The sequence below is a fragment of the Thiobacillus denitrificans DSM 12475 genome (genome assembly GCF_000376425.1).
In the GTDB taxonomy this organism is placed as follows: Bacteria; Pseudomonadota; Gammaproteobacteria; order Burkholderiales; family Thiobacillaceae; genus Thiobacillus; species Thiobacillus denitrificans.
This window is the reverse complement of record NZ_AQWL01000009.1, coordinates 1-57,671: the sequence shown is the minus strand read 5'-3', so window position 1 is coordinate 57,671 and position 57,671 is coordinate 1. Positions and strand designations below refer to the sequence as shown.

Here is a 57,671-nt window from a genome sequence, read left to right as displayed (position 1 = left end):
CAAAAGGTCATCGATGAAACCTACAGCCAGACCCTGACCCGCACCTATGTCAATGGCGCAGGCAAACGCATCATGTTGTCGATCGCCTATGGCGGCAGCCATGGCGAAGGCATGCAGACCCACCGTCCCGAGGTGTGCTATCCGGCGCAGGGCTTCCAGGTGGTGAAGGATACCCGGCCGGCCGTGCTCAGCACGCAATACGGCGAACTGCCGATCAAGCGTCTGGTCGCCGCGCAGGGCCAGCGCAACGAGCCGATTACCTACTGGGTGGTGGTGGGCGACCAGCAGACCCAGTTCGGGCTGCGCATGAAGCTTGCGCAGATGCGCTATACCCTCACCGGCGTCATTCCCGACGGCATGCTGGTGCGCGTGTCGTCGATCGACCGCGACGAGACGGGCGCCTACGACAACCAGACCGATTTCATCCGCTCGATGCTCGCCGCCATGCGCGATGCCGAGCGGGAACGCATCACCGGCAGGTTCGCCTCCTGATGCGCCACCCCTGGGGTGGCGAACAGGGAGCGTTTGCCGTTTGACGGATTTGCTCTAATTATTTGGGACCAGACGGAAATACCATGACCAAAAAAGCACTCATCACCGGCGTCACCGGCCAGGACGGCGCCTACCTTGCCGAACTCCTGCTGGGCAAGGGCTACGAAGTGCACGGCATCAAGCGCCGCACCTCGCTGTTCAACACCGACCGCATCGACCACCTGTACCAGGACCCGCACGAGACCGGCCGCAAGTTCATCCTGCATCACGGCGACCTCACCGACAGCTCCAGCCTGATCCGCATCATCCAGCAGGTGCAGCCCGACGAAATCTACAACCTTGCCGCGCAGAGCCACGTCGCCGTCAGCTTCGAGGAACCCGAGTACACCGCCAACTCCGACGCCCTGGGCGCGCTGCGCATACTGGAGGCCATCCGCATCCTCGGCCTGGAAAAGAAAACCCGCTTCTACCAGGCGTCCACCAGCGAACTCTACGGCCTGGTGCAGGAAACCCCGCAGAAGGAAACCACCCCCTTCTACCCGCGGAGCCCCTATGCGGTGGCCAAGCTGTATGCCTACTGGATCACCGTCAACTACCGCGAAGCCTACGGCATGTACGCCTGCAACGGCATCCTGTTCAACCACGAAAGCCCGATCCGCGGCGAAACCTTCGTCACCCGCAAGATCACCCGCGCCCTGGCCAGAATCAAGTTGGGTCTGCAGGATTGCCTCTTCCTCGGCAACATGGACGCCAAGCGCGACTGGGGCCACGCCAGGGACTACGTCGAAATGCAGTGGCTGATGCTGCAGCAGGACAAACCCGAGGATTTCGTCATCGCCACCGGCGTGCAGTACTCGGTCAGGGATTTCGTCAACGCCGCCGCCAAGGAGCTTGGAATGGAAATCCGCTGGGAAGGCCAGGGCGTGGACGAGAAGGGCTTTGATGCCCACGGCAAATGCATCGTCGCCGTCGATCCGCGCTACTTCCGTCCCACCGAAGTCGAAACCCTGCTGGGCGACCCCAGCAAGGCCAAGAACAAGCTCGGCTGGACGCCGAAGATCAGCTTCGACGAGCTCGTCGCCGAGATGGTGCGCGAAGATCTCAAAGCTGCAGAGCGTGACGAACTGGTGAAGAAGCACGGCTACAAGGCCATGGATTATCACGAGTAAAGCAGTTGCAAGTTACAAGTAACAAGTTTCAAGGAAGCGACCTTGGCCCGGTTTGAGGATCTGGCAGTTTGGAAGCGATCGGCACGGTTGAGTGCGGATCTGTATAAATCGCTGAGAGATCTTAAAGATTTTGGGTTTTGCGATCAGATTACGCGGGCTGGGTTGTCGATTCCATCCAATATTGCTGAAGGTTATGAGCGTGAGCCGGCAAAGGAAACGACCAACTTCCTGAATTATGCGAAGGGTTCTGCAGGCGAATTCAGGACGCAAATTTATATTGGCATTGATATTGGCTACATCGAGCGCGATACAGGTATGCAGTGGATCAAAGAAGCAGAAGAAATCTCGCGCATGCTGCATGGATTGATGCAGACAATCAGGACACAGAAGAATTGAGTTGCAAGTTACAAGGGAAGTGCCTGGACCTGCAACCTCTGCAATGTAGCAGTACACAGACCCAGGTGGTCACGAGTTGTGACCACCTGGCTGGAATGAACTGGCAACCGATGATGCCTTCGGAGCACCGGATGGTTTCGAGATCACAAACTGTGACCTCAATTTGGGTGCAAAAGATATGCGTAGCATGTTTCAGATCGCAAGTTCCAGGCCTCCCTTGAGACTTGTAACTTGAATCTTGTAACTTGAGTTTTGTAACTTGAGTTTTGTAACTTGGGACTTGTAACTTGAAATTGGATTCTAAAATCTACATCGCCGGCCATCGTGGCCTGGTGGGCACCGCGCTCATGCGCAACCTGCGCGCCAAGGGCTACACGAACTTCCTGACGCGTACCCACGCCGAACTCGATCTCACCGACCAGGCCGCCGTCGCAGCCTTCTTCGAGCAGGAAAAACCCGACTACGTCTTCCTCGCCGCGGCCAAGGTCGGCGGCATCCACGCCAACAACATCTATCCTGCCGAATTCATTCGCGACAACCTCGCCATCCAGACCAACATCATCCACGCTGCATACAGGAACGAGGTGAAGCGCCTGCTGTTCCTCGGCTCCAGCTGCATCTACCCCAAGCTCGCGCCGCAGCCGATGAAGGAAGAGCACCTGCTGACCAGCGAACTGGAGCCGACCAACCGGCCGTACGCGCTGGCCAAGATCGCCGGCATCGAAATGTGCTGGGCCTACAACCGGCAGTACCAGACCCAGTACCTGGCGGTGATGCCCACCAACCTGTACGGCCCCGGCGACAACTACAACCTGATGAACTCGCACGTGATCCCGGCCATGATCCGCAAGTTTCATCTGGCCAAGCTCGCATCCGAGCGCAACTGGGCCGCCATCGAGCAGGACGAAGCCAAAAACGGCCCCATCCCCCAGGACCTCAAGGACCGCCTCCTTGCAACTTGCAACTTGCAACTTGAACCTGCTGTTTCCGTGTGGGGAACCGGCACGCCGAAGCGCGAATTCCTCTACAGCGAGGACATGGCCGACGCCTGCGTCTACCTGATGAACCTGCCGGATGACAAGTTCGTTTCGCTGCTGGGGCAGGACCGCAACGACGGCCTGGCGCCGCTGATGAACATTGGCGTGGGGCACGACCTCAGCATTCGCGAGCTTGCAGAAGCCGTGGCCGCCACCGTGGGTTACGCGGGCAGGCTCGAATTCGATGCCAGCAAGCCGGACGGCACGCCGAGGAAGCTGATGGACGTGGGGCGGCTGAATGCCATGGGGTGGCAGGCCACAACCACCATGCGGGACGGGCTGGCTGCGGCGTACCGGGATTTCATCGCGGCAAACGCATGACCATGACACCCGCCCACCGCAGAACCGTAGTACCTGCAGGGCGGGGAATGCTTCGTCATGGCTAGCTCCCTCGGCAAAACCCTCCACGGCATCGGATGGGGGGGGCTGTCCACGGTCGTGAACGTCCTGTTCCAACTGGTGTTCATGGCCGTCATGGCGCGCCTGCTCGATCCGGTGCACTTCGGACTGATCGCCATCGCCAATGTCATGTTGCGTTTTCTGACGTACTTTGCGCAGTTGGGTGTCGGGCCCGCGCTCATCCAGAAACCCGAACTCACCGATGGCGACGTACGTGCCGCGCTCAGCGTATCGCTCGGCATCTCGGCAATCTGCACCATCATCGCAATCATCGCCGCGCCTTTTATCGCCGATTATTTCGTCATGCCGATGCTGGAACCGGTTATTCAAGCCCTGTCGGTCAATTTCCTGCTGGGCGGTTTGTCAGCCGTGTCCTTGAGTCTGTTGCGTCGCGAGATGCGTTTCAAGCATGTCGCCATCGTCGAGATCATTGCCTACGTGCTGGGTTATGGCCTGGTCGGCATCACCCTGGCGTATCTGGATTTCGGCGTGTGGGCGCTGGTGGGGGCCGTGCTGTCGCAAAGCATCCTTAGTACAAGCCTGTCCTACCTATTCAGTCGCCACGAATTCGGCTGGCGCCATCACAAACACCAGCGCGCCCACTTCTTCTGTTTTGGGGCACGCTACTCGCTTATCGGCTTCATCGAATTCCTGAGCGGCAGCCTCGATTCGCTCATCGTCGGCAAGTTCTTCGGGCCCGCGGCGGCGGGCATCTATGGGCGCGCCTCCCTGTTGAGTAACCTGCCGGTGCAACAGCCCGCCAACATCATCACGCGCGCGCTTTTTCCCGTCATCAGCCGGCTGGGCAACCAGCGGCAGATTGCCAGCCTGCAGGTCAGTGCACTGATCATAGGCAGCTACGCATTTGCTGTCTCGCTCGGCATGATCGCGGCTGCACCCGACATCGTCTGGGTGCTGCTCGGCGAAAAATGGCTGGAAGCTATCCCCATCCTGCAAATGCTTGCACTGGCGGTAGCGCCCCAATATCTGTCACATCTGGTTGGCATCACCCTTGATGCCATGGGGCAGCTCAAATCCAAATTGCGAGTACAGGCGACTGTGCTCGCAATGCAAATTGTGGCATTCGCGATACTGCTGCCCTATGGCGTGTTGGGCGTTGCGGCGGCCATCGTCGTGGCTGAATGGACGCGTTTCACATTGATGACATGGCTGATTGTCCGGCTGTTGCAGCCGCCAATACGCGAGTTTGGCCTGATACTTTCGATCGCCCTGCTGTCCGGCGTGGTCTCATTTGGCGTAATCTGGATCGCGGCGCATGTCCTGCCGGCCGAAGTGCCGATTTTGCTTCATCTGTTGCTTGAGATTGCTGCGGGAGGGCTGGCGCTACTAGGTGTTTCCTGGCTAAGCAGAAGGGCGCTTGGACGATTGGCTGTCATGGAAGAATTGGCTCAGCGCCTCCCTTACTTGGGCCGTTTCATCATCGTTTCCAGAACAAACTAAAACCAAACAAGCATGAAACATTCTCTGCGTTTGTTTTACCTGCCAAACGAAGGAACCGAAGGCGATCAGGTCGGGCCGCGTCGCGCATTCGAGCGAGCATTGGCCGAAGGCAAACTCGGTGCTTATCAGGCTTATTCCTATTTGGTGCGTGACAAAGCATTGGGTGGCCATCGTCGCGCACTGGAAGATTTGCTAAATGCCGCACGCGAATTTTCGCCTGACGTGATTTTTGTTCAGCACATGAACAATACGTATCCGGCCGACCCGGTTTTTTTCCAGAAGCTCAAGGCGACCCCGAGCAAGCCAAAGCTTGTAGTGTGGGAGGGCGACCCTTACGGGCAGATCGTCAAGCCGCTGGATTCGACATTGAAGGCGGTCATGGGTGCGTCGGATCTCGCTTTTCTTGTCGGTCTCGGTTACCTTGCCGAAGCCGCCCGCAAGGCTGGTGCTTCGCGAATCCGGTTCTCGCACAACTCGTACGATGATGAGCGCTTTGGCCTGCCATGGGAACCGACCCGGCAGCGCCCGCTGGATGCCGTGATGATCGCCAATCTACACAGCATCAAACGCATCCCCGGCTTATATCTGCCCGGGGGGAGGCAGCGCAAGCAATTGGCGAACACGTTCCACAATATGCTGGGCGATCGCTTTGCCGTTTATGGAGGGGGGGCTGGCTGGCGTGGCAAACCCTACGCGCGCGGGTCGATACCCTATGTCCAGCAACGCGACATGACGCGCAGTGCCTGGATGAGCATATCCTGGGATCATTTTCCCGGCTTGCCCATGAACTCGTCTGACCGGTTGGTCATTAGCCTTTCCAATGGCGTGCCCTTCCTCACCAACCACCAGCGTGGGTATGAAGTGGTCTATGGCGGCATTCCGGGTTTGTACTGGTTTCACTCGCCGCAGGAAGCGGTCGACATCGCGTTGTATCTGCTATCCATGCCTGTAGAAAAGCGCATCGAGCTTGGCATGGCCGCCGCCGAGCACATGCGGCGCCATTTCCATGCAGACAGGGTTTATGGCGACATCCTGGAAATCATCCAGGATGAGCTGTTTTCCGAGCGGGAAACGGGTCTGGGCTAATCATGCGTATCGGTATCGCAGGCCCAATTTCCACCGAAAGCATTGCCCAATTTGTCGATGGCAAGAGCTCCGGACTACCGCGTGGCTACGCTGGTGCACCCTTGCTCGGCACGTTGATCGGGGCGTTGCTTGAACGTGGCCATCATATATTTTCCTACACCACTTCGGCCGATGTGCCGCTGTCGAAGCGTGTCACCGCTGCCGGCGACCGCTTCAAAATCACCTACTGTCCTGTGCGTCCGCGTGCGTTTCGCTTCAGTCAAGGGCATTGGGGGCGCGCTGCCGATGCTTTCAGGCACGAGCGTGCCGCGCTCAGCCAGGCCATGCTGGACGATGCGCCTGATCTGGTGCATGCCCACTGGAGCTATGAGTTCGCACTAGGGGCATTGGAAAGCAATCTTCCCAATCTGGTCACGTGTCACGATGCGCCGCAGGTTGTCTTGAGGTACTCGCCCAATCCTTATCGCTTGGTGCGTTATTTCATGGCGCTTCGCGTACTGAAACAGGCGCAATATCTCACTGCCGTTTCGCCTTATCTGAAGCAAAAGCTCGAAAGCTACGCGCGCGTTCCGATTACTGTCGTGCCCAATCCATTGCCGGAACACTCGGCGTATCTTGTCGCATCCACCCGGCAATACAATCCCACGCACCCGCGCATTGCCATGGTGCTCAACGGCTGGGGCGCACTCAAAAATCCCCAGCCAGCGTTACTCGCCTTTTCTCTGTTGCGCCGTCAAATACCTGGTGCCCAACTCTGCATCATGGGCAACGACTATGGCGTGGGTGGTAAGGCCGAATCCTGGGCCAAGTCAAAAGGTTTGACCAATGGCGTGCAATTCATGGGGCCACAGTCTTACCCGGAATTGCTCGCCAAACTCGCAGAATCCGATTTGCTGCTGCACCCGTCGCTGGAAGAAACCTTCGGCATGTCGATTGCCGAGGCAATGTCGCTGGGCGTGCCGGTAGTGGGTGGGCAGTCAAGCGGGGCCGTGCCCTGGGTGATTGGTGAGGGGGGGGAGGTTACCGATGTGACCTCGCCAGTTGCCATGAAGGATGCGATGTTGGTCCTGCTTTCAAGTCCAGTGGCATATAAGAGCTATGTGAAAACAGCGCGCATACGTGTTCAGGAGAGCTTTACCGCAGATCGTGTGATCAGCGCATATGAGTTGATTTACCAGAATGTTATGCATGAAGCACTGGTCCGGCATGAAGAAAGGTTATTGGTATGACGATTTTGCATTCGATCAAAGAACTTGCTCTCAAGGCCGGCGTCGAGGTCAACTGGTATAACCCTGCGCAGTCGGATATCGCGCGGCTTTTCAAGCTGTTTGAAACGCACAAGATCGATACGATTCTGGACGTTGGCGCCAATGACGGGGGGTATGGAAAAATGCTGCGACAGGGCGGCTATACGGGTGCCATCCTGTCGTTCGAGCCGCTGGCGGAGGCGCATGGAAAACTCGTAGACGCGGCAGCGGGTGACACCGCGTGGCAAATTGCATCTCGCATGGCAATCGGCGCATCGGCCGGTGAAATTGAAATCAATGTCGCCGGCAATTCAACGAGCAGTTCGATCCTGCCCATGCAATCCTCGCATGAATCCGCTGCGCCTCAGTCACGCTATGTCGGCACTGAAAAAGTGCCATTGAATCGTCTGGATGGGGTGATTCACCCATTCATCGAACAAAGCAGGAAGCTGCTGCTCAAGGTCGATACTCAAGGATATGAAATGCCCGTTCTCGAAGGTGCGGAATCCTTGCTGCCACGTGTTCATGGCATTCAACTGGAGTTGTCTCTTGTGCCTCTATATGAAGGTCAAGTTTTATATAAAGCAATGATTGAATGGCTTGCGGCAAGGGGATTTGAGCTTTGGAGCGTCATGCCTGGTTTCGTTAACCAATCGAGTGGCCGCATGCTTCAAATGGATGGCGTGTTTTTCCGAAGCTCCAGGTTGGAAGTCTGAGGAAGCCAGAAATGGAATGGTTTTTCTTGACGCTGCGCTATGTATTTACCGCGATACCTTTTGTATTTGCGGCGCTGTTCGCCTTGGTCGGGTTCTGGATGGTCATTGCGACGGCATCGCGCGTCACAGCTGGCGCGTGGATGGTGGGCATGGCCTTTCTTATCGAGACTGCTTTTGTCTCGGCGCCGTTTATTCCTGTGGGGATTCAACTCACCTCCAATGATTTGGCGTTTGCGCTTTTGGCTGCGGCGCTGGTTATGCGGGTTCTTTTTTTTGAGTTTCCACACCGGCGTGCGGTTTATGGGATATGGCTTGCGTTTGGTGGTGTGTTGCTTGCCTCATTGGCGGTTGGGTTGGTGGAGTTTGGTAGCGCCGCAGGCGTGGAGGCTCGGCCCAATTTTTATTTCTGGATGGCAGGCCTGTACTTCGCAAGCTTTACCTACTCCCCGGATGTTCTTAAAAAGCTTTGGCGCATCGCGCAGTGGACCGCCTGGCTGGTGGTTCTGGTTGCCGTTTATCGCTGGGTGGGACTGAAGTATGGATTCGTGTCCGAAGGACTGGTGAAGTGGGCAGGTGCCAGCAGTGAATTCCGCGTGATAGGTTCCAATCCGACCTTTTTTCTTGCGGTCGTCGGTGCAGCGTATTTCGCGATGTGGTTGCGCGATTCGAAGATGACGGCATTGGTTGTGGCGATTTTTATGCTGGGCATGGTCGTGGTTTTGCAACATCGCTCGGTCTGGGTTGCGGCAATAGGCGCTTTTGCAATCGTGGCCTGGCATGAGCGTTCGGCCGTATCGGCGAAGGCCTTTCCCATCCTCGGCATGGGGCTGGTGTTGGCTGGGTTGATGGCTGGCTTGATCGCATTCAACCCAACTAATCGTGTGACAGAAACAATCGCAACATCGGCCACTTCGGTTACGGCATCCGAGGGGACGCACATGGATCGGTTGCTGGGATGGCAGGTGTTGTTGCGCGATTTTTCCCATGCGGGTCCAAAGGAGTGGGTGTTGGGAAACCCTTATGGAACGGGGTATGAACGCTGGGTTCAGGGACATTTTAAAGACTACTCCCCTCACAATTTTTATATCCAGCTGCTGTTGCGTGTGGGGACCGTTGGCTTGCTGATGTTTTTGTGGGTGCATTACTACTTGCGTCGAGGGGTGCGTGAAAGTCTGCAGGCGAATTCAGCGGATACGACGCTCTCCTCGGTATTGCTCGCTATCCTTGTTGCGAACCTGCTCTATTTCATTCCCTATCAGGGCTTTTATCTGCAAGGGGCCTTTTATGGCGTTCTGATCGGCTACCTGGCTGCAAATGCTAGGACTGTGTCGGTTTTCTCTGGGATGACACCTGGCTACAAAATGGCTGAATCGAAATGAAGGAGTGGAGGATGCTTACGATAGCGACGGTGGTCTCGCTGTCTATCGTGGCGTCGGAAATTCTTGCGGATGTAGAGAAAATATCACCCAGCCAGCCGCGGGTGCTGGACGCAGGCTATTTCGGCATTCATTTTCATCGCCTGCAGCTCATTCCGGGCGAGCAGGCCATTCCAACCGATTGGCCGCCCTTTCAATTTGGTTATTTGCGTTTATGGGATAGCCGAACACGGTGGGCTGATGTTCAACCGGCACCAGCCAAGTGGAACTTCAGCAGGCTTGATCATTACGTTAATGAGGCCAATGCGCGGGGTGTGAAGGTGCTTTACACGCTGGGGTCGACGCCACTTTGGGCCACGGCGCGTCCCGATGAGACGTGCAGCTATGGTAAGGGCTGTGCAGCAGAACCACGCGATATGGAGGACTGGCGAGCGTATGTGCGCGCGGTATCGCGTCGCTATCAGGGCAGAATCTGCTGCTACGAATTGTGGAATGAGCCGAAGTTCCCACCGGATATCATGCGTGACCGTGATGCCAAGGCATTTTATACGGGGAGCGTGGCAAACATGGTCGAGATGGCGCGTATAGCGCGTCAGGTTTTAAACGAGGAAGACCCATCCGCGATATTGTTGTCGCCCGGATTTGTGAATGGGACGGATCGCTTGGACATGTTTTTGGCTGCAGGCGGTCGTGATTATGTGCGAGCGGTTGCCTATCACTTTTATGCAGGCAGCAACGAAGAGCGAATGTTGAAGGAGATCAAGGCTGTCCGCAGTGTGATGCAGAAGAACGGTGTTGCCGGCATGCCATTATGGAATACGGAGACTGGCTTGGAAGTTTACGAACTGGGACAGCCTTTGCCGCAGGGCGTTGCACGCATAACGCGTGAAGAGGGTGCAGCGATGATGGTCCGACAGATCGTTCTCGGCGCCTTCGCTGGGCTGGACAAGTATTTTTACTACGCATGGGACAACGACAAGAGCGGCATGGTGGATCGCACGGGTCGTTTCCATCCGTCCCGCGATGCCATGCTTCTGGCGCAGCGCTGGTTGCTGGGTGCGAAACCGGATCGCTGCGATATCGAGGACGGACGACCAACGGTCTGTTGGGGCGAGAAAAATGCGAAGTCTTTTGCAATTGTCTGGAATCCAAAGAACTCCGGTTCTGTCGACGTGCCATTGCCGGAAGGTTTGCGCATCACAAGCCGGCAGGCGGCGGTGCCGAGCTGGGTTGCGGCGACGCAAAACGCACCAGGCGCTGAAAGAATGCTGGCTACCCCGAACCCGGCTTTCTATACATTTGAACGGATCGCGCAGTGATAAAAACAGTGCCGTCGAAACCAGTCGGTCTGATCGTCGTGATGACTTCGTTCAATCGCCGCGCAGCAACACTTGCCTGCCTGCGGCGGTTTGAAGGAGCAACCCGGCAGGCAGGCATTGAGCCAAATGCCGTGCTGATGGATGACGGCAGTACCGACGGCACGGCGGCAGCAGTGCGGGAGCAGTACCCTTGGGTGGACGTGATGGCTGGCGACGGCTCTCTGTTCTGGAATCGCGGTATGCACCATGCGCAGGCGCGTGCCATAGAGCGCGATGCGGACTACATTTTGTGGCTGAACGACGATACCGAATTGATGTCCGATTCCATTGCCAGACTGCTTGAAACAGAATGCGCGCTCAGGCATAAGCATGGCCAGCCAGTAGTGGTTGTGGGCTCGACTGCCGATCGTAAAACCGGGCGGCTGACATATGGCGGGCATATTGCGCCAAAACGCTGGAAGCCATTTACCTATCAGAGCGTATGGCATGAAAGCGAACCCGTCGAATGCCATGCGATGAATGGCAATGTGGTCCTCATCCCCATGCAGATTGTCCGGGTAGTGGGCAATCTGGACCCCGTGTTCGAGCACGCCATGGGCGATACCGATTACGCCCTGCGTACACGTGCAAAGGGATATCGGGTATTTGTCGCGCCAGGATTTTTTGGGCACTGCTCGAACAATCCCGCATCGGGCACCTACCTGGATGCCAGCCTGCCGTTATCCGCTCGCTGGAGAAAAATGATGTCCCGCAAGGGATTGCCCCCGCGTTCATGGGAGCATTTCACCCGCAGACATGGTGGGCTGGCATGGCTGGTTTATTTTGCCTGGCCTTATTTCAAGCTTGTTGTGGGCGAAATACGCCGGATTAAGCCGGGCGTGTTGCGGAAGAGGTGATGTGCCAAATGAAGCGCATCGTAATTATCCAGCGACGCCTGACCCACTATCGCGTTCCACTTTTTGCGGCACTACGGATGGCGCTTGCAGAGCGTAATGCCCAATTGGAACTTTTGGTTGGGAGGGCTACGCCAGCCGAAGAGAAAAAAAATGATGCAGGCGAACTTCCGTGGGCCAGGATGATCCCGACGCATTATCTGGCAGGCGGTCGATTGTGCTGGCAGCCGGTGCAGCGCCATCTGGCAGGCGCGGATCTGGTGATCGTCACCCAGGAAAACAAGCTGATCCAGAATCACCTACTGATGTTGGCGTCACGCTGTTTCAAACTGGCGTTCTGGGGACATGGCGCCAACCTGCAAAGCGACAATCCAAGCGGCCTCAAGGAGCGCTTCAAGCGCTGGACAACGAACCGGGTGGACTGGTGGTTTGCCTATACGCAGATGAGCGCCGGGCTGGTAACGGCGGCAGGGTTTCCCGATACCCGCATCACGGTGTTGAACAACGCGGTGGATACGTCCGAACTGCAACGGCAGCGGGAATCGGTGAAGGTGGAGGAAACACAGGCCTTGCGCGAGTCGCTGGGCTTCGGTGCGGGGCCGGTCGGGGTGTTTGTAGGCTCGCTTTACGCCGACAAACGGCTTGAATTCCTGTTTGGGGCTTCCGAAGCCATCCGCAGTGTGGTGCCCGATTTTCAGTTGCTGATCGTGGGCGAGGGAGTAGAGCGAGACAAGGTGCAGGCGTGGTGCGACGGCAAACCGTGGGCGCGCTGGGTGGGCGCACGATTCGGGCGCGAGAAGGTCGCCTACATGTCTGTGGCTCACGTAATGCTGAACCCCGGTGCACTTGGACTGGGAATCATGGATGCCTTTGTTTGCCAGACGCCGATGATGACTGCCGACTGTGGCAACCATGGTCCCGAAATCGCGTATCTGGAAAATGACATCAACGGCGTGATCACAGCGGACGATTTGAAATCCTATGTCGCAGCCTGTGTGAACGTAGTTCGCGATGCAGGGACAATGGAAACTTTGCGCACTGGTTGTGCCGCAAGCGCACGCGAATACACCGTTGAAAACATGGCGATCCGGTTTGCCGATGGTATTGCGCGCTGCCTGGAGGCGCCGCGTCATTCGAGGCGGGCAAGCTGATGGCGTGCCGCGTGCTGGTCGTCCACAACGCGTATCAACATCGCGGCGGCGAGGACACGGTGGTCGAGTCGGAAATCGCGCTGCTGCGCGCGCATGGGCATGCGGTGGAAACTTATGCCCGTAGCAACGACGAAGTGGGCGGCATGTCGTCGCTGGCCCTTGCCCGGCAGACACTGTGGTCGGATCGCACGCCACATGATCTTGCCTCGCTGGTCGTGCGCTTTCGCCCCGACGTGATCCACACGCACAACACGTTTCCACTAATTTCGCCTTCGCTCTACTGGGCCGCTGCACGTGCCGGGGTGCCGGTGGTACAGACGCTACACAACTTCCGCCTGATGTGCTTGAACGCACTGTTTCTGCGCGATGGGACAGTGTGCGAGGACTGCATGGGGCAGCTGCCCTGGCGCGGCGTGGCGCGGGCTTGCTATCGGGGGTCGCATGCTGCGTCGGCGGCGCTGGCGGGAATGCTGGCGCTGCATCGCGGGCTGGGGACGTATCGCAACAAGGTGGCGCGCTATATTGCGCTGAACGAGTTTTGTCGGGGCAAGTTCATCGAAGGCGGCCTGCCTGCCGAGCGCGTGGTGGTGAAGCCGAATTTTGTGGACTTTGCCGCGCCCGAACCGGCGCTGCGCGCAGGCTTGCTCTTCGTGGGGCGGCTGTCGCCTGAAAAAGGCGTGGCCACGCTGGCCGGGGCCATGGCGCGGTTGCCCGATGCGGCTTTGCGGGTGGCGGGTGACGGCCCCGAAGCGGGCTTGTTGGACGGCGTGACGGGCGTGACCTGCCTGGGCAGCCTGCCGGGTGAGATGGTGCGTCAGGAAATGAACCGCGCGATGGCATTGGTGGTGCCGAGCATCTGGTACGAGAATTTTCCACGCACGATTGTGGAGGCGTTTGCCTGCGGCTTGCCGGTGATTGCCAGCCGCATCGGCGCGCTGGCCGACATCGTTCGCGATGGCGAAACCGGTCTGCTGTTCGAGCCGGGAAATCCACGCGACCTGGCCGACAAGATGGCTTGGGCGCTGGCACATCCCGAGGGGATGGCGGAGATGGGGCAAAAGGCCCGAGTGCAATACCTAGCCGAGTTTTCTGCCGAGGTGAATTACCGGCGCCTGATGGAGATTTATGACGGGGTGCTGGCTGAGCAGCGACAAGCCAAAGACGCAAGTTACAAGATTCAAGGTTCAAGAGGGGAAGGCTAAGACGGCGCGCTTTGCAGGCAATGGACTTGACTAGAAACAGAATGGAACCAGTAAATGGCCGGGCTACCGGTAGCGTGCTCGGCGCACACATCGACGCGCTGTCGTGGGACGCCGCCGTGGCCCGCCTGCTCGGCTGGGCGCATGCGCGCGAAAACCGCTATGTGACGATCTGCAATGTGCATGTGGTGGTGAGCGCGTCGCGCGATGCGGGGTATCGCGACATCATCAACGGCTCGGATATGGCGACGCCGGACGGCGCGCCGGTGGCGTGGATGCTGCGCCGCCAGGGCTTTGCCGGGCAGCCGCGCATCAGCGGGCCGGATCTGATGTGGGCGCTGTGCGAGCGGGCGGCAGCGGAAAACCTGCCTGTCTATTGCTACGGCAGCAGCGAAGCGACGCTGGCGCTGCTGGAGCGGCGCATGCGGCAGGCGTTCCCGGATTTGCGCATCACGATGGAGTCGCCGCCGTTCCGTGCGCTGACGCCGGATGAGGATGCGGCGGCGGTGGAGCGGATCAATGCCAGCGGCGCGGGCATCGTGTTCGTCGGCCTGGGCTGCCCCAAGCAGGAGCGCTGGATGGCGGCGCATCGTGGGCAGGGGGCTCTCGATGACAGCCCTTTGCGGGTCAAGGCGGTAATGATCGGGGTGGGCGCGGCCTTCGATTTCCACGCCGGCACAGTGCAGCGGGCGCCAGCCTGGATGCGCGACAACGGACTGGAATGGCTGCACCGTCTGCTTTCCGAGCCGGGGCGACTGTGGAAGCGCTATCTGGTGACGAATACGCTGTTCATCGTGGGCGCGGCGCGGCAGTTGTTGTCAGGGCGCGGTTAAATGTCGGCCTCTCGCTTTGCATTGCTGACAGCACTGGTTTTGCTGGCGGCGTACGTGTGGGGCAACAGCCTGCCCGAGGCAGCCGGCTTGATCCCTCCGCCATGGGACAAACTCGCGCATCTGGCCTGGTATGCGGTTCTCGCCAGCCTGCTCGTTCTGGGGCTGGGCCGCCGAGCCTGGCCATGGGTGCTGGTGGGCGGGCTGCTGTTGGCCGGGTGGGATGAATGGCATCAGTTCGCTTTGCCGGGGCGTTCGCCCGGCGTGGATGACTGGTTGGCTGATACGCTGGGTGTATTGACTGGAATCCTTGCCACCCATGTAATCGGTCGGCGATTCAGGGCTGTATAGTTTGGCTGCATAAACGGGATGCTGGCCCGAGAATAAACAGGGGAGTGAAATTGAAGGTTTTATTGACCGGCGGCGCCGGCTATATCGGCTCGCATACCGCAGTGGAATGCCTGGCGGCAGGGCACGCGGTGGTGGTGTTCGACAACCTGTCGAACAGCAGCCTGAAATCGCTCGAACGGGTGGGACAGATCGCGGGCCGGCAGGTGGACTTCGTGCAGGGCGACATCCGCGACCGTGCGGCGCTGCGCGCTTTGTTCGCCCGCCATGCGATCGACGCGGTGGTGCATTTCGCGGGACTCAAGGCGGTAGGCGAGTCGGTGGAAAAGCCGCTGCTGTATTACGACAACAACATCGCGGGCAGCATTGCGCTGTTCGAGGTGATGGCCGAGTCGGGGGTGAAGTCGGTGGTGTTCTCGTCGTCCGCCACGGTGTACGGCGACCCGGCGACGGTGCCGATCACCGAGGATTTCCCGCTGTCGGCGACCAATCCCTACGGCCGTTCCAAGCTTTTCATCGAGGAGATGCTGCGCGACATCGCGCGCGTGGACGAGAGCTGGAATATTGCGCTGCTGCGCTATTTCAATCCGGTGGGGGCGCACGAGTCGGGGCTGATCGGCGAAGACCCGCGCGGCATCCCCAACAACCTGATGCCCTACGTGGCGCAGGTGGCGGTGGGCCGGCGCCCGCACCTCAACGTGTTCGGCGGCGACTATCCGACCCCCGACGGCACCGGGGTGCGCGACTACATCCACGTGGTCGACCTGGCGCGCGGGCATGTGGCGGCGCTGAACCGGCTGCAGCACCATGGCGGCCTTCATACCTGGAACCTCGGCACCGGGCGCGGCGTTTCCGTGCTCGACATGGTGCGCGCGTTCGAGACGGCCAGCGGGAAAAAAGTACCGTATGCCATCGTCGACCGCCGCCCCGGAGACGTCGCGCAATGCTGGGCCGATCCGTCGCGCGCCGCGCGCGACCTGGGCTGGCGCGCGGTGTACGACCTGCCGCGGATGTGCGCGGATGCCTGGCGCTGGCAGTCGGGCAACCCGGAGGGGTATGCCTGAAAGGCAGGTTCAAGGTTCAAGTTGCAAGGCTCAAGAGCAGCGAGCGGCTTTATGCACGGCCACGACCACCTTGAATCTTGAGTCTTGTAACTTGAACCTGTTCAGCGCTTGCCGAACAGTCCGCGTCCGCGGAAATACTGCACGCTGAGCCAGCCGCCGAACAGCCCGCCCAGGTGAGCGAAGTGGGCGACGCCGGCGGTGGTGTTGGTGATCCCCAGAAACAGTTCGACGGCGCCGTAGCCGAGCACGAAGGTGCGCGCGGGGATGCGGATGAAAGGCAGGAAAATGATGACGATGACGCGGTTGGGGAAATACATCGCGTAGGCCAGCAGCAGGCCGAACACGCCGCCGGAGGCACCGATGACGGGTCCGCTGGCGTGCAGGAAATAGCCGCTGACGGCGATCTGTGTCATCGCGGCGACGACCACGCTGACCAGGTAGGTCAGCAGGTAGCGCAGGTCGCCCCAGCGGCGTTCCAGCTCGGCGCCGAACATCCAGATGGCGACCATGTTGAATCCCAGGTGCAGGAGCGAGCCGTGCAGAAAGCTGTAGGTGACCAGCTGCCAGACATGAAACGCACCGCCCGACCCCGGCGGCCATAGCCCGAAGACGCGGATGATCTCCGGCCCGGTGACAAGTTCGAGCGCATAGACCAGGACATTCAGCAGGATGAGGGCGAGCGTGATCGGCGGCATGAGGCGGGTTCAAGTTTCAAGGTGCAAGTTTCAAGTTTCAAGTTTCAAGGTGCAAGGTGCAAGGTGCAAGGAGAGCGAGCGGCTTTATGCCCGGCCACGGCCCCTTTGTAACTTGCACCTTGCAACTTGAACCTTTAAGGCGGCGACGGGCAGCCTGCATCCTGTGCTTGCATGAGCCGATAAGCTCATTCAGGACTGCGTTTCAACCCGACGCCCTGACATATTCGGTCGGTAGGATGCACCCCAGTCGAGGCAGCATCCGGACAGCAGATTCGGAGCGCCGCGGCAGACAAGCTGTACACAATAAAGCAACAAGCAGTGCGCGTGAAAAGCAGTAAGGCGCCGGAGGATCGGCGCCAGGGTCGTCCCGCTCTCCGGGGGCACCCGCATTCTGTGGTCGTTGGTTCGTGCAACGACATCCCACGCGCACGCCGAAACGGTGCTGCGCGGACATTCCCATTGCAGATTCCGGTTCGGCGTGCGCCTGGACGCGGGTTTCCATTCGCGGCAATCCGGCAGGAGAAGGCCGCGAGGCAGATAACAGCTTGTAAAAAAACGGGCAGGTCAGACCGGTCGCAGAACCGGCGCCCGACCCGGTAAATAAAACAGCAGGCAGTGCGCGTGAAAGCAGTCGGCGTCGTTCATCGATGCCAGGACCGGACGTCTCCCACGTCCCGTCCGCTCCTTGTCGTCCGAACGTCCGTTCGGCGACGTCTCATGCGCACGCCGTCGTGGCGTTGCGATCTTCGCTTCCCCTTCGGCGTGCGCTGAGCCTTGTTTGCCGGATGTCCGGCAGGCAGGCGGGCCGGCCGCAAGCGCGGGCCAAACGGTTTTCGGGTGTCGTGCCGCACAGCAGGTGGACGGGGCGACAGCGTCAGGTTTTCCACTCTGCACACACAAGAAGGAGTCAATCATGAAGCGCGTGAATCTTCTGGCCGCAGGCATGTTCGTGCTCGGTCAGGCCCTCTCTGGCGGTGCGGCTGCAGCCCCCGTCACCCTGTCCGGAAGCACGGTCGATTTCAGCTTCGATGACGCCTGGCTCGGTCTGTTCGGCCCGGCCAGCGTGTCCGGCGATACGCTGTACTTCACCCCCACGGCCTTCGATGCGCAGTCGTCCAACGGCGCGGGTTTTTCCCTCGCCAATGCCACGATCAACGTCACGCTGACGGCGCGTTCGGGCTACGCATTCAACACGCTCGATCTGGTCGAGCGCGGCGATTACCTGCTGCTTGGCAGCGGCGGCACGGTCGATGTCGGCGGCCAGATTCGCGTCTTCGACGTCGCCGCGCCACTGGCCGACATGACGACCGGTATCGCCCCGACGGTGCCGCTGACCACGCCCGGCCTACCCACGCACAACTGGACCGCGACGGCATCGGCCAACGTGTCCGCCCTGGATGCGCGCGTGCTCAACGTCACCGTGGAAAACCTGCTGCTGGCATCGACCTCGAACCCCGTCTCGCTGGCTTTCATCGAGAAGAAATTTGCCGGCCTGAGCGTGGGTACCGTCGCGGTCACCCCGGTGCCCGAAGCCGATACCTACGCCATGATGCTCGCGGGCCTGGGTCTGGTCGGCTGGGCGGCGCTGCGTCGCCGCGCCGCGCGAAAATAAGCCAGGCGGAAGTAAAACCCGGCAGCGATACAACGAAAACCGGCAGCGGCGCGCTGCGCCGCCAGCCCGGCGTGAGCCGCCCGAACGGCGTCGCCTGACCAGCGATGGCGCGGGTCGAGTTTCATCCAATGCGTTCACGCGCATCCTTGGCCCGCCTCACGGCGGGTCTTTTTTTGGCGGTGCAGGACGCAGGATGCCGGGTGTATCGCGGGGCGGATTCCGTCAGACGGTCCAGTACGGTAAATCGTCTTCCCCGGCCGCATCGTCACCCTGCAGGCCATTGAGGGCCGCTCTGTGGCGCAGCTGGGCACGGATGACGTCCGCCAGCCACGGATAACAGCCGGCGTAATCGCATTGTTCGGCGTAGTCGTCGTGCTCGTCGGGCAGTGCGTCGCCGGGTTCGTGCCGTGCTTCCTCCGCCAGCGGGTGGGCCTGCGCTTCGCGTATCCCGTTTTTCGTGTCCATGGCATTTCACCTGATTTGACCGGAGCCTCATCCTTACCCCGCAAGATGAGGCGCATATGACAGTGCAGGCAAACCCGCATGGTCCGGATGCCATGGCGGCGCGGCCCATTGGCCCGAACGTGCCATATCCGCAGCGCCGCGGCCACCACCGGCTGCAACATCGCTGCGCCACACTGCCTGCGTACTGAAAAGCCACACCCGTCGCGAGGCGGGGCCGGAAACACCAGGACCCGCGCAGCTTTGGGAGAAGCGCAGCAGATGCGGGCGGCCGGTTGCCAGTCGATCACGCGCTATATCTATCGGTCTGTTTTATTTGGAGTGCTTCATGAAATTCGTGCAAACGCTGCTGGCGTTCTCGCTGGCCTCCGCCATGGGTTCTGCCGCGGCCGCCACGCCCGGATATCTCGGCAACCTGAGCGGCCAGACCGTCAGCATCGGCAACAGCTTTACTGCCGGATCGGTGATCAACGATATCTACACGTTCGACATCCTGCCACTCTCTACCACGGTGGGCACCGCGGTCACCATCAACCTCGACATTGCGCAGTTCGCCGGACAGGAATTCCAGATCAGCAATTTCATGATCGCTTTCAAGGACAGCGCCGACAACGTCATCGCGTTCGACGATACGCCGATCAACCACACCCTGTCGATCGCCGCCAGTCTGGCCGCCGCCATGGGCTACCAGTTCGTCGTGTCCGGCGAGGTGAGCGGCACGCTCGGCGGCAGCTACGGCGGCGCGCTGGCCGCCGCGCCGATTCCCGAAGCGGAATCCTACGTCATGCTGCTGGCGGGTATGGGCCTGGTCGGGTTCATGGTATCGCGCCGCCGTTTCATCTGAGCGCTTTGTCGCCTGGGCGCGCCTGCCTGCTCGCCCAGGCCTGCGCCGTTCAGTGGCGCGCAGACTGAGCCCGGGCGGAGATAGCGCACGATGCAGGCGTCAGGCGCAATTCGCCAGGGGCAGGTCTTCATCCGGCGCCAGCTTGTTTTCATCCGATGCCAGCTTGCGCCCGGACGGCATTCTGCGCTGGTCGATGAACAGGATGCTGCCATCGGTGCGCTTGGCCATGCGCTTGGCTTCGGTGGCGGCGCGCGCGACTTCCTGATACTGGTGGAAATGGGTGGGGTCGACCAGGACGGCGCCGATGGACAGCGACACCAGCGCATGGAAAGTCATGGTGCCGCGGCGGTCTTCGCTGCGGTAGCCGCCGGCTGCCACGTGCTCGGGGTTGAACAGGGTCCGGCATTCGCGGTCGAAGCGGGCCAGCATGCCGTGGCAGCGCACTTCCCAGTCGAGACTCTGAAACAGCACGACGAAATCGTCTCCGCCGATGTGGCCGACGAAATCGAGTTCGGGATTGCAGCTTTCGCGCATGATCCGCGCCAGCAGCTGGATGATGTCGTCGCCGCGGCGGAAGCCGTAGACGTCGTTGTAGGGCTTGAACTGGTCGAGGTCGAAATAGGCGGTGACGAAGGTCTGTTCGTTGGTGAGCAGACGTTCCATGTGCTCCTGGAGCGGAACGTTGCCAGGCAGGCCGGAGAGCGGGTTGGCATAGCGCGCGGCGACGAGCTGCATTTCGGTCACTTCGCGCATCAGGTCGAAACCCGACCCCATCCCCAGGTAGCGCCCTTCGCTGGTAATGATGAACCCCTGGGTGAAGGCCGTTTTGCCTTTTTTCACCACCAGTTCCGACAGCTCGGCCATGCGCGTGGCCTTGTCGACGATCAGCGGGTCGCCGTCCATCAGGTCGCGGCAGGGTTTGCGGCCATGCAGTTCGCGCCCGTACAGGGTGATGAACTGGTCGAGCAGGGCGGGGCGATGGAGGATGCCGACCGGAATGCCGTCGTCCACCACAGCCACCGCATGCAGGTCGGGATGCTGCATCATCAGCTCAAGCGCGTCCTGGCTGGCCGTCTGCGGGCTCACCGACGGCGCGGACATCACCAGCCTTTTGGCCGATACGTGCAGGCCGTCATTTCTTTGCGGCATGGGAAACACGCTGACCGTGCCGGATTGCAGGCATGCCTGCACTTCGCGCGACGGCAGCCGGACCGGCACCGGCGAGGGGCGGCCGATCAGATAGCCTTGCGCATAACGGATGCCCAGGTCTTTCAGTACCGCGAGTTCGGACGTGCTTTCCACGCCTTCGGCAATGACCAGGGAATGCGCGCCTTCGGCCAGCAGCTTGATCGACCGCACGAACTGGACCTTGTGGGGGTCCTGGTGTATCCCGGAAATGAAATGCTTGTCGATCTTGACGAAAGCCGGCTTCACCTCCGACCACAACCGCAGGCTGGAAAACCCCTCGCCCAGATCGTCCAGGGCCACCTCGATCCCGGCTGTGCGCAATCTGGCGACGACCTGCCGCAATTGCGCGTAGTCGATCGCGGGTGCGCTTTCGGTGATTTCGATCACCACCTGGCTGCTGGCCAGGCCTGCGTCGTTCAGCGCCGCCAATACTGCGACCGGGGCGAAGGACGCGTCGAGCAGGCTGCCGGGCGACAGATTCACGAACAGCTGGCCCGGCAGTTTCAGCCGCGCGAAGGTCCTCAGCGCCGTGCGCATGCAGGCCCAATCGAGCGCCGCCAGCCGGCCGTGCTGCTCGGCCACGCGGAACAGCGCCTGCGGCCCATGCAGCGGGCTGTTGGACGGCCCGCGCGACAGCGCCTCGTAGCCCATCACCCGCCCGTCGACCAGGTTGAGGATCGGCTGCAGCAAGGTCATCAATCGCGCGTTTGCCAGGATGTGATCCAGATGCAGGCGCAACTCTTCATGGCTCATGGGGAAGGTATGGGAATGGGGGTTGGTGGACGATAGACCGCCAGCGTTACGCGCGTGTGAACAGCAGAGCGCCCGCGAAGCGGGCTTCAAGTTACAAGATTCAAGTTGCAAGATTCAAGCGAAGCAAGCGGCTTTCAGCCCTGCCACGAACACCTGGCGACTTGTATCTTGAATCCTGCAAATGTCATGCCGCTGTCATTGCCCACGCCTATGCTCGCCGCCCAAGGGGAGCTCCATGCACAACACCAATGAATTGACCGACGAAGAATGCGGCCATCTGGCGCGCATCCTGATCGCCTCGCGGCGGGTGACGCAGCGCCATCATTTTTTCAGCTGGGTGCACGGCCCGGTGCAGTCGCTCATTCCCCATGAAATCCTGCTGTGTGGACTGGCGGATGAAAGCGGTTTTCTGCTGCACGAGCGCTTCACCGCCTGTCGCTATTTCAAGGACGATCATTACCAGCGCGTCATTCATCCCGGAAACGGCCTGATCAACCAGTTGTCGCAGGAATGGCAGGCCTTCGGCGAGCCGCGCATGATCGCCGCGCATAAGGACGAGGCCGGTGGCTGGCATGCCCGACTGAGCGATCTGGAACTGAAAAACGTCGCCTTTCACGGCATGAGCTGGATCAACGGCCAGATCAGGGGGTACGCCAGTTTTTCACGCGTGCGGGTGCCTTTCGATGGCCGCCTCGCGCTCTATCTCGACATCCTGCTGCCGCACCTGCTGGCAACCCTGGTGCGGGTGCTCGCCAACGAAGCGCGCACCCGCACCGATAGCGAGCGTCCCGTCGGGCTCATCACCGCGCGCGAAGTCGAAGTGCTCACCTGGGTTCGCGAAGGCAAGACCAACGACGAAATCGCCGCCATTCTTGGCCTGTCGATGCTCACCGTCAAGAACCACCTGCGCCACGCGATGAAGAAACTCGTCGTCCGCACCCGCGGCCAGGCCGTCGCCAAGGCGATCGGGCTGGGCTTCCTGCGCGCGCAGGCCATACGCAACAAGGAATAGAGCGCCCGCTGCTCGGGCTTCAAGTTGCAAGATTCAAGTTACAAGATGTTCGTGGCAGGGCGTGCAGCCGTTTGTTTCGCTCGAAACTTGCAACTTGCAACTTGTAACTTTTGACTTGAAGCCCGCTTCGCGGGCGCTCTGGTTTATTCGCCGCGCAGCGGCGGATGAGCCATCCGGCTCAGTTTTTACCGCCTCGTCTCCCCATCGGGTGTCATCCACGCCCCCTAAAGTCCCCCTGTCCGTAGTCACGCGGGCTCGATTTCCGGTTGGTTTGCCGTTTGCCGGCAGGCCTGCCCCACAGGGGGGCGGAAAGCTTCACTAACTTTCTGGGTCTTTTTTTCAAAAGAGGAGCACTACATGAAACTCAAACTGATCGCGCTGGCCGCCATGCTGGCCACGGGTTCCGCCAACGCTGCCATCGATAACGGTGCCGGCGGCAACGGCGAACTGTTCTTCAACATCTGGGATGCCAACGGCTCCTACACCCGCGATCTGAACGTCAGCATCGACGCTTTCCAGACCACGCTGGCTCAAGGCGGCTTTATCGACATGAGCTGGACTGCCGACAGCACCTTCACCAGCTTCCTGGGCAGCGTGGTTAATGCCGGCGCGCTGCAGTGGAACATCATGGCGACCGACACCGTGGGGGCCCGCCGCCTGCTGACCACTTACACAGCGCCCGAGCCTGTCACCACCAAGACCTCGGATGTCATCCGCACGGCTGCCGGTGCTACTCAGACGTTCATCAATAACGTCAACGTCGAGCTGGCAGGCGCCGATTCCGTCGCTGTGACCGCTGCTAGTGCGGCGTGGGCTGGCAAGGCCTCGTTCGGGGACAACGCTGGAACCATGCTGAACTTCAGCAACGCCGGCACCCTGGTCAACAACAGCTACGCCAGCGGCCTCGGCTTCATGCGCATCGATGCCGGCGGCTTCGGCATTCTTCCTTCCGTGTACAACGAATATATGGACGGCAGCCTTGCCGTCAATGCCTGGATCGGCGCCGACAACACGCTGCACCTGGCTGCCGCTCCGGTACCCGAGGCCGACACCTATGCCCTGATGCTCGCCGGCCTCGGCCTGGTCGGCTTCATGGCCCGCCGCCGCCTGTCCGTGTAATTCATCGCGTATCCGCCGGCCGGCGTGCCAGCCGGCCCGGCCCCCGATTTCCAATTAGGAGCACTTCATGAAACTGCATCAAATCGCTTTTGCCGTCGCCGCCCTGGCCGCCGGTTCCGCCAACGCCGCCATGACTGCTGCCGAGCAGGCCGTGCTGAACGACGCCAACGCCAACGGCCGCGTCATCTTCATCTCCGGCGCCTCCGCCGTGCAGAAGGGCTTCACCGGCATCATCGCAGCCACCTTCGATAGCGCCACGACGCCGATCCGCTTCGCCAACACCACCGCCTCGTCGAAGGACTTCGAGGCGGTCGCCGGCAAGCTGGCCGCCGGCACCGGCGCCTGGGCCGGTCAGAACGCCATCATCGTCTACCGCACCAAGGGCGGTTCCGTGTTCGGCGTGAACCCGGTTGCCCGCGCCGAAGTCATCGAGTCGCTCGACGTGACCGCCGCCGCCTGCGGCGACACCGGTTCCGGCACTTCGGTCACCCCCTATGTCTGCGGCACCAACACCCGCGTGCCCGACGCCGGCGTGTCCGATGTCGCCCCCGCAATATTCCAGGCGCCGATCAACACCGAAGGCGAAGTCGCTGCCGCTTCGCTGAACGCTGCCGAGCTGGCCGACCTGACCGCCACCGCCATCTATGGCCTGTCGTTCGGCATTCCGGTCACCAATAACGTGCCCGCCACCACCAAATTCACCCGCTCCATCGTCTCTGCCATCATGTCCGGCAACGTGGGCACCTGGGACCAGGTCGACGGCAGCCTCAGCGGCGACATCGTGATCTGCCGCCGTACCCCGGGCTCGGGCACCCAGGCCGTGATGAACCTGTGGGCAGGCAATTTTCCCTGTAGCGAAAATCTGGTCAATATCCCCCTCGACCGCGACAGTACCGGCGCCACCTGGGATCCGGCTAGCCGCACCTTCACCCACACGGGCGATATCGGCGCGCCGATCGTGATCGAGAACTCCACCTCCGGCGACGTGCGCAACTGCCTGATCAAGGCCGTGGACGGCGGCACCTACGCCACCAAGGATCGCGCCGGCAACCCGGTGACGGTCGACTTCGGTGCGGGCGGCCACAAGGCCATCGGCGTGCTGTCGATGGACAGCCTGAAGGATTCCAAAGCCACGGGTCAGTGGCAGTTCCGTTCGCTCGACGGCGCCGGCACCATGACCTGGGACAACACCGCACTGCCGCCTGTCACCAGCGGCGACGGCAAGTTCCCGACCCTGGCGACCTATGAGAACGGCGACTGGGATCTGCAGGGCTGGATTTCCTTCAACGTGCCTTCGCGCACCACCGGCGCCAAGAAGGCCGTGCTCGACAAGTTCCTGGTCAACGCCCAGAACCCCGCCATTCTGGCCGGCATTTCCGACCTGAAGAACGTCGCTGCGGCGATCCCCGGCGGCGCCTACAGCGGCCCCCAGGTGCTGGATGCGGCTTACCTGAACGGCAACCAGTGTGCGCCGTACAACCGTAACTTCAACGACTAAGCGGCAACCCGCCCTCCGCCTGCGCGGGGAGGGATGATGTGGCGGCGATACGCGGGAAACCGCGTATCGCCCGTTTCGTTTTGTGACGCCGCGGGCTCGTGGCAATCGAAGGCTGTGCGAACAGCCTGAGCAATGATGATGAATCTGTTCTGGATGGTGTGGCTTGCGGTGCTGGGTGCGATGAACGCAGCCCATGCGCAGGAAGCCAGTTTCGACGTATTCGAATACCGGGTGGAAGGCACGACGCTGCTGCCGGTGGTGACGGTCGAGCAGGCGGTGTATCCGCATCTCGGCGAAAAGAGAAGCCTCGCCGACGTGGAAAAGGCGCGCGAGGCGCTGGAGAAGGCCTATCACGGCGCGGGCTACCTCACCGTACTGGTGAGCATCCCGCAGCAGAAGGTGGAGGGCGGCGTGGTGAAGCTGGCGGTGACCGAGGCGCCGGTGGAGCGGCTGCGTGTGGTCGAGTCGCGCTATTTCAGCCTCGGCGAGATCAAGGCGGGCGTGCCGGAGCTGGCCGAGGGCACGGTGCCGAATTTCCCGCAGATGCAGAAGGAACTGGCGGCGCTGAACCGTTCGGCCGACCGCCGCATCACGCCAGTGCTGCGCCCCGGCAAGACGCCGGGCACGGTCGAGGTCGACCTCAAGGTGCAGGATCGCCTGCCGCTCCATGGAAATATCGAGCTCAACGATCGCTATAGCCAGGACACGACACGCTCGCGCCTGACCGCCAGCCTGCGCTGGGACAATTTGTGGCAGAAGCAGCATGGGCTGGGCATCACGCTGCAGACCGCGCCTGAGAACACTGACGAAAGCCGGGTGTTCTCGGCCAGCTACACCTGGCCGTTGGCGTCGGGCAACTACCTTGCGCTGTATGGCGTCAAGTCGGAATCCGACGTTGCGGCGGTCGGCACGCTCAACGTGCTGGGCAACGGCACCATCCTCGGGGCGCGCTACATCGTGCCGCTGCGCGGCCGCGGCGAAGGCTTCTTTCACACCGCGACGATGGGGGTGGACTACAAGGACTTCGATCAGTCGGTCGCGCTGATCGGCGGCGGCGACTTCAACACGCCGATCACCTACCTGCCGTTCACCGTGGGCTGGGACGGCACCTGGCTGGGCGAGGGGCGCAGCACCAGGCTCGGCGCGGCATTCAATTTCCATCTGCGCGGCCTGGTGGCGGACGAGCAGGAGTTCGCCGACAAGCGCTACAAGGGGCGCGCCAATTACGCCTATCTGCGCGGCACCGCATCGCACAGCGAGCGCTGGGCCAGCGGCTGGGGCGCCGAGCTGCGCGGTAGCTGGCAGCTCGCCGCGCAGCCGCTGATCTCGAACGAGCAGTTCGCCATCGGCGGCGTCGACAGCGTGCGCGGCTATCTCGAATCCGCCGCGCTGGGCGACAACGGCGTGGCGCTGAGCCTGGAGGCGGCGACGCCGAATTTTGCGAAGCGCCTGGCCGATTCGCTCGACGATGTGCATCTGCTGGTTTTCGTCGACGGCGGCTATGTGCATGTGCGCGAGCCGATCACCGCGGACGACCGCTTCACCCTGGCCGGCGCCGGCATCGGCCTGCGCCTGAAGGGATGGCGCGGCGTCTCCGCCGGCATCGACTGGGCGGTGGCGCTGCGGGACCTGGGTGATACCGAAAAGGGCGACAGCCGCGGGCATTTCAGACTGGGCTACGAATGGTGAATGAGCCGATCGGCTCATTCCGGATGACACAGGCAAGACCTATCCCGGGGCTAAGCTAGGCACCCGTACCCCGGGCACGAGGATAACTGCCGCGCCGCCTGTTTTTTATTCGCGCCGCAGCGCTAAAGGAAACCCCATGAATCGCAACCGTTATCGGCTGGTGTTCAACATAACTTCAGGCATGATGGTGCCGGTGGCGGAAACCGCGCGCCGCCAGGGAAAAGCGGCGAGCGGTCCGGCGCTGGCGCTGGCCGGCGTGCTGCTGGCGGGGCCGGTCCAGGCCGAACTGCCGGTCGCGAGCGTAAATTTTGCCGTGCCGGGCACCACGGCAAGTTATCAGGCGAGCGGCATGCAGGCCTATCTGAACCAGGTGGGCAACAAGGCCATCGTCAATTTCCAGAGCTTCAACATCAGCGCAGGCCACAACGTGCAGCTCCGCCAGGTTGACAGCCTCGCCACACAAAACCTGGTGCAAGGCGCCAATTTTTCGGTGCTCGCCCGGATTCATGACCAGAACCCCAGCGTCATCGCGGGCAGTATTTCGCAGGCATCCGGCCAGACAGCCAGCCTCACGATGGTCAACCCCAACGGCATCGCCTTCATGGGCGGCGCACAGGTGAACCTGAACAGCTTCACCGCGAGCTCGCTGGATATCAAGGACGTCTATTTTCTCAATTCATTCCTGGGAGACACGGGCAATCCGCAGTTTGAAAAAGACTTCGAAGGCGGCGAAGGGCGCGGCTTCATCAAGGTGTTCGAAGGCGCGCGGATCACTGCGGGCAGCCAGGGGCGGGTGATGCTGATCGCCCCCACAGTGGTCAACAAGGGCTCGGTGACGGCGCCCGACGGTCAGGTGATCGCGGGGGCGGGCGGCAGGGTGTATCTGCGTTCGGCCTCGGACGAGGATGCGAATGTGCGCGGTCTGCTGGTCGAGGTGGACAGCCCGGCCGGATTGACCGGCTTCGACACGGCCAACGCCGGCATGAAGGATGGCGAGCTCGACGGCCAGGCAGTGAGCCTCGCCAACGCGTCCGAGGACAAGCTGGGCCACGTCACCAACCTGGGCGAGCTTTCGACCCCGCGCGGCAACGTCACCATGGTCGGCTATGCGGTGAACCAGCTGGGCATCGCGCGCGCCACCACCTCGGTGGTGTCCAACGGCTCGGTGTATCTGCTGGCGAAGGACACCCAGTCCGGCGGCGGCGAGCTGCCTGTCGATTCGACCCGTTCCGGCCGCGTGGTGCTGGGCGGGAGCAGCCTGACCGAAGTGTTGCCGGAGGTGGCCGACGCCACCACCGTGCTGGACGGCACGACCGGGGCCGGTCTCGCCAGGGCATCGAAGGTGCGGGTGCTGGGGCAGGACATTCGCATGGCAGGCGGTGCCGTCATCGACGCGCCCGCGGCGGAAGTGCGCATGGATGCGGTCGACGATCCCTCCACGCTGCGCCAGAAGACTTCGCTCGACGGGGCCGGCACGGCCGCGTCGGACACGGCGCGCATCCATGTCGCCGCCGGCGCGCGCATCAGCGTGGCGGGGCTTGAGAACGTGCGGGTCTCCGCCGCGCGCAACGGCGTCGAAGTGGAACTGCGCGGCGACGAACTGAAGGATACGCCGGCCAACCAGGAAGGCCCCTTGCGCGGCGAGAAGGTCTACGTCGACGTCAACCGTGCACTTGCCAGGGCCGAGGCCGGTGAATCCACGCTCATCGCGCAGGACAGCCTGGAAAGCTACCAGGCCAATCTGGGACGCACGGTGGCCGAACGTTCGACCGCGGGCGGCAGCGTGGCGATCCGCTCGCAGGGCGAAACGATCCTGGAAAACGGCGTGACCATCGATCTCTCGGGCGGCAGCGTGCAGTACACCGCCGCCAACGTGAAAACCACGCTGCTCTCCAGCAATGGCAGGCTGGTCGATTTGGCCGATGCCGACGCCGCGACGCGCTACGACGGCATCGCCACGCGTTACGTGAAGGATTACGGTCGCTGGAACCGCAAGGAAGTGATCGACCTGGGACAGAGTTACCGCTACGACCCCGGCTATGTCGAAGGCAAGGACGCCGGTGCGCTGGACGTGGTTGGAATGAAGGCCGTGGCGATGCAGACCGCCGATGTGCAGGGCCGCACCACGACCGGCGAGTTGCAACGCGGCGCCGGCCTGCAGCCGGCAGGCGCACGCCTGACTTTCGGTACCGATGCGATCGGCGACGGCACGCTCAACGACTACAAGCTCAACCAGCGAGTGGACGTGAGCAGCACCGGGGCCACCCTGCCGTCCGGCTTCAAGTTCGGCGATGTGCTGCCGCAAGCACTCAAGGACGCGCTGGTGGTGAATCCCGCGCTGATGGGGTGGGGCAAGGTGGCGACGCTGGAGATTTTCAGCAACCAGGCCGCCGAGGTGCGCGAGGCGCTGCGCGCGCCGCAGGGCGGTGGTGTGCGCATCGTCGCCAATGGCCTGACGGTGCTGGCGGATATCGAGGCGAGCAGCGGAACGATCGATCTGGCTGCCAGGAACAACGCCGGCAGCGTGCTGTCCGCTCCCAGGCTGGCCGTGGGCGACGGCGTCACCCTGTCGGCGCGCGGCGCCTGGGTGAACGAACTGCCGGGACGTGGCGGACCGGCCGGCCTACTTCCCCTGGTGAATGGCGGCAAGGTGACGCTGGCCGCCGATGTGAGCGCCAGCGGCGGCGCCTACACTGCGCAAGGCGAGATCGAACTCGGCGAGAACGCGCGCATTGACGTCGGCAGCGGCGGCCATGTGCGGGCCGACGGCACCCTGGTCGCCGGCAAGGGCGGCGATATCAGCGTGGCGGCGTACGACGTCGAGGGGGTGGCTGACAATCTGGCGGGCCACGCCACCGGCAAGGGCGGCAAGCTCAGCCTGGCGAGCCACACCATCCGGGTAGGCGGCGCGCCTGATGCGGCCTACGGCACGCTGAATCTGGAGACCGGCTTGTTCGAACGCGGCGGCTTTGCCGATTTCAGCCTGACCGCGCTCAACATGCTCAGCGTCGCCGACGACACCGCGATCACCCCCACCGTCGTCAGCCTGGAGGTGCAGCCGGAGTATGCGCTGCGCCCCAGCGGCAGCCGCGTGGAAGACTTCGCCCGGGTCGTGAAACGCGACGACCGGGTGCGCCAGGCCGCCCATCTCAGCCTGGCCGCCAAACAGGCGGGCGCCGGAACCGGCCAGATCCGGGTCGGCACGGGTGCGCGTATCGAGGTCGATCCCGGCGCGCGCATCGCGCTGGAGGCGCGCAACGCGATCGACATCCAAGGTCGGCTGATCGCGCGCGGCGGTACCATCGACGCCACGCTCGATCGCAGCAACGGCGCGGTGTTCGGGCCGGCCAATCTGAACCCGATCTGGCTGGGCGAACAGGCCGTGCTCGACGTGTCGGGCATCGCGCGGACCTACACCGACGGCAAAGGGCTGACGCAGGGCGAGGTCCTCGCCGGCGGCACGGTCAGGCTGGACGCACAGACCGGCTACGTGGTGACGGAAGCGGGGTCGCGCATCGACGTCTCGGGCGCCGCACCGGTGCGTCTGGATATGCCCAGCGAGTCCGGCGGACTGGGCCGTCTGGTGGGCAGCGATGCCGGCACGCTGAGCGTGTTTGCCGAGGAAGGCATGCTGCTGGACGGCACCCTGGCGGCGCACGCCGGCAGCGCCTCCCATCGGGGCGGCAGCTTCAGCGCCACCCTGAGCAGGAACGCGCGGCAGGAGGGTCAGGCCACCTACGACGCGCAGAGCCGCGTGCTGAGCCTGGCGCCCACGGTGGCGCCGCAGGCGGCGGGCCTGACCCCGGGCGACGCGATCCCGGATGCCAGCCCGGTGCGCGCCCGTATTGCTTCCGATGCGCTGGAACAGGCCGGATTCGATCGCATCGCACTTGCCAGCCGCGATGCGATCCGGCTGGAAGACGGACTGAATCTGGGCGCCGGCCGCACCTTGCCGCTGCGGGAGGTGAAACTCGACGCCGCCCGCATCGAGACGGTCGGCGGCAATACCGCCATCGCCGCCGATGCGGCCCTGCTCGGCAACTACGATGGCTACCGCCTGGGCAGCGACGGCGCCTATTCCGGTTCGGGGGTGTTGAAGGTCGATGCGCGCCTGCTGGAGCTGGCGGGCAATCTGCGGCTGCGCGGGATGGCGCGTGCCGAACTGAGCGGCAGCGAGGCCGTTCGCCTGCGCGGCACCACGGTCGCGACGGCGCCCACGCGGCCCAGCGCGCGGATCGAATCCGCCGCCGACCTGGCGTTCCACGGCGCCGTCGTGGCGCCCGCAACCTGGAGTCAGGCGAGCATCCTGGCGCCCGGCAGGACGGTCAGCTTCAGCCGCACTACCGATGCGCCGGTGCAGCCCCTGTCGGCACTGGGCAGCCTGACGGTGGACGCGAAGCATATCGTGCAGGACGGCAACCTGTGGGCACCCTTCGGCCAGCTGGAATTCAAGGCGAGCGAATCGCTGGTATTCAGGGACGGCAGCCTCACCTCGGTTGCGGCGGCGCCGGGCAGCCTGCTGCCTTTCGGCAAGCTACAGAACGGTCGCGACTGGGTGGTCGACCTCGATCCGGCCAAAGTGCCGGCAGGCCAGATCGCGCAGGACGGGCTGACGGAAAAATCGATCCGTACCGAAGCTGCCAGCATCGACATGCAGGCCGGCGCCCGGTTCGACCTCGCCGGCGGCGGCGATCTGCAGGCCTGGGAGTTCACCGTCGGCCCGGGCGGCTCGCGCGACATCCTCAATGACAAGGCCACCTATGCCATCCTGCCCGGCTACGCTGGCGGTTTTGCGCCTGCCGACCCGCAGGAAGGTTTCGACCGCGCCAGCGGCGAGGCGGTTTATCTGTCCGGCGTGCCGGGGCTGGCGGACGGCGTGTATACCCTGCTCCCCGCGCACTACGCGCTGCTGCCTGGCGCGTATGCGGTCAAGCTCGACAGCGGCATCCGGAACGTGTTGCCGGGACAGGCCTACAGTCGCCAGGATGGGGTACGCATCGCCGCAGGCTATGTGACCGACAGCCGGCCTGGCGCGCCGAAAGATGCGAACTGGCAGGGCGTGCTCGTGATGACGCGCGACCAGGTGCGCGCACGTTCCGAATTCTCTCTGGCCCGGGCTTCGCAATTCTTCGCCGACGGCCAACATCGCCCGCAGGATGCCGGCCTGCTGTCGGTGAGCACGAGCGGCAGCGGCGCAGACGCGCTCAAACTGGATGCGGCGTATCACTTTGTCGCTGCGCCGGGCGGACGGGGTGCGCAGGTGGATATCAGCGCGCTCAAACTCGCTGTCGCCAGCGGTACGCCGAGCGGCATCGACGCCGATGCGGTCGTGCTCGACGCCGGCAAACTCAACGCGCTGGGCGCGGACAGCCTGCTGCTGGGCGGTACGCGCAGCAGCAGCGGCGAGTCGACGACGATCACGGTCGGTGCGGATGCCGTCGTGCTTGCCAACGACGCGGATCACGCGCTGAAAGCCGCCGAAGTGATGCTGGCGGCGAAAGATACCCTGACGCTGAGGGCGGGCAGCGCCATCGACGCGCAAGGCGAATCGGGCGACGCCGGGGCGTACCGCATAGCGGGCAACGGCGCGTTCGTGCGGGCCGCCTCGACGCGCGCGGGCTTTGCGCGGACCGGCAGCCCCGATCGCAGCGCAGGCGCGCTCATGGGCGAGGCCGAAAGCACCATCGCCGCCGCTGATTCGATCGCGCTCGACGCAACCCAGGTCAATGATTTCAAGGGCTCGGCCGTGTTCGCCAGAAACGGCGCACCCGTTGCCGGCAGGCTGGCGGTGGGCGCGACGCGCATCAATTTCGGCGCCGTACCTGATGCGAGCGAAGGCCTCACCTATACGCAGGCCGATCTCGATGCCATCGACCTGGCGGAGCTGGCGCTCACNAGTTATTCCAGCTTCGATCTGTATGGCGGAGTGGCCGTCGGCAAGCTGGACGAAAATGGCGTTCCCGTTCTGCAGAATCTGCTGCTGCAGGGCGCAGGGCTGGCGGGCATCGACAACGCAGGCGAGACCGCGCAGATCAACGCGAAACACCTCGCCCTGACCAACCCCGGCAACGCCTCGGCTTTCACGCCGGGCGGCGCACCCGGCAGCGGCACGCTTGCCGTGAGCGCCGATACCCTGACGCTGGGGCAGGGCAACAAAAAAATTATGGGCTTTGGCGCGGTGACCGTCACCGCGAACGAACTGCTGGGGTCGGGTACAGGCAGGCTCGACGTGGCCGCGCCCGTGACCCTGAACGTGGCCCGCATCAGCGGTGAGCGCGGCGCCGATCAGGCATTGCATGCCGACGGCGCGCTCGTCGCGGGCCAGCATGCCGCCAGCCGCGCACTTGCGCCGGTCACCGCACTGGGTGCCAGTTGGACGCTGCAGGGCACGTCGGTCGATTTCAACGGCAAGGCCGAGCTGCCGTCCGGCAGCTTCAGGCTCACCGCGACCGGTGGCGACGTGACACTGGGCGCGAATGCAGGCGTCGATGTCGCCGGCCGCGAAGTGCGGTTCTTCGACGTGACGAAGCCGAGCTGGGGCGGCACGGCGGAATTCGTCAGCGAGACCGGCAATGTGGCGTTCGCTGCCGCGGCAAAGGTCGATGTGTCCGCCGCGACCGGCGGCGATGCCGGCACCCTGCGTGTGCGGGCGGCCCAGGGCAGCGTCACGCTTGCCGACGGCAGCCTCGACGGCGCTTCCCCGCCGGATAACGCAGGCCAGCGTGGCGACGGTGCCCGGATCGAGGTGGACACCGGCACGCTGGCGAGCTTCTCCGCGCTGAATGCAGCGTTCGACAGCGGCGGCTTCGACGGCGCGCGCAGCGTGCGCGTGCGCAACGGCGATGTCGCCGTTGCCGCGGCCGATACGGTCAGGGCACATGACATCCATATCGCGGTCGATGGCGGCAAGCTTGATGTGGAGGGAGAACTCGATGCCTCGGGCGAGGAAGCCGGGCGTATCGAACTCTTCGCCCAGGGTGACGTGAAGGTGGCCGCGGGTGCGCAACTTCTGGCGCAATCCAGCGGCGCAGGCGAAGACGGCGGCGACATCGTGATCGGCACCCGCGACGGCAGCCTGGATCTGGCGGCTGGCAGTGACATCGGGGTTTCCGGCGGCGCGGGCGGGCAGGGCGGCACGCTGCTGCTGCGCGCGCCGCGCACCGGCAGCGACGTGGCGGTGGGCGCGCTCGACAGTACGGTTGGCGGCGCGCGCTCGGTCGCGGTCGAGGCGGTCAGGGCGTACGACAACATCGGCACGCTGACCGCAAGCGGGGGCAGCGGCACCACGCTGAGCCTGGCCACGATCAACGCCGACAATGCCGCGTACGCCGCCAGCCATGCGGCGATCAGGACGCGCCTGGGCAAGGACGGCGATGCCGCATTCCACCTCCTGTCCGGGGTGGAAGTGCGCTCGGCGGGCGACCTCACGCTAGCCAGTGACTGGAATCTGAGCAGCAGCCGTGCCGGCGGCGAGGCCGGCGCGCTGACGCTGCGTGCGGCGGGCAACCTCAAGCTCAACAGCAATCTGTCGGATGGATTCAGCCATGCCACGCCATTCACCACGTCGACCGGGACGACGCCGGCAAACCTGCTGGCGGACGACTCCTGGTCCTACCGCCTGGCCGGCGGCGCCGACCTTGCCGCAGCCGACCCGCTGGCAGTGGTGAAGGATGCCGGCGACGTGACGCTGGCGGCGGGCAAGCTGGTGCGAAGCGGCACCGGCGACATCCGGGTGGCCGCCGGCCGCGACATCAGGCTCGCCGACAACAAGTCCGTGATCTACACCGCCGGCCGCGCGGCCGACGCGATCGCCGGCTTCAGCAATCCGCCGCTCAATGCCCATGCGAAATTCAGCGAGCGCGGCGGCGACGTCAGTCTCGCGGCGCAGCGCGACATCGTCGGCGCGGCTTCGGCGCAGTTGTTCAACAACTGGCTGTTCCGCCAGGGCCGGCTGAATGCGGACGGCTCGGCCTATACCGTACAGCCGGCGTGGTGGGTGCGCTTCGACCAGTTCCAGCAGGGTGTCGGCGCGCTCGGCGGCGGTGACGTGCGCATCGCCGCTGACGGCAGGGTCGAGAATGTGTCGGCCAGTACTCCGACGCAGGCGCGCATGGCGTCTGCGACGCCGAATGCGGCCGCCCTGGTGAAAACCGGCGGCGGCACGGTACGGGTGGAGGCCGGTGGCGACGTGCTGGGCGGGCAGTACTACGCCGACCGCGGCGAGGTGGTGCTGAAAGCCGGCGGCAAGGTAGACAGCGGCCAGGACGTGTTCAACAAGCCGGTCTACACCATCCTGGCGCTGGGCGATGCGCAGGCCCGGGTGCAGGCCCGGGATGCGGTGAACATCCATACCGTGATGAATCCGCACTGGGCCGTCCAGTCCAGCGGCGCGAATGCAGCCCTGTTCAACGTCAGTCCAGCGACGCAGATCCGCAAGAGCCTGTTCTCGACCTACTCGGACGACAGCGCGGTCAGCCTGGCGAGCCTCGCCGGTGCGGTGACGCTGCACAACATGAACGGCTCGGATGCCGTGTCGAGCCTGAAGGTGGCCTATCCCGCCTTGCTGGATACCCAGGACGGTAAGCAGCAGGGCCAGCTGGATCTGCTGGCCTACCTGCCGCCGACGCTGGATGCCACGGCATTCCAGGGCGACATCCTGATCCATGACCAGCCTGCCGGCGGCATCCTGACCCTGGTGCCGGCGGCACAGGGCAAGCTGAACCTGCTGGCGCGGGATTCGGTGAAGCTCAACGCCACGCTCGTCATGAGCGACCGCGATGCGCCCAGTATCCCGAGCGTAGCCCGTCCGGGACAGGTCGCGGTGGCGGTGACGGTGCCGGCCCCGGGACAGCTGCATGCGGCCGCTCCGGTGCATGCCGGCGACGGCACGCCAGCCCGCATCTACGCGCTGAACAACGATGTCGAGGGTGTGTCGGGCACGTTTGGCGACGGCAGCAAGAACACCGTGGTGAACGTGCCGAAGGCGATCGATGTGCGCGCCGGGCGTGATGTGCGCGATCTCAGCATCCTGGCCCAGCATCCCGACAGCGCGAACCGCAGCCGGGTGCAGGCGGGACGCGACGTGCGCTTCTCGTCGGGGTCGCGCCGCACCGATGGCGACCGCATCTGGATCGGCGGCCCCGGCCGGCTGGAAGTGACGGCCGGGCGTCATATCGATCTGGGAACCTCGGCGGGCATCGTGAGCCGGGGCGATCTCGATAATCCGGGTCTGCCGGCCGGTGGTGCGAACATTCATCTGGCCGCCGGCGTCGGCCCGGACGGGGTCGATTATGTCGCCGTGGTCGACCGACTGATGGCCAAACTGGAAGCCGGCGAGCCGGACGATGCCACGCTGTGGCAGGCGCGCTGGCTGACCGGCGACGCCACGCTGACGGCAGGCGGCGCGCTGGCTGCGGTGGCCCAGGTCGATGCGCTGGATGCGGATGCCCGGCGCACGCGCGTGCGCGAGATGCTGTTCACCGCGCTGCGCACCAGCGGGCGCGATTCCAACGAGGCATCCAGTCCCTATGCCGCCGACTATGCACGGGGCTATGCCGCGCTGGAGCTGGTTTTCCCCGGCATCGGCGACAAGGCGGCCGACGGCAGCTCCGCGCACTATCAGGGCGAGATGAACCTGTTCGCCAGCCGCGTCAAGACCGAGCGTGGCGGGGACATCGAGTTCCTGCTGCCTGGCGGCGATCTCATCGTCGGCCTGGCCAATACGCCGGCCGCGCTGGTCAACGTCGGCAACGACGTGCTGGGCATGGTGACGGTGGCCGATGGCGATATCCGCGGCTTCGCGCGCGATGACGTGCTGGTCAACCAGTCGCGCATTCTCACCGTCGGCGGCGGCGACGTGCTGCTGTGGTCGAGCGAGGGCGACATCGACGCCGGTAAGGGCAAGAAAACGGCAACCGCGGTGCCGCCGCCGGTCATCAAGGTGGATGCCCAGGGCAATGTCACGCAGGAACTGCAGGGGGCGGCGTCCGGCAGCGGCATCGGTGCGCTGGGCACGGCAGCCGGTGACGTCGACCTTATCGCTCCCAGGGGTACCGTCAACGCCGGCGACGCCGGCATCCGCGCGGGTAACCTCAACATTGCTGCGCAGGTGGTGCTGGGGGCGGACAACATCTCGGTGTCCGGCAGCTCGAGCGGCACGCCGGTGGCCGATACCAGTGTGGTGACGGCGGCATCGAGCGGCGCCAGCAACGCGGGCGGCGATGTGTCGTCGACCACCGCGGCGCTGGCGCAGAACCTGGCCGACGCCGCGCGCGCGGCGGAAGAACTGAAGCAGGCATTCAGGCCGACCTTCATCAGCGCCGAGGTGATCGGCCATGGCGACTGAACCTGGCGGCGACGCAGCCGGGCGCAGTCACCCGGACATGGGCCGAACGGCTCATGTCCGGGCTGCTTGGATGACGTATTTCTTTCAATGATGCGCCGCTAGGCTTGCATGGCGCGCCCGCGAGCGGGCGCAGCCCATTTCCCAATCATTCCAAACGGAGACATCCTGGTTTTCGACAGCAGCAACCAGCTCGACGCCGAGACGATCGCGCGCGGCATCTACGACGACGGCCGCAACGACGACAAGGGCGTGGAGCCGGAAGGCGTGGAACTGATGGAGATCGGCGGCGCATGCTTGCCTTCATCGGCCTGGAGCGCACGACCAAGGGCGCGGTGGCGGTGTACGACATCACTGATCCGGCCAGCGCCAGCTTCGTTGACATGATCGTGACCGATGGCGACGTGGCGCCGGAAGGCATCAAGGCCTTCTTCATGGACGGCAAGTACTACCTGGCCATCGCCAACGAGGTTTCCAATACCACCACGCTCTACAGCATGACGCCGGTTCCCGAGCCGGAAACCTACGCCATGCTGCTAGCCGGCCCGGGACTGGTCGGCTTCATGGCGCGGCGCGCCTGATCCGTCGGCCGCGCACGGAAAAGCCTGCCGCATGGCGGGTTTTTTCGCTACCAGGCGGCGGGTGCTTCACAGGTCGAGGCTGGCGATCTTCATCCAGTCGCCTTCGGTACTGTCGGAAATCGCGAACCCGAACCCCCGGACGAACTGGAGCATGTCGCGATTGCTCGCGAGGATGCGCCCATGGATCTTCTGCAGGCCCTGCGCCTTCGCGCAGCCGAGCAGCGCGTCGATCAGGCGATGGCCGACGCCGTGGTGGCTCCAGGTGTCGGCGACGACGATGACGAACTCGCAGCTGGTGCGGTCGGGCTGGATCACATAGCGGGCGGAGCCGACGACCTGCTCTCCGCACGCTGTCGGCGTCAGGACGACGAGGTGCGTTCCCTCGTCATGGTGCAAGCGGCAGTATCTCAGCGTTTCATCCAGCCCCGGGTCGTAGTCGCCACTCCCGAAGCGGAAGTAGCGCGCCGCGACGGACAGGCCCCTGACGAACGCAATGAGTTTTTCAGCATCCGATTCTTCCAGGCGCCGCAATGTCAGGGCGGAACCGTCTTCTGTTTTCCAGGCTTCAGGCAAATCCATGAGTTCTTCTCCCTGCCGGCGGGGTTGCGGGGCGGAAACGTCTTTCATGCCGCTGCGCGCTGCGGCCGGCGATTCTAACGAATGATGAACGGTATCCGTACGCCCAGGCAAGCGCGCGGCATGGCCCGTTCGGGCCATGCCGATGTCCATGCTCTGTCATCGCCGGCCCGGATAATCCGGCGCTTGATTCATGCTGGCTGAATACCCATGCGCGTCCTTGCTGTTGCGATTGCCCTGCTGCTTTCCCTGTTTTCCGCGGCCAGCCATGCCTGGTGGAACGAGGACTGGAGTGCGCGCAAGAAAATCACCTTGACCCATCCGGCCGGCGAGGTCGCCGATGCGCCGGTGCTGATCCGACTGCACACCGGCAATTTCGATTTCCTTGCGTCCAACGAGGACGGCAGCGACCTGCGTGTGGTGGCCGGCGACGACGCCAGCGAACTCAAGTTCCACATCGAGAAATGGGATGGCCTGAACCAGCTCGCGCTGGTCTGGGTGAAGGTGCCGAAGCTTGCGGCACGCACCGAGGCCTGGCTGTATTTCGGCAATCCGGAAGCGCCGCCGGCGTCCGACGCCCGTGGCAGCTACGATGCCGCGTCGGCGGTGTATCACTTCAACGAGCCGGCCGGCAATCCGGCCGACAGCGGGCCGAATGCGCTCAGCGCGACGTCCTTCACCGGTACCCGTATCGCTGCCTCGTTCGCCAACGGCGGCGCCAAATTCGACGCCACGCAAAACCTAACGCTGCCGGCCGTGCCGGCCAACGGCGGCTGGAGCGCCTCGATGTGGCTGAAGCCGGCCGCGCTCGACGGTGCGCTGATGCAGGCCGGTGGATTTTCGGTCGCGCTGGCGGGCGGTATCCTGAACGTGCAGGCGGGCACGGCGAGCGTGGCCAGTCCGGCACCGCTGGTCGACGGCAAATGGCAGCACCTGGCGGTGGTCGTCGAGGGCGGCACGCTCAGGCTGTACGTGGACGGCAAACCGGCCGGCGAGGCGGCCGGCGCGGCGGCGCCTGCGGGGCGGCTGACGCTCGGCAACGGCTACATCGGCGAAGCCGACGAAATCCAGCTCGCCGGCGCGGCGCGGCCGGCCGCCTGGATTGCGGTCGCGGCGGCGCAGGGGCCGGAGGGCACGCTGGTCGCGCTGGGTGAGGACGAGGGCAGCGAGAGCGGCGGCGGCGGCATCTGGGGCACGCTGTTCCAGGCGCTCACGCTCGACGGCTGGGTCGCCATCGGCGTGCTCGCCGTGATGCTGGTGGTCGCGGTATGGGTGATGATCGCCAAGGCGCTGTACGTGAACAAGGTGGATCGCGCCAACCGGGCCTTCCTTGACACGTTCCGCGAGCTGTCGTCCGACCTCGGCGCGCTCGACAAGTCGAGCCGGATGGCGGATGCGTTCAGGCATTCCTCGCTGTATCGCCTGTACCACATCGCCGCGCAGGAGCTTGCCCACCGCTTTCCCGACACCGATGCCAGCCACCTCGCGGAGCAGGACAAGAACCTCTCGCCGCAGGCGCTGGATTCGATCCGCGCCAGCCTCGACACCGGCCTGGTGCGCGAATCGGGCCTGCTCACCCGCCTGATGGTGCTGCTCACCATCGCGATTTCCGGCGGCCCCTTCATCGGCCTGCTGGGCACGGTGCTGGGGGTGATGATCACCTTCGCCGTCATCGCCGCCACCGGCGACGTCAACGTCAACGCCATCGCGCCCGGTATCGCGGCGGCGCTGATGGCCACTGCGGCCGGCATGGCAGTCGCGATCCCGGCGCTGTTCGGCTACAACTATCTCAACTCGCGCATCAAGACGGTGACGTCCGATATGCGGGTCTTCATCGACGAGCTGGTGACCAAGCTCGCCGAGAACTACTCGCGCTGAGAAAAGCAAGATGGCCAGCGCACACGAGGACGACAAGCCCTACGACGAGATCAACATCACGCCGATGCTCGATCTGGCGTACGTGCTGCTCGTCATCTTCATCATCATGACCACGGCCGCGGTGCAGGGCATCCAGGTCAACCTGCCCAAGGCCTCCGACACGCCCAGCCTGGCCAAACCCAAGACCAAGGCGATCACGATCAGCGACAGCGGCCAGGTCTACCTCGACACCTATCCGGTCACGCTCGACGAGCTGCGCACCCAGCTCGCGGCGGCCAAGACGGCCACGCCCGACCTGCCGGTGGTGGTCAAGGGCGACACGGTGGTGCAGTACGGCAAGGTGATGGAGGTGCTCGACCTGCTGGGACAGGTGGGCATCACGCAGATGGGTCTGGTGACCCAGAAGCTCGCGAAATAGGCATGGAGGAGAACACGCGCAAGCCGGCCTGGGTGCGCTGGAGCGCAGTGGCCGCAGGCCTGGCTGCCGCCGTGCTGATCGCGCTGTGGCTGAAGGACATACTGACGCCGAAAGGCCCGGTGCAAAAAATGAAGGTTCAGCAGATCACTCTGGTGCGTCCGCCGCCACCTCCGCCCCCGCCGCCGCCCGAGCAGAAACCGCCCGAGCCGGAAATCAAGGAAGAGGTGAAGCTGGATCAGCCGGAGCCGGTGCCGGACGAGCCGCAGCAGGCGGATGCGCCGCCGCCGGATGGCATCGCGGAGGGCCCGGCCGGCGGCATGGCGACCGACATCGCGCGCGGTGTACCCACGCTGCCGGGAAGTGGCGGCCCGAAAGGCAACCCGTGGGCCTGGTACGACGCGCTGGTGAACGATGCGGTGAATTCGGCGTTTCAGGCCGCACTGGCGCGCGAGAAAGCACTCAAGAACAAGAACTACAAGGTGGTCGTGAAGGTGTGGATCGACGGCGGCGGCCAGGTGACGCGCACCGCGCTGGTGGACAGTACCGGCGATGCCCATGCGGACGAGGTGCTGAGGGAGGCGTTGAAAGGGATGCGCGCCCTGCGCGACGGTCCACCGGCAGACATGCCGCAACCGATGAAAATCCGCGTGATTTCACGCGCCTGAGAGTGGACAAGAGAACGCTATGACGATGCGAAGAAAATGGTTGGCGCTGGCCGTGGCGGCAGCGTGTTCGGGTGGCGCCATGGCGGCGCCGGACGACGAGCGCGCGAAAGTCGAGATGCTGCACGAAACCACGCTGAGCCTGATCCAGCTGCTGGTGGAGCAGGGCGTACTTAAGCAGGAAGCCGCCGACGCGATGCTGAAGAAGGCGCAGCAGCAGGCTGCCGAAAAAACCGCGCAGGCCAGGGCTGCCGAGACGGAAGCCGGCAAGGCCGAGGCTGGCAAGGACGTGGTGCGCGTGGTGTACGTGCCCGAAACCGTCAAACGCGAAATCCGCGAACAGGTGCGCCAGGAAGTCGTTGCGCAGGCCAAGCAGGAACGCTGGGGCGATGTCAACGCGGTGCCTGAATGGCTTGACCGCCTGAAGTGGGAGGGCGACATTCGTCTGCGCTACCAGGGCGACCTGTTCGCCGACGGCAACGCGCCGGAATACTCCTTTCAGACCGCCGGCCAGGCGATCGGCAACACTACCGAAGATCGTCAGCGCGAACGCCTGCGCATGCGGCTGGGCTTGAACGCCAACGTCGCATCGGGCGTCGACGCCGGCATCCGCATCACCACCGGCAATACCACCGACCCGGTGTCGACCAACCAGACGCTCGGCAATACCGGCAACAAATACAGCCTGGCGCTCGACCGCGCCTTCCTCAAGCTGCGTCCGGTGGATGACCTCACGCTGTGGGGCGGGCGCATCCCCAATCCCTTCTTCTCGACCGATCTGGTGTGGGACGAGGATCTCAATTTCGAGGGCGCCGCGGTCAGCTACGCGCCGGGTGCGCTGGACCCGCAGCGCGTGTTCAAGCCCTTCGTCACCGCGGGCGTGTTTCCCCTGCAGGAAGTCGAACAGAGCCTGGGCGTCAAGGCCAAGGATAAATGGCTCTACGGCGCACAGGTCGGACTGGAATGGGCGCCGAGCACGCGCGCACGCTTCAAGGCCGGGGCCGGCTATTACGACTACCGCAATATCAGCGGGGTCGCGAACCAGGCACTGCACGATATCCAGTTCAACCAGGCCGCGCCGCAATTCCGGCAAAAGGGCAACAGCCTGTTCAACATCGACAACGACGGCAACGTCAATACCAATCTGTGGGCGCTGGCGGCGGATTATCAGATCGCCAACCTCACGCTGGTCGCCGATTTCGCCGAATTCTTCCCCATCCACATCATCGGCAGCTTCGACTGGGCGCGCAACGTCGGTTTCGACCAGGGCAAGATCCTGGCCCGTTCGGGGCAGGCCATCGAGGAGGAGACCGACGGCTACCAGGTCAAGCTGACCATCGGGCATCCGACCTTCAAATACGTCGACGACCACGAGTGGCAGGCTTATATCGGTTACCGCTACCTTGAACGCGATGCGGTGCTGGACGCCTTCACCGATTCCGATTTCCATCTCGGCGGCACCAATGCCAAGGGTTTCATGCTCGGCGGCTCGTATGCGCTGTACAAGAATACCTGGCTGTCGGCGAAGTGGATGTCGTCCGACGAGATCAGCGGTCTGCCGCTTTCCATCGATGTGTTCCAGCTCGACCTCAATGCAAGGTTCTAAAGTCTTTTTCCTGCTGCTGGCGCTGGCGCCAGTTGTCGCCGCCAGCCAGCCGTTGACCGACGGCGAACTGGGCTGGCTGGTCACCGAATCGGCCGAACGTCCGCCGCGCGAGGCGCGCCTGCGGGTGGCGCCCGAGCGTTTCGCCGCCATCGCGGCCGACGGCAATGCCGTGCTGCCGAAAGAACAGTCGGGCGACGAAGCGAAGCTGATGGACGCCACCCGGCGCGGCGACATCGAGGCCGTGCGCCGATTGCTCAAGACGGGCGCCAATCCCAATATCGGCGACATCTGGCGCGATGCGCCGTTGCTGGAGGTGGTGCGTCAGGGCAATCTGGAACTCGCCCAGGTTCTGCTCGATGCAGGTGCGACACCGAACATCAAGGGCCGCGGCTACGTGCCGCTGGGGCTGGCGGCGAAGAACGGCAACGTGCGGCTGGTCGAGATGCTGCTGCGCGCTGGCGCCATTCCCGACCGCAAGGGCGACGACGGCGACACGCCGCTGCACGTCGCGGCACTGATGGGCCATTCCGCGGTGATCGAGGTGCTGGCGCGCGCCCGGCCGGACTGGCGGCTGTTCAACCGCGAGGGCCTGTCTCCGCTGGCGGTGGCCGCCGCGAACGGCCAGTACGACGCGGCCCGGGCACTTGTTCGCGCGGGTGCGCCGATCGAATGGGGCGACAAAAAATTTCATCCACCCCTGTGGTGGGCCTTTTCTGTCGGCGATCTGGACATGGCCCGGCTTCTGCTCAGTCTCGGCGCGATGCCCGGACAGATGCCGGTGGGGACACTCTAATGAAACGACCTATTCTGACTGCGATCCTGGTGGCCATGGTTGCCACACCCGTGTGGGCCGCAAAGAACGAAAATCGCGAAAAGCAGATGCTGCGTCGCATGCAGCAGCAGATGCAGCAACTCGACCAGGCGCGCGCGCTGGCCGAGCAGGAAAAGGCGGCAGCGCTGGCCGACAAGGACATACTGGAACGCGAGGTGGAGACACTGCGCGTCAGCAAGCGGCAGCTGGCCGGCGAACGTGCGGCGCGTGGCCGGCTGGAAGGCGGACTGAAAGCGGCGCAAGCGGAAACGGAGGCGCTGAAGACGAAGCTGGCTGACACCGAAAAACAGCTGGCTGACAGCCTGGCCGTGCAGCGCGCCACTGCGCAGACGTTCGCCCAGGCTGAGTCCGCCAGGAAACGGGCGGAAGGCGATCTGTCAGGCAAGACGCAGGAGCTGCAGGTTTGCCAGGGCCACAACGGCCAGCTCTATGGCCTGGGCCGCGAGATGATGCAGAAGTATCGCGACAAATCCTGTCAGGATGCACTGGCGCAGACCGAGCCTTTCACCGGGCTGAAGCGGGTTGAGGTGGAAAATCTGCTGGAAACCTGGCGCGACCGCCTCGACCGGGAGAAACTCAGCGCCAGCGCGAAACCGTAGGCCGTGAGCGCAGGCATGGGCTGAACGGACCACGCTGGATTGCCTGGTGCCGATAAAAGCTCGTTTGCCGCGCGCAGAATGAGCGTGCCCTGACACATCGTGGCAGGCACGGATGGGCAAGGTTTTTCTCAGCGCAGTCCCTTCGGCGGGATGCTTCACTCCGCCCCTTTTTTGTCCCCTTCGCCGTCTGCCGCTTCCCAGTGTTGCAGCTTCAGCTGCAGCGAACACTGGCCATTGAATGTGTTGGGCATCAGCGCGTAGACGGCGCGGATACGTTCCGGCAGTGGCTCGGGGTGGAAGAAGTGCATTGCTTCGAACTGTTCGCCTTCGCGCGCCAGCTTGAGTTTCAGGTGCTTCTCGCCGACGACGCGCTGCGCCACGACGTCGAAAGTGGCGCTGAACAGCGGGGCGGGGAAGCCCTGCCCCCAGACTGCGTGGTCGAGCTGCTCGGCAAATTCGTAGCGGTGCTCGGCGAGTTCCAGTTCGCCGTCGGTTTCGATCACCCCCTCCAGATCGGCCGGGTCGATCAGTTCGCGCACGACCGCTTCGAAGGCCAATCCGAATTCCGCGTGGCGACCGGCGGGAAGGCTGAGCCCGGCCGCCATGGCGTGGCCGCCGAATTTGATGATCAGGCCGGGGTGACGTTTGTCGACCAGGTCGAGCGCGTCGCGCAGATGTAGGCCGGGGATGGAGCGGCCGGAGCCCTTGAGCTCACCGTTCTCGCTGGCCGCCAGCACGATGGTCGGGCGGTGGAACTTGTCCTTCAGGCGCGATGCCAGAATGCCGATGACGCCGACGTGCCAATCGGCTTGCCAGGCGGTGAGACTGACGGCATCGGCCGGCCGGAAACCGTCCAGGATGGCGAGCGCCTCGTCCTGCATGCTGGCTTCGATGCTGCGGCGCTCGCGGTTGAGCGTGTCGAGCTGCTGCGCCAGCTGCTGGGCGGTGGCAGGATCGTCGGTCAGCAGGCATTCGATGCCGAGCGCCATGTCGTCGATGCGGCCGGCGGCATTGAGCCTGGGGCCGAGCATGAAGCCGAGGTCGAACACGGTGGCGCGCGCGGGTTCGCGCCCGGCGGCGCGGAACAGCGCGTTGACGCCGGCGCTGGCCTTGCCTGCGCGCATTCGCGCCAGGCCCTGCTCGACCAGGGTGCGGTTGTTGGCATCGAGCTTCACTACGTCGGCAACGGTGCCGAGCGCGACCAGGTCGAGCAGGCTGCGCAGATCCGGCTCGGCTTTTTCTGCATACGTGCCGCGCCGGCGCAGTTCGGCGCGCAGCGCCAGCAGCACGTAGAACATCACCCCCACCCCAGCCAGGTTTTTAGACGCGAAGCCGCATCCCGGCTGGTTGGGGTTGACGATGCAGGCGGCGTCCGGCAGCGTGTCGCCGGGCAGGTGGTGGTCGGTGACCAGCACCGGAATGCCGAGCGCGTTGGCCGCCGCCACGCCTTCGACCGCCGCGATGCCGTTGTCGACCGTGACGAGCAGATCGGGCCGGCGCTTGTCCCCGAACGGGGGCTCGGCGGCGAGCCTGACGATGTCGGGGGTGAGGCCGTAGCCATGTTCGAGCCGGTTGGGCACTAGGTACGCGACGCGCGCGCCGAGCAGGGTGAGGCCACGCACGCCGACCGCGCAGGCGGTGGCGCCGTCAGCGTCGTAGTCGGCGACGATGAGCAGGCGTTTGTTGTCGCGGATGGCGTCGGCCAGCAGCGTGGCGGCACGCTCGATGTGCAGCAGCCCGGCCGGCGGCAGCAGCTGCGGCAGGCGGTGCGCAACCTGCTCGGGATGGGTGACGCCGCGGGCGGCATACAGCCGTGCCCAGGCGGGCGCGAGGCCGGCCTGCTCGAGCGCGGCACGGGCATCGGCGGGACAGGGGCGGGTGGTGATGACAGGCATGATGCGATTGTATGGTCAGAAGCATCCGTCCGATGTGATCGCGGATCCGGAATCGGGTGGACTGCCGATTCTATATATCAGGCGCTCGCGGTAACATCACGTCATGAGCCATTTACTTCCGCTATCCCGGGTGGTCAAGCTGGTCGGGCAGCCGCGCCACGCGTTGCAGGAAATGATCCGCGACGGCACGCTGGCGACGTTTGACGGCATGGTCGAACTCGACGAGTTGCTGCGTGCGTTTCCCGAGGTGAAATGGGACGACGATGCGGAGTTCCGCCGGGTGACGGAAATCAAGGACAGGGCGTTCGCCAAGCGGGTGCTCGAGCGCGCGCTGCCGGACAAGGACGTGCTGGCGGCACGCTTGACCGAACTGGGCGACGATTACGCGGCGGCAAAATCCCTGCTGCTGCATTACGGCAACGTGATGCTCTGGCTGGACGAGAAGATCGACGAAATCGAAGAAGACAAAAGCGCCGAGACGCGCCATGCCCTGCACACCCTGCGCGCGTTCCTGCTGCGCAATCTGGCCGAAATGCCGGCGGATGCGGTGCTGGCGCAGGCAGCGATCGCACAGGAAAGGATACGTAAAATCATGTCAGCCCACGTCACCATCCAGCCAAGCGGCCACGAATTTTTTGTGGAGGGCAACGACACGCTGCTCGATGCCGCGTTGCGCAACGGGGTCTCGCTCAACTATGGCTGCAGCAACGGCAACTGCGGCGACTGCAAGGCGCGGCTGGTGTCGGGCGAAGTGAAAAAAGTCCGCGCGCATGATTATGTGCTGAAGCAGGCCGACAAAGACGCCGGGGCGATCCTGTTGTGCGCCTATGCGCCGGTGAACGACGTGGTGATCGAGGCCAATGTGGCGGGCGCGCACGACATTCCGATGCAGCGGCTCAGCGCCAAGGTCAAGTCGGTGGAAGCGTTCAATTCGCAGATCGCAGCGCTGCATATCCTGACGCCGCGCAGCCAGCGCCTGCGGTATCTCGGCGGGCAAAGCATCGAGGTGTCGATCGATGGCGTGCGCGGGCGCTACGCCATTGCCAGTTGCCCGTGCGAAGACCGCAACATCGAACTGCAGATTCCGCGTCGCCCCGGCGATGCGTTCGCCGAGGCCGTGTTCACCACTCTGAAAGCCGGCGACGCGGTGACGCTGGAAGGGCCGTTCGGCGAGTTCGTGCTGGACGAGGATTCGCCGCGGCCGGCGATTTTCCTCGCTTTCGGCGTAGGCTTCGCGCCGATCAAGAGCCTGATCCAGCACGCCATGTCGCTGGAACTGGTCGAATCGATGGATCTGCACTGGCTGGCCGATGCAGCCGGGCATTATCAGGATAACCTGTGCCGCACTTGGGCCGATGCACTGGACGATTTCAACTACGTGCCGCACGCGCCGACCGACGATCTGGAAAGTGTGCTGAAAAGCATCGTGGTGGATTACCCCGATCTGCATCGCTTCGACGTCTATGCGGCGGGCACCGCGGCGCAGCTGGAACAGGCGCGCGCGCATTTTGTGCGCCATGGCTTGCCGGAGGTGCGCTGGTTTGCGGGGGCGACGGATATTTATTGAGTCGGCGCGGATGAATGCGGGGGCGTCAACAGGCGGAACGATCCCGCACTGCGTTGCGACCAGGATTCGCGCCGGTACGATGAACGGCCGGACGAGGCGGCGATCGGGCCGGCATTCGCATTTCCGAATGCGACTCCGGTAATGCTGAAGGTCTTGTTTTACCTGTGGGCGTTGCCGGTGACGCTGCTCGGCATGCTGGTTGCGCTGATCGCGCGCAGCAGCGGCGGCGCGCTGCATCGGGTCGACGGCGTGCTGGAGGCCGCCGGCGGCTGGCCGGCGCGGGTGCTGCAGCGCGGCTTCCCTTTCAGCGGACCGGTTGCCGCGATGACCCTGGGGCATGTGGTGGTCGGGGTGTCGCTGGCCGCCTTGACTGCGACCCGGGCTCACGAGCGGGCGCATGTCAGGCAGTTCGAACGCTGGGGAATATTGCTGCTGGTGCTGTATCCGCTGGCTGGGTTGCTCGCCTGGATGCGCGGCGGCAACCCTTACCGCGACAACACGTTTGAATGTGAGGCGCGAGCGGCGGAGTGCGCTGCGCGGAATGCCCTGGAACAGCCGGCCTCAGCCGGAATTCACTCTACCGGGCGGTGAGATTCATCGCCCGGATCGCCGGTGTCGGGGTCGATCCAGTCCGAGATCCCCAATTCATCCTCGGCTTCTGTCACGGTCTCGCCGGGCTCATAGTCGCTGTCGGCGTTGTATTCCATATCCTGCACCGCTTCCAGCAGACTACTGAAAGGACCGTATTCTTCGCCGCTTTCGGCATCGATCCAATAGCAGCCATCGGGCCGCTCGATGATGCGGGTGTGGTCGTAGTCGGCGGGTGTTTCGGGTATGGCGTGTTTCATGATGCATCCTCCGTACCCTGACTATAGGGCGTGGGGCCGGGCAGGGCAAGCGGTACTCAGGCCGTGTGTCCGATCAGTGCCAGCCCCAGCAGCGCGGCCATCATCAGCGCCAGATGGGCCCAGCTCCACAGGCGGAAATGCCGCACCAGCAAGCCGGCCTCGCGGTTGGCGATTAGGAACGGGCGGCCATGTGCAGGCCGGCGCATGAGGTGGATGCCGTCTTGCAGGCGGATGTCGAGATGGGCGCGGTCGACTTCGCCGGATGCAGCCTGGCGCGCGCATTCCCATTCCGCCAGGCTGATTTCGCCGTCGCGGTCGGCATCGAAACGCGCCAGCAGGGCGGCTTTATCCTGCTTCCATTCGGCCAGCAGCGTGGCAAGGTCCATTTTTTTGTCGAGCACGGCGTTGGGGCCGCCGAGGGTGACATGCTCGCCGACGACATAAATCGTCTCGCCTTCAATCAAGGTCCATTCGGTCTTGCGGTAGCCGCCAGACGTTGCAACCTGCTTGCGCGAGGTGCGGATTTCCGCGCCGTCGGGGTCGACCAGCACGTGGCCGCTGCCATCGTCCACGCCAAAGGTATCGTGCGACGCGCCGGATTCGACGTGTTCCCAGCGGTCGCCGTTTTTGCGTTCGATGCGGTAGCGGTACCACAGGCAGGGCAGTCCGCTGACCGGGCTGACCAGGCCGGCGCCGGGCGGCTGCCAGCCGCGCCCGACGAGTTCGATGTAGCCTTGTGGCGCCGAGACGATGCGCGAGGTCGGCGTATCCGACACGGTCCGATGGCGCTTGAGATTGGCATACCACGCCCAGCAGCTGGTCAGCCCGATCAGCACCAGGGTGATTTGCCAGCCGGCACGCGATTGCAGCTTGAGACCGAGCAGCAGAATGAGCAGATTGCCGCCGCCCAGCGCGAGGTTGGCGTAGTCGTGCCGCCATTCGGGCACCCAGCGAAACATCAGGGGTTGAACAGCTGTTTGAGGTCGACGTCTTTTTTCTCCGCGCCGGCAAAGCGCAGCAGCGGAAACTGGCGGAAGCCGAACAGGCGCGCGACGACGGTGTCGGGAAATTGTTCGACGCGCACGTTGTTGACGTTGACCGAATCGTTGTAGAACTCGCGGCGGTCGGCGATCGCGTTCTCCAGGCCGGTGATGCGCGCCTGCAGATGCTGGAAGGTTTCGTTGGTTTTCAGCTCGGGATAGGCCTCGGCGACGGCGAACAGATTGCCGAGGCCGAGTCGCAGGGTGCCCTCGGCCTGCCCCAGTGCGGCAATGTTGTGGGATTCACGTGCACTCGCCACCTGGTTGCGTGCCTGCATCACCTTTTCCAGCGTCTCCTGCTCGAACTGCATGTATTGCTTGCAGGTCTCGACCAGCTTGGGTAGCTCGTCGTGACGCTGTTTGAGCAGGATATCGATGTTCGACCATGCCTTGCCGACGTTATGTTTCAAGGCGACCAGTTGGTTGAAGACGAACACGCCGAAGACGGCGAGCAGTGCAAGCACGATGAGAAAAACCAAGCCGCCGGACATGATGCGCTCCAGAAATTGAGTCGCACAAATAGCGGATGATGCGGGTTTAACTTGAGTGGGTCACCGTCAGATGCGTGCGGCCAGGATGGCCGCGATTTCGTCATCGTCGAGCCGGAGCGGGTTGGTTTTCATGCTGCTGCCACGGCTGTCGGCGACGATGCGCGGGATATCTGCGTGTTGCACGCCGTAATGCGCCAATGACGACAGCTTGAGTTCGCGCGTCCAGGCTTCCAGGGTGTCGATCAGAGCGGCGTGCGACGCATCCCGCTCCAGTTTCCCCTGTCTGCTTAGCAGACGACCCACCTGTGCGTATTTTTCCAGCGCCGGATGCGCGGGTTCGCGTGCGCGCAGGGCTTCGATATTGATGCGCGTGGCCGTCGCCACCAGCGTGCCGCACGCGACACCATGCGGAATCGGGAAAAACGCCCCCAGCGGTGCGGCCAGGCCATGTACCGAGCCGAGCCCGGCCTGCGCCAGCGTGATGCCCGACACCAGCGCCGCATACGCCATCCGTGCGCGCGCCGTCGCGCCGCCGGCGTCGGCATGTAGAGCCAGCAGGCCGTCGCGCGCAGCCTTCATGCCACCCCAGGCGAGTGAATCGGTCAATGGCGAAGCACGGCTGGATACATAGGACTCCAGTAACTGGGTAAAGGCGTCCATGCCGTTGGCCGCGATGACGGCGGGCGGGCAGGTCACCAGCAGATCCGGATCGACCAGGGCGACTTCCGCCACCAACTTCTCGTCGCGAAAGGATTTTTTGAAGCCGCCCACACCTTGTCGGCTCAATACCGCATTCCTGGTCGCTTCCGAACCGGTACCGGCAGTGGTCGGCACGGCAATGAACGGAGTGGCCGGACCAGCATAAGCCAGCTCGGGTCCCACCCCTTCCAGGTGATCCATGACCGAATTGCCGGGCTTGAGCAAGCCGGCAATCGCCTTGGCGGCATCCAGCGCGCTGCCGCCGCCGATACCTATGACTACATGAATGGGCTCCGCCCGCAAGGCGCGTACGGCTTCATCAACCATCTCGGGTGAGGGCTCGCCCGTTATGGTCAGGTGGTGCCATGAAATGTCTTGCGTTTTTAACCCGGTCGCCAGCTTCACCCAGAACGGCGAACGCTCGAGTGAGCCAGCGCCGGTCACCAGCAACGCATATGAGCCATATCGGCTGGCTATCGACGGCAGCCTGGCCAAGACCCCCGAGCCGAACTCGATGCGCGGCAAACGCAACAGGGTGAAATCAGCGATGTGCACAAGCGTTTCCGATGGACAGTGAGGCTTGAATGGTAGCGGTTTTGACGATGGACTGTCTGTCAACCAATCGGTACCGTTATCGCGTGGCAGAAAATGCCGATTTTCCGCTCAGGCCACACCGTCCCTGGTTTTTCACGCAATCCGTCCGGGCAAGGCCGGCCTTCCCAGGGCGCCTGAAAACAGCGGGAATGCCGATCTCCCCGTACCCTGGTTTATTCGGGGTGCGCGTAAGTGTTGACGCGGCCCGGCATGCTTTGCTATAGTTTCGCTTCTCGATTGACGCGGTTTCATTGCGACAGGCGCGGGGTGGAGCAGTCTGGCAGCTCGTCGGGCTCATAACCCGAAGGTCGTAGGTTCAAATCCTGCCCCCGCAACCATTTCGAAATAAGTGTTGACGTTTTATGTAAACCACGTAGAATGCGCACCTCTCGAAACGGCAACGCAGCGAAGGTTGGCGTGCTAATCGATTGATCTTTAACAATTTACAGCCGATAGGTGTGGGTGTTGATGCGGTAGTTGGACTGGTTTTTTATGGTCTGGCAACTAGCATAGATGCTCACACTTGAATCAAGCTCTGTTATTTATTTAGCGGAGCGAGTTTGAGTTGAGCGACAGAAGTATTTGAAGTAATAGCAGGTATTGAACTGAAGAGTTTGATCCTGGCTCAGATTGAACGCTGGCGGAATGCTTTACACATGCAAGTCGAACGGCAGCACGGGTGCTTGCACCTGGTGGCGAGTGGCGAACGGGTGAGTAATGCGTCGGAACGTACCGAGTAATGGGGGATAACGCGGCGAAAGTCGCGCTAATACCGCATACGCCCTGAGGGGGAAAGTGGGGGATCGCAAGACCTCACGTTATTCGAGCGGCCGACGTCTGATTAGCTAGTTGGTGGGGTAATGGCTCACCAAGGCGACGATCAGTAGCGGGTCTGAGAGGATGATCCGTCACACTGGGACTGAGACACGGCCCAGACTCCTACGGGAGGCAGCAGTGGGGAATTTTGGACAATGGGCGAAAGCCTGATCCAGCCATTCCGCGTGAGTGAAGAAGGCCTTCGGGTTGTAAAGCTCTTTCAGCTGGAACGAAACGGTACGCGCTAACATCGTGTGCTAATGACGGTACCAGCAGAAGAAGCACCGGCTAACTACGTGCCAGCAGCCGCGGTAATACGTAGGGTGCGAGCGTTAATCGGAATTACTGGGCGTAAAGCGTGCGCAGGCGGATTATTAAGCAAGACGTGAAATCCCCGGGCTTAACCTGGGAATGGCGTTTTGAACTGGTAGTCTAGAGTGCGTCAGAGGGGGGTGGAATTCCACGTGTAGCAGTGAAATGCGTAGAGATGTGGAGGAACACCAATGGCGAAGGCAGCCCCCTGGGATGACACTGACGCTCATGTACGAAAGCGTGGGTAGCAAACAGGATTAGATACCCTGGTAGTCCACGCCCTAAACGATGTCAACTGGTTGTTGGGGGAGTGAAATCCCTTAGTAACGAAGCTAACGCGTGAAGTTGACCGCCTGGGGAGTACGGTCGCAAGATTAAAACTCAAAGGAATTGACGGGGACCCGCACAAGCGGTGGATGATGTGGATTAATTCGATGCAACGCGAAAAACCTTACCTACCCTTGACATGTCCAGAACCCTGCAGAGATGCGGGGGTGCCCGAAAGGGAATTGGAACACAGGTGCTGCATGGCTGTCGTCAGCTCGTGTCGTGAGATGTTGGGTTAAGTCCCGCAACGAGCGCAACCCTTATCATTAGTTGCTACGCAAGGGCACTCTAATGAGACTGCCGGTGACAAACCGGAGGAAGGTGGGGATGACGTCAAGTCCTCATGGCCCTTATGGGTAGGGCTTCACACGTCATACAATGGTCGGTACAGAGGGTTGCCAAGCCGCGAGGTGGAGCCAATCCCAGAAAGCCGATCGTAGTCCGGATTGTTCTCTGCAACTCGAGAGCATGAAGTCGGAATCGCTAGTAATCGCGGATCAGCATGTCGCGGTGAATACGTTCCCGGGTCTTGTACACACCGCCCGTCACACCATGGGAGTGGAATCTGGCAGAAGTAGGTAGCCTAACCGCAAGGGGGGCGCTTACCACGCTGGGTTTCATGACTGGGGTGAAGTCGTAACAAGGTAGCCGTAGGGGAACCTGCGGCTGGATCACCTCCTTTCTAGAGAAAGCCGCGTCAACACTCACACCTATCGGTTGTTGTTTAGAAATCGTTTCGATTGACGAAACGGTGAAGCCGGGCTTGTAGCTCAGTTGGTTAGAGCACACGCTTGATAAGCGTGGGGTCGGAAGTTCAAGTCTTCCCAGGCCCACCAGTTGAGGGAAGCAAGATGCAGGATACAAGATGCAAGAGAGTAGGTTCTTGATTCTTGGGCCTTGGGTCTTGAATCTGAAAACGGGGGATTAGCTCAGCTGGGAGAGCACCTGCTTTGCAAGCAGGGGGTCGTCGGTTCGATCCCGTCATCCTCCACCAGTCACTAGGAGTTAGGGTCTAGGGGCCAGGGCTGGGATTTGTGTAGTACCTATCAGTGTGAATCGTAAGCAGTGAAGTCGATGACTTTAGTGCTTACGCTTTATGCGTAACGGCTGATCTTTAAAAATTTGGAAGAAGGTGATGCATTTGTGATGAATGCATCAACATGGGTTGAAATTGTATCGACCATTCTGTTGGGCGCCGAGCCTGGTGGAGTGGAAAGCAAACACACCTGTAATGCGAGACTTGATGTGCGCAAGCGTATTGAGTTCTCAAAATTATAGGGTCAAGCGACTAAGTGCATGTGGTGGATGCCTTGGCGACTACAGGCGATGAAGGACGCGTAAGCCTGCGATAAGCTTCGGGGAGCTGGCAATAGAGCTTTGATCCGGAGATTTCCGAATGGGGGAACCCACCCGTAAGGGTACTCCTGGCTGAATACATAGGTCAGGTAGAGCGAACCGAGTGAACTGAAACATCTAAGTAGCTCGAGGAAAAGAAATCAACCGAGATTCCCATAGTAGTGGCGAGCGAATTGGGAAGAGCCTTCATGATTTAGCATTCTTGTTAGTGGAACAGTCTGGAAAGTCTGGCCATAGTGGGTGATAGCCCCGTACGCGAAAACAAGAGTGTGGAACTAGGCATGAGACAAGTAGGGCGGGACACGTGAAATCCTGTCTGAACATGGGGGGACCATCCTCCAAGGCTAAATACTCGTAGTCGACCGATAGTGAACCAGTACCGTGAGGGAAAGGCGAAAAGAACCCCGGGAGGGGAGTGAAATAGATCCTGAAACCGCATGCATACAAACAGTGGGAGCCTCGCAAGGGGTGACTGCGTACCTTTTGTATAATGGGTCAGCGACTTACGTTCCGTTGCGAGCTTAACCGAATAGGGGAGGCGAAGCGAAAGCGAGTCTTAATAGGGCGCATAGTAGCGGGGCGTAGACCCGAAACCGGATGATCTATCCATGGCCAGGATGAAGGTGCGGTAACACGCACTGGAGGTCCGAACCCACTAATGTTGAAAAATTAGGGGATGAGCTGTGGATAGGGGTGAAAGGCTAAACAAATCCGGAGATAGCTGGTTCTCCTCGAAAGCTATTTAGGTAGCGCCTCATGTATCACTCACGGGGGTAGAGCACTGTAATGTTAGTGGGGGCCATTGCGGCTTACTGCGGCATAGCAAACTCCGAATACCGTGAAGTGCGAGCATGGGAGACAGACATCGGGTGCTAACGTCCGGTGTCAAGAGGGAAACAACCCAGACCGACAGCTAAGGTCCCAAATGACGTGCTAAGTGGAAAACGATGTGGGAAGGCATAGACAGCTAGGAAGTTGGCTTAGAAGCAGCCATCCTTTAAAGAAAGCGTAATAGCTCACTAGTCGAGTCGTCCTGCGCGGAAGATGTAACGGGGCTAAGCACGTAACCGAAGCTTCGGATATGCACTTTGTGCATATGGTAGAGGAGCGTTCTGTAAGTCTGCGAAGGTGTCTGGTAATGGATGCTGGAGATATCAGAAGTGCGAATGCTGACATGAGTAGCGATAAAGGGGGTGAAAAGCCCCCTCGCCGAAAACCCAAGGTTTCCTGCGCAACGTTCATCGGCGCAGGGTGAGTCGGCCCCTAAGGTGAGGCAGAGATGCGTAGCTGATGGGAAACGGGTCAAAATTCCCGTACTTTCGTTTACTGCGATGTGGGGACGGAGAAGGTTAGGTGAGCCGGGTGTTGGATGTCCCGGTTTAAGTGAGTAGGCAGATCCCTTAGGCAAATCCGGGGGGTTAATGTCGAGACACGATGACGGTGCTCCATTGGAGCCGAAGTCACTGATACCAAGCTTCCAAGAAAAGCCACTAAGCTTCAGGTAAACGAGAACCGTACCGCAAACCGACACAGGTGGGTAGGATGAGAATTCTAAGGCGCTTGAGAGAACTCGGGTGAAGGAACTCGGCAAATTAGCACCGTAACTTCGGGATAAGGTGCGCCCCGGTAGGTTGTAGTGATTTACTCGCGAAGGCCGATGGGGTTGCAGTGAAATGGTGGCTGCGACTGTTTAATAAAAACACAGCACTCTGCAAACACGAAAGTGGACGTATAGGGTGTGACGCCTGCCCGGTGCCGGAAGGTTAATTGATGGGGTGCAAGCTCTTGATCGAAGCCCCGGTAAACGGCGGCCGTAACTATAACGGTCCTAAGGTAGCGAAATTCCTTGTCGGGTAAGTTCCGACCCGCACGAATGGCGTAACGATGGCCACACTGTCTCCACCCGAGACTCAGCGAAGTTGAAATGTTTGTGAAGATGCAATCTCCCCGCGGCTAGACGGAAAGACCCCATGAACCTTTACTGTAGCTTTGCATTGGACTGTGACGGGACTTGTGTAGGATAGCTGGGAGCCTGTGAAGCGAGGACGCTAGTTCTCGTGGAGGCGACGTTGAAATACCAGCCTGGTGTCGTTGCGGTTCTAACCTAGGTCCCTTATCGGGATCGGGGACCGTGCATGGTGGGCAGTTTGACTGGGGCGGTCTCCTCCCAAAGTGTAACGGAGGAGTACGAAGGTCTTCTAGGTACGGTCGGACATCGTACTGATAGTGCAATGGCATAAGAAGGCTTGACTGCGAGACTGACACGTCGAGCAGGTGCGAAAGCAGGTCATAGTGATCCGGTGGTTCTGTATGGAAGGGCCATCGCTCAACGGATAAAAGGTACTCTGGGGATAACAGGCTGATTCCTCCCAAGAGTTCATATCGACGGGGGAGTTTGGCACCTCGATGTCGGCTCATCACATCCTGGGGCTGTAGCCGGTCCCAAGGGTATGGCTGTTCGCCATTTAAAGTGGTACGTGAGCTGGGTTTAAAACGTCGTGAGACAGTTTGGTCCCTATCTGCCGTGGGCGCTGGATATTTGACGGGGGCTGCTCCTAGTACGAGAGGACCGGAGTGGACGTGCCTCTGGTGTACCGGTTATGACGCCAGTCGTATCGCCGGGTAGCTAAGCACGGAAGAGATAAACGCTGAAAGCATCTAAGCGTGAAACTTGCCTGAAGATAAGATATCCCTTGCACCTTGAGTGCACTGAAGGGTCGTTGAAGACCACAACGTTGATAGGCGGGGTGTGGAAGCGCAGTAATGCGTTAAGCTAACCCGTACTAATTGCCCGTGAGGCTTGATCCTATAATTTTGAGAAGCATGCAGCGTGTGTATGCGATGCGGTCTCAACCCAACAAAACCTTCTTCCAGACGCACCGCGTGATTTGATTCAAGTCAGCGCGGTGTGAACAAGACAGTCGGCTGAGCGGTCGAAAGATCGCAAGGCACCCCGGACAATTCGAATGCGGGATCCAGGAAAACCTCGATCCCCACCCCTTTGTCTGACGACCATAGCAGAGTGGAACCACCCCTTCCCATCCCGAACAGGACGGTGAAACGCTCCCGCGCCAATGATAGTAGGCATTCGCCTGCGAAAGTAGGTCATCGTCAGACTCCTTATCCGTACCAAAAAGGTACAATAAAACCCCCTCATTCAGAGGGGGTTTTTTATTG

At 62.6% G+C, this 57,671-nt stretch carries 41 protein-coding genes, 3 tRNA genes and 3 rRNA genes (1 of these 47 running past the window's edge); 38 read left to right on the top strand and 9 right to left on the bottom strand.

The window, feature by feature from the left end:
• The 16 genes from epsI to galE all read left to right on the top strand — a co-directional run.
• Nucleotides 1-492, top strand: partial view of an exosortase-associated protein EpsI, B-type gene (epsI, locus tag B059_RS0113855; RefSeq protein WP_018078852.1) — the 3' portion only. 198 nt of this gene lie to the left of the window's left edge; 492 of the gene's 690 nt are visible here — the last part of the coding sequence; the start codon falls outside the window, past its left edge; the stop codon is at nt 490-492.
• A gap of 83 nt (nt 493-575) precedes the next feature.
• Complete coding sequence (gene gmd, locus B059_RS0113850; RefSeq protein WP_018078851.1) at nt 576-1,661, top strand: GDP-mannose 4,6-dehydratase; 1,086 nt, start codon at nt 576-578, stop codon at nt 1,659-1,661.
• Between the two features lie 42 nt (nt 1,662-1,703).
• Nucleotides 1,704-2,057 (top strand): four helix bundle protein, encoded by a 354-nt coding sequence (locus tag B059_RS0113845; RefSeq protein WP_018078850.1) that lies wholly within the window; start codon nt 1,704-1,706, stop codon nt 2,055-2,057.
• 347 nt (nt 2,058-2,404) lie between these two features.
• Nucleotides 2,405-3,415 carry a GDP-L-fucose synthase family protein gene (locus B059_RS0113840; protein ID WP_245538807.1) on the top strand — a complete coding sequence of 337 codons (1,011 nt, stop codon included), beginning with the start codon at nt 2,405-2,407 and terminating at the stop codon, nt 3,413-3,415.
• Nucleotides 3,416-3,472: 57 nt separating this feature from the next.
• On the top strand, nt 3,473-4,954 hold the full coding sequence (locus B059_RS0113835) for a lipopolysaccharide biosynthesis protein (RefSeq protein WP_018078848.1): 1,482 nt from the start codon (nt 3,473-3,475) through the stop codon (nt 4,952-4,954).
• A 12-nt stretch (nt 4,955-4,966) separates the two neighbouring features.
• A complete protein-coding gene (locus tag B059_RS0113830; protein WP_026177533.1) occupies nt 4,967-6,040 on the top strand; it encodes a glycosyltransferase family protein in 1,074 nt (357 codons plus the stop codon).
• Between the two features lie 2 nt (nt 6,041-6,042).
• Complete coding sequence (locus tag B059_RS0113825) at nt 6,043-7,269, top strand: glycosyltransferase family 4 protein (protein ID WP_018078846.1); 1,227 nt, start codon at nt 6,043-6,045, stop codon at nt 7,267-7,269.
• Nucleotides 7,266-8,003, top strand: coding sequence for an FkbM family methyltransferase (locus B059_RS0113820; protein WP_018078845.1), 738 nt, complete (start codon nt 7,266-7,268; stop codon nt 8,001-8,003). Before B059_RS0113825 ends, B059_RS0113820 begins: the two co-directional genes overlap by 4 nt.
• A gap of 11 nt (nt 8,004-8,014) precedes the next feature.
• On the top strand, nt 8,015-9,382 hold the full coding sequence (locus B059_RS0113815; protein ID WP_018078844.1) for an O-antigen ligase family protein: 1,368 nt from the start codon (nt 8,015-8,017) through the stop codon (nt 9,380-9,382).
• A gap of 11 nt (nt 9,383-9,393) precedes the next feature.
• Complete coding sequence (locus B059_RS0113810; protein ID WP_018078843.1) at nt 9,394-10,698, top strand: glycoside hydrolase family protein; 1,305 nt, start codon at nt 9,394-9,396, stop codon at nt 10,696-10,698.
• Nucleotides 10,695-11,594: a glycosyltransferase family 2 protein gene (locus tag B059_RS0113805; RefSeq protein WP_026177532.1), complete on the top strand. Its 900-nt coding sequence runs from the start codon at nt 10,695-10,697 to the stop codon at nt 11,592-11,594. The genes B059_RS0113810 and B059_RS0113805 overlap by 4 nt, the downstream gene beginning before the upstream one ends.
• 8 nt (nt 11,595-11,602) lie before the next feature.
• Nucleotides 11,603-12,742: a glycosyltransferase family 4 protein gene (locus B059_RS0113800; protein ID WP_038058864.1), complete on the top strand. Its 1,140-nt coding sequence runs from the start codon at nt 11,603-11,605 to the stop codon at nt 12,740-12,742.
• The gene (locus B059_RS0113795) at nt 12,742-13,944 is read left to right on the top strand and encodes a glycosyltransferase family 4 protein (RefSeq protein ID WP_018078840.1); all 1,203 of its coding nucleotides are present in this window, start codon (nt 12,742-12,744) and stop codon (nt 13,942-13,944) included. Before B059_RS0113800 ends, B059_RS0113795 begins: the two co-directional genes overlap by 1 nt.
• Nucleotides 13,945-13,985: 41 nt before the next feature.
• Nucleotides 13,986-14,774 (top strand): WecB/TagA/CpsF family glycosyltransferase, encoded by a 789-nt coding sequence (locus B059_RS0113790; protein WP_038058851.1) that lies wholly within the window; start codon nt 13,986-13,988, stop codon nt 14,772-14,774.
• Entirely contained in the window at nt 14,775-15,122 is a 348-nt protein-coding gene (locus tag B059_RS19135) for a VanZ family protein (protein ID WP_018078838.1), read from the top strand.
• A gap of 50 nt (nt 15,123-15,172) precedes the next feature.
• On the top strand, nt 15,173-16,183 hold the full coding sequence (gene galE / locus B059_RS0113780; RefSeq protein ID WP_026177531.1) for a UDP-glucose 4-epimerase GalE: 1,011 nt from the start codon (nt 15,173-15,175) through the stop codon (nt 16,181-16,183).
• 101 nt (nt 16,184-16,284) lie between these two features.
• On the opposite strand, the gene B059_RS0113775 is transcribed toward galE, so the two are convergent.
• Entirely contained in the window at nt 16,285-16,878 is a 594-nt protein-coding gene (locus B059_RS0113775; RefSeq protein WP_018078836.1) for a rhomboid family intramembrane serine protease, read from the bottom strand.
• A gap of 913 nt (nt 16,879-17,791) precedes the next feature.
• On the opposite strand from B059_RS0113775, the gene B059_RS0113770 reads away from it, so the two are divergent.
• Nucleotides 17,792-18,490 (top strand): PEP-CTERM sorting domain-containing protein, encoded by a 699-nt coding sequence (locus tag B059_RS0113770; protein WP_018078835.1) that lies wholly within the window; start codon nt 17,792-17,794, stop codon nt 18,488-18,490.
• Nucleotides 18,491-18,712: 222 nt separating this feature from the next.
• Here the strand turns inward: B059_RS0113770 and B059_RS0113765 are convergent, their stop codons facing one another.
• Nucleotides 18,713-18,955, bottom strand: coding sequence for a hypothetical protein (locus B059_RS0113765; protein WP_018078834.1), 243 nt, complete (start codon nt 18,953-18,955; stop codon nt 18,713-18,715).
• A gap of 325 nt (nt 18,956-19,280) precedes the next feature.
• Here B059_RS0113765 and B059_RS19970 point away from each other — a divergent pair, with 325 nt between their 5' ends.
• Entirely contained in the window at nt 19,281-19,796 is a 516-nt protein-coding gene (locus tag B059_RS19970) for an FxDxF family PEP-CTERM protein (protein WP_018078833.1), read from the top strand.
• A gap of 99 nt (nt 19,797-19,895) precedes the next feature.
• Here B059_RS19970 and B059_RS0113755 read toward each other — a convergent pair whose 3' ends face one another.
• A complete protein-coding gene (locus B059_RS0113755; protein WP_026177530.1) occupies nt 19,896-21,737 on the bottom strand; it encodes a GGDEF domain-containing protein in 1,842 nt (613 codons plus the stop codon).
• A 235-nt stretch (nt 21,738-21,972) separates the two neighbouring features.
• Between B059_RS0113755 and epsA the strand changes: the two genes are divergently transcribed.
• The 6 genes from epsA to B059_RS21490 all read left to right on the top strand — a co-directional run bounded on the left by epsA (nt 21,973) and on the right by B059_RS21490 (nt 37,978).
• Nucleotides 21,973-22,749: an XrtB/PEP-CTERM-associated transcriptional regulator EpsA gene (gene epsA, locus B059_RS0113750; RefSeq protein ID WP_018078831.1), complete on the top strand. Its 777-nt coding sequence runs from the start codon at nt 21,973-21,975 to the stop codon at nt 22,747-22,749.
• Between the two features lie 357 nt (nt 22,750-23,106).
• Complete coding sequence (locus tag B059_RS0113745; protein WP_018078830.1) at nt 23,107-23,868, top strand: PEP-CTERM sorting domain-containing protein; 762 nt, start codon at nt 23,107-23,109, stop codon at nt 23,866-23,868.
• Between the two features lie 67 nt (nt 23,869-23,935).
• Entirely contained in the window at nt 23,936-25,366 is a 1,431-nt protein-coding gene (locus tag B059_RS0113740; protein ID WP_018078829.1) for a hypothetical protein, read from the top strand.
• Between the two features lie 132 nt (nt 25,367-25,498).
• On the top strand, nt 25,499-27,055 hold the full coding sequence (locus B059_RS0113735) for a ShlB/FhaC/HecB family hemolysin secretion/activation protein (RefSeq protein ID WP_026177529.1): 1,557 nt from the start codon (nt 25,499-25,501) through the stop codon (nt 27,053-27,055).
• A 136-nt stretch (nt 27,056-27,191) separates the two neighbouring features.
• On the top strand, nt 27,192-37,400 hold the full coding sequence (locus B059_RS0113730) for a filamentous haemagglutinin family protein (protein ID WP_018078827.1): 10,209 nt from the start codon (nt 27,192-27,194) through the stop codon (nt 37,398-37,400).
• A gap of 290 nt (nt 37,401-37,690) precedes the next feature.
• Nucleotides 37,691-37,978: an FxDxF family PEP-CTERM protein gene (locus tag B059_RS21490; RefSeq protein ID WP_018078826.1), complete on the top strand. Its 288-nt coding sequence runs from the start codon at nt 37,691-37,693 to the stop codon at nt 37,976-37,978.
• A 66-nt stretch (nt 37,979-38,044) separates the two neighbouring features.
• Here the strand turns inward: B059_RS21490 and B059_RS0113720 are convergent, their stop codons facing one another.
• Entirely contained in the window at nt 38,045-38,707 is a 663-nt protein-coding gene (locus tag B059_RS0113720; RefSeq protein ID WP_018078825.1) for a GNAT family N-acetyltransferase, read from the bottom strand.
• Nucleotides 38,708-38,764: 57 nt separating this feature from the next.
• Here B059_RS0113720 and B059_RS0113715 point away from each other — a divergent pair, with 57 nt between their 5' ends.
• The 6 genes from B059_RS0113715 to B059_RS0113690 are packed head-to-tail and all read left to right on the top strand — an operon-like array spanning nt 38,765 to nt 44,549.
• On the top strand, nt 38,765-40,432 hold the full coding sequence (locus B059_RS0113715; RefSeq protein WP_018078824.1) for a DUF2341 domain-containing protein: 1,668 nt from the start codon (nt 38,765-38,767) through the stop codon (nt 40,430-40,432).
• Between the two features lie 10 nt (nt 40,433-40,442).
• The gene (locus B059_RS0113710; RefSeq protein ID WP_018078823.1) at nt 40,443-40,850 is read left to right on the top strand and encodes an ExbD/TolR family protein; all 408 of its coding nucleotides are present in this window, start codon (nt 40,443-40,445) and stop codon (nt 40,848-40,850) included.
• 2 nt (nt 40,851-40,852) lie between these two features.
• A complete protein-coding gene (locus tag B059_RS0113705) occupies nt 40,853-41,515 on the top strand; it encodes an energy transducer TonB (RefSeq protein WP_018078822.1) in 663 nt (220 codons plus the stop codon).
• Nucleotides 41,516-41,534: 19 nt separating this feature from the next.
• A complete protein-coding gene (locus B059_RS0113700; RefSeq protein WP_026177528.1) occupies nt 41,535-43,118 on the top strand; it encodes a putative porin in 1,584 nt (527 codons plus the stop codon).
• On the top strand, nt 43,105-43,911 hold the full coding sequence (locus tag B059_RS0113695; protein WP_018078820.1) for an ankyrin repeat domain-containing protein: 807 nt from the start codon (nt 43,105-43,107) through the stop codon (nt 43,909-43,911). Before B059_RS0113700 ends, B059_RS0113695 begins: the two co-directional genes overlap by 14 nt.
• Nucleotides 43,911-44,549, top strand: coding sequence for a hypothetical protein (locus B059_RS0113690; RefSeq protein WP_038058849.1), 639 nt, complete (start codon nt 43,911-43,913; stop codon nt 44,547-44,549). The genes B059_RS0113695 and B059_RS0113690 overlap by 1 nt, the downstream gene beginning before the upstream one ends.
• Before the next feature lie 155 nt (nt 44,550-44,704).
• Here B059_RS0113690 and recJ read toward each other — a convergent pair whose 3' ends face one another.
• The gene (gene recJ / locus B059_RS0113685; protein WP_018078818.1) at nt 44,705-46,444 is read right to left on the bottom strand and encodes a single-stranded-DNA-specific exonuclease RecJ; all 1,740 of its coding nucleotides are present in this window, start codon (nt 46,442-46,444) and stop codon (nt 44,705-44,707) included.
• A gap of 103 nt (nt 46,445-46,547) precedes the next feature.
• Between recJ and B059_RS0113680 the strand changes: the two genes are divergently transcribed.
• Together B059_RS0113680 and B059_RS21485 are read left to right on the top strand one after the other, a co-directional pair.
• A complete protein-coding gene (locus B059_RS0113680) occupies nt 46,548-48,011 on the top strand; it encodes a 2Fe-2S iron-sulfur cluster-binding protein (protein WP_038058848.1) in 1,464 nt (487 codons plus the stop codon).
• Between the two features lie 141 nt (nt 48,012-48,152).
• The gene (locus tag B059_RS21485) at nt 48,153-48,602 is read left to right on the top strand and encodes a hypothetical protein (RefSeq protein ID WP_018078816.1); all 450 of its coding nucleotides are present in this window, start codon (nt 48,153-48,155) and stop codon (nt 48,600-48,602) included.
• On the opposite strand, the gene B059_RS0113670 is transcribed toward B059_RS21485, so the two are convergent.
• The 4 genes from B059_RS0113670 to B059_RS0113655 all read right to left on the bottom strand — a co-directional run bounded on the left by B059_RS0113670 (nt 48,584) and on the right by B059_RS0113655 (nt 51,644).
• On the bottom strand, nt 48,584-48,859 hold the full coding sequence (locus B059_RS0113670; RefSeq protein WP_018078815.1) for a hypothetical protein: 276 nt from the start codon (nt 48,857-48,859) through the stop codon (nt 48,584-48,586). The two genes, B059_RS21485 and B059_RS0113670, sit on opposite strands and share 19 nt — an antisense overlap.
• Before the next feature lie 56 nt (nt 48,860-48,915).
• Nucleotides 48,916-49,818 carry a hypothetical protein gene (locus B059_RS0113665; RefSeq protein WP_018078814.1) on the bottom strand — a complete coding sequence of 301 codons (903 nt, stop codon included), beginning with the start codon at nt 49,816-49,818 and terminating at the stop codon, nt 48,916-48,918.
• Nucleotides 49,818-50,390, bottom strand: a complete 573-nt coding sequence (locus B059_RS0113660; RefSeq protein ID WP_018078813.1) for a LemA family protein — start codon at nt 50,388-50,390, stop codon at nt 49,818-49,820. Before B059_RS0113660 ends, B059_RS0113665 begins: the two co-directional genes overlap by 1 nt.
• Before the next feature lie 66 nt (nt 50,391-50,456).
• A complete protein-coding gene (locus B059_RS0113655) occupies nt 50,457-51,644 on the bottom strand; it encodes an iron-containing alcohol dehydrogenase (RefSeq protein WP_018078812.1) in 1,188 nt (395 codons plus the stop codon).
• Nucleotides 51,645-51,944: 300 nt separating this feature from the next.
• Here B059_RS0113655 and B059_RS0113650 point away from each other — a divergent pair.
• From B059_RS0113650 to rrf, 6 genes are all read left to right on the top strand, one after another.
• Nucleotides 51,945-52,021 (top strand) — tRNA-Met (locus B059_RS0113650).
• A gap of 264 nt (nt 52,022-52,285) precedes the next feature.
• Nucleotides 52,286-53,820 (top strand): 16S ribosomal RNA (locus B059_RS0113645).
• A 77-nt stretch (nt 53,821-53,897) separates the two neighbouring features.
• Nucleotides 53,898-53,974: transfer RNA gene (locus B059_RS0113640), tRNA-Ile, on the top strand.
• 82 nt (nt 53,975-54,056) lie between these two features.
• Nucleotides 54,057-54,132 (top strand) — tRNA-Ala (locus B059_RS0113635).
• Between the two features lie 284 nt (nt 54,133-54,416).
• A 23S ribosomal RNA gene (locus B059_RS0113630) occupies nt 54,417-57,302 on the top strand.
• Nucleotides 57,303-57,498: 196 nt separating this feature from the next.
• A 5S ribosomal RNA gene (rrf, locus tag B059_RS0113625) occupies nt 57,499-57,611 on the top strand.
• The 16S, 23S and 5S rRNA genes sit together here with 3 tRNA genes alongside, the layout of an rRNA operon.
• Nucleotides 57,612-57,671: the final 60 nt, after the last annotated feature.

Coding starts and splice junctions, on each gene's coding strand:
- B059_RS0113740 (WP_018078829.1), top strand. CDS start 23,936: ATGAAACTGCATCAAATCGCTTTTGCCGTCGCCGCCCTGGCCGCCGGT.
- B059_RS0113815 (WP_018078844.1), top strand. CDS start 8,015: ATGGAATGGTTTTTCTTGACGCTGCGCTATGTATTTACCGCGATACCT.
- B059_RS0113670 (WP_018078815.1), bottom strand. CDS start 48,859: ATGAAACACGCCATACCCGAAACACCCGCCGACTACGACCACACCCGC.
- B059_RS19970 (WP_018078833.1), top strand. CDS start 19,281: ATGAAATTCGTGCAAACGCTGCTGGCGTTCTCGCTGGCCTCCGCCATG.
- B059_RS0113695 (WP_018078820.1), top strand. CDS start 43,105: ATGCAAGGTTCTAAAGTCTTTTTCCTGCTGCTGGCGCTGGCGCCAGTT.
- epsA (WP_018078831.1), top strand. CDS start 21,973: ATGCACAACACCAATGAATTGACCGACGAAGAATGCGGCCATCTGGCG.
- B059_RS0113770 (WP_018078835.1), top strand. CDS start 17,792: ATGAAGCGCGTGAATCTTCTGGCCGCAGGCATGTTCGTGCTCGGTCAG.
- B059_RS0113690 (WP_038058849.1), top strand. CDS start 43,911: ATGAAACGACCTATTCTGACTGCGATCCTGGTGGCCATGGTTGCCACA.
- B059_RS19135 (WP_018078838.1), top strand. CDS start 14,775: ATGTCGGCCTCTCGCTTTGCATTGCTGACAGCACTGGTTTTGCTGGCG.
- B059_RS0113810 (WP_018078843.1), top strand. CDS start 9,394: ATGCTTACGATAGCGACGGTGGTCTCGCTGTCTATCGTGGCGTCGGAA.
- B059_RS0113820 (WP_018078845.1), top strand. CDS start 7,266: ATGACGATTTTGCATTCGATCAAAGAACTTGCTCTCAAGGCCGGCGTC.
- B059_RS0113720 (WP_018078825.1), bottom strand. CDS start 38,707: ATGGACATCGGCATGGCCCGAACGGGCCATGCCGCGCGCTTGCCTGGG.
- B059_RS0113790 (WP_038058851.1), top strand. CDS start 13,986: ATGGAACCAGTAAATGGCCGGGCTACCGGTAGCGTGCTCGGCGCACAC.
- B059_RS0113710 (WP_018078823.1), top strand. CDS start 40,443: ATGGCCAGCGCACACGAGGACGACAAGCCCTACGACGAGATCAACATC.
- B059_RS0113825 (WP_018078846.1), top strand. CDS start 6,043: ATGCGTATCGGTATCGCAGGCCCAATTTCCACCGAAAGCATTGCCCAA.
- gmd (WP_018078851.1), top strand. CDS start 576: ATGACCAAAAAAGCACTCATCACCGGCGTCACCGGCCAGGACGGCGCC.
- B059_RS0113745 (WP_018078830.1), top strand. CDS start 23,107: ATGAAACTCAAACTGATCGCGCTGGCCGCCATGCTGGCCACGGGTTCC.
- B059_RS0113830 (WP_026177533.1), top strand. CDS start 4,967: ATGAAACATTCTCTGCGTTTGTTTTACCTGCCAAACGAAGGAACCGAA.
- recJ (WP_018078818.1), bottom strand. CDS start 46,444: ATGCCTGTCATCACCACCCGCCCCTGTCCCGCCGATGCCCGTGCCGCG.
- B059_RS0113835 (WP_018078848.1), top strand. CDS start 3,473: ATGGCTAGCTCCCTCGGCAAAACCCTCCACGGCATCGGATGGGGGGGG.
- B059_RS0113660 (WP_018078813.1), bottom strand. CDS start 50,390: ATGTCCGGCGGCTTGGTTTTTCTCATCGTGCTTGCACTGCTCGCCGTC.
- B059_RS0113840 (WP_245538807.1), top strand. CDS start 2,405: ATGCGCAACCTGCGCGCCAAGGGCTACACGAACTTCCTGACGCGTACC.
- B059_RS0113735 (WP_026177529.1), top strand. CDS start 25,499: ATGATGATGAATCTGTTCTGGATGGTGTGGCTTGCGGTGCTGGGTGCG.
- B059_RS21485 (WP_018078816.1), top strand. CDS start 48,153: ATGCTGAAGGTCTTGTTTTACCTGTGGGCGTTGCCGGTGACGCTGCTC.
- B059_RS0113705 (WP_018078822.1), top strand. CDS start 40,853: ATGGAGGAGAACACGCGCAAGCCGGCCTGGGTGCGCTGGAGCGCAGTG.
- B059_RS0113715 (WP_018078824.1), top strand. CDS start 38,765: ATGCGCGTCCTTGCTGTTGCGATTGCCCTGCTGCTTTCCCTGTTTTCC.
- B059_RS0113775 (WP_018078836.1), bottom strand. CDS start 16,878: ATGCCGCCGATCACGCTCGCCCTCATCCTGCTGAATGTCCTGGTCTAT.
- B059_RS0113800 (WP_038058864.1), top strand. CDS start 11,603: ATGAAGCGCATCGTAATTATCCAGCGACGCCTGACCCACTATCGCGTT.
- B059_RS21490 (WP_018078826.1), top strand. CDS start 37,691: ATGCTTGCCTTCATCGGCCTGGAGCGCACGACCAAGGGCGCGGTGGCG.
- B059_RS0113700 (WP_026177528.1), top strand. CDS start 41,535: ATGACGATGCGAAGAAAATGGTTGGCGCTGGCCGTGGCGGCAGCGTGT.
- B059_RS0113755 (WP_026177530.1), bottom strand. CDS start 21,737: ATGAGCCATGAAGAGTTGCGCCTGCATCTGGATCACATCCTGGCAAAC.
- B059_RS0113765 (WP_018078834.1), bottom strand. CDS start 18,955: ATGGACACGAAAAACGGGATACGCGAAGCGCAGGCCCACCCGCTGGCG.
- B059_RS0113680 (WP_038058848.1), top strand. CDS start 46,548: ATGAGCCATTTACTTCCGCTATCCCGGGTGGTCAAGCTGGTCGGGCAG.
- B059_RS0113665 (WP_018078814.1), bottom strand. CDS start 49,818: ATGTTTCGCTGGGTGCCCGAATGGCGGCACGACTACGCCAACCTCGCG.
- B059_RS0113795 (WP_018078840.1), top strand. CDS start 12,742: ATGGCGTGCCGCGTGCTGGTCGTCCACAACGCGTATCAACATCGCGGC.